45 protein-coding genes and 2 tRNA genes (1 of these 47 running past the window's edge) are annotated in these 57,671 nt (G+C 43.7%); 25 read left to right on the top strand and 22 right to left on the bottom strand.

Features of this window, described 5'->3' with window-relative positions; all coding sequences use genetic code 11:
• The 5 genes from ACT3S4_RS00235 to ACT3S4_RS00215 all read left to right on the top strand — a co-directional run.
• Positions 1-380 carry the final stretch of a hypothetical protein gene (locus ACT3S4_RS00235; RefSeq protein WP_109590777.1) on the top strand. The gene continues 511 nt to the left of window position 1, outside the view, so the window shows 380 of its 891 coding nt (coding positions 512-891); the start codon falls outside the window, past its left edge; it ends in the stop codon at positions 378-380.
• 24 nt (positions 381-404) lie between these two features.
• Positions 405-989, top strand: coding sequence for an alpha/beta hydrolase (locus tag ACT3S4_RS00230; protein WP_109590775.1), 585 nt, complete (start codon positions 405-407; stop codon positions 987-989).
• Positions 990-1,226: 237 nt separating this feature from the next.
• Entirely contained in the window at positions 1,227-1,868 is a 642-nt protein-coding gene (locus ACT3S4_RS00225) for a hypothetical protein (protein WP_109590773.1), read from the top strand.
• Between the two features lie 74 nt (positions 1,869-1,942).
• Complete coding sequence (locus ACT3S4_RS00220) at positions 1,943-2,656, top strand: hypothetical protein (protein ID WP_087816186.1); 714 nt, start codon at positions 1,943-1,945, stop codon at positions 2,654-2,656.
• 95 nt (positions 2,657-2,751) lie between these two features.
• Positions 2,752-3,486, top strand: coding sequence for a DarT1-associated NADAR antitoxin family protein (locus ACT3S4_RS00215; RefSeq protein WP_407691873.1), 735 nt, complete (start codon positions 2,752-2,754; stop codon positions 3,484-3,486).
• Between the two features lie 431 nt (positions 3,487-3,917).
• Here the strand turns inward: ACT3S4_RS00215 and ACT3S4_RS00210 are convergent.
• A tRNA-Gly gene (locus ACT3S4_RS00210) sits at positions 3,918-3,992 on the bottom strand.
• Positions 3,993-4,253: 261 nt separating this feature from the next.
• On the opposite strand from ACT3S4_RS00210, the gene ACT3S4_RS00205 reads away from it, so the two are divergent.
• The 3 genes from ACT3S4_RS00205 (at position 4,254) to ACT3S4_RS00195 (ending at position 8,432) form a co-directional block, all read left to right on the top strand.
• Complete coding sequence (locus tag ACT3S4_RS00205; protein WP_087814204.1) at positions 4,254-5,924, top strand: alpha-keto acid decarboxylase family protein; 1,671 nt, start codon at positions 4,254-4,256, stop codon at positions 5,922-5,924.
• A 183-nt stretch (positions 5,925-6,107) separates the two neighbouring features.
• Positions 6,108-6,443 (top strand): GlpM family protein, encoded by a 336-nt coding sequence (locus tag ACT3S4_RS00200; protein ID WP_227676080.1) that lies wholly within the window; start codon positions 6,108-6,110, stop codon positions 6,441-6,443.
• 213 nt (positions 6,444-6,656) lie between these two features.
• A complete protein-coding gene (locus ACT3S4_RS00195) occupies positions 6,657-8,432 on the top strand; it encodes a potassium/proton antiporter (RefSeq protein WP_087814202.1) in 1,776 nt (591 codons plus the stop codon).
• Between the two features lie 40 nt (positions 8,433-8,472).
• On the opposite strand, the gene ACT3S4_RS00190 is transcribed toward ACT3S4_RS00195, so the two are convergent.
• Positions 8,473-9,372 (bottom strand): LysR family transcriptional regulator, encoded by a 900-nt coding sequence (locus ACT3S4_RS00190; protein ID WP_087814201.1) that lies wholly within the window; start codon positions 9,370-9,372, stop codon positions 8,473-8,475.
• A gap of 233 nt (positions 9,373-9,605) precedes the next feature.
• On the opposite strand from ACT3S4_RS00190, the gene speB reads away from it, so the two are divergent.
• The 6 genes from speB to ACT3S4_RS00160 all read left to right on the top strand — a co-directional run bounded on the left by speB (position 9,606) and on the right by ACT3S4_RS00160 (position 18,174).
• Positions 9,606-10,574, top strand: coding sequence for an agmatinase (gene speB / locus ACT3S4_RS00185; RefSeq protein ID WP_055125012.1), 969 nt, complete (start codon positions 9,606-9,608; stop codon positions 10,572-10,574).
• A gap of 124 nt (positions 10,575-10,698) precedes the next feature.
• On the top strand, positions 10,699-12,423 hold the full coding sequence (locus ACT3S4_RS00180; RefSeq protein WP_087814200.1) for a 5-guanidino-2-oxopentanoate decarboxylase: 1,725 nt from the start codon (positions 10,699-10,701) through the stop codon (positions 12,421-12,423).
• A gap of 50 nt (positions 12,424-12,473) precedes the next feature.
• Positions 12,474-14,285, top strand: coding sequence for a D-lactate dehydrogenase (gene dld / locus ACT3S4_RS00175; protein ID WP_087814199.1), 1,812 nt, complete (start codon positions 12,474-12,476; stop codon positions 14,283-14,285).
• Positions 14,266-15,672, top strand: a complete 1,407-nt coding sequence (locus tag ACT3S4_RS00170; protein ID WP_060491314.1) for a YjiH family protein — start codon at positions 14,266-14,268, stop codon at positions 15,670-15,672. Before dld ends, ACT3S4_RS00170 begins: the two co-directional genes overlap by 20 nt.
• Before the next feature lie 169 nt (positions 15,673-15,841).
• Positions 15,842-17,377: an aldehyde dehydrogenase family protein gene (locus ACT3S4_RS00165; protein ID WP_227676079.1), complete on the top strand. Its 1,536-nt coding sequence runs from the start codon at positions 15,842-15,844 to the stop codon at positions 17,375-17,377.
• Between the two features lie 185 nt (positions 17,378-17,562).
• Positions 17,563-18,174, top strand: a complete 612-nt coding sequence (locus ACT3S4_RS00160) for a TetR/AcrR family transcriptional regulator (protein ID WP_087814198.1) — start codon at positions 17,563-17,565, stop codon at positions 18,172-18,174.
• A gap of 194 nt (positions 18,175-18,368) precedes the next feature.
• Here the strand turns inward: ACT3S4_RS00160 and ACT3S4_RS00155 are convergent, their stop codons facing one another.
• The 10 genes from ACT3S4_RS00155 to ACT3S4_RS00110 form a co-directional block, all read right to left on the bottom strand.
• A complete protein-coding gene (locus ACT3S4_RS00155; protein WP_444760151.1) occupies positions 18,369-19,022 on the bottom strand; it encodes a DsbA family oxidoreductase in 654 nt (217 codons plus the stop codon).
• Between the two features lie 28 nt (positions 19,023-19,050).
• Complete coding sequence (locus tag ACT3S4_RS00150; RefSeq protein WP_444760150.1) at positions 19,051-19,605, bottom strand: carboxymuconolactone decarboxylase family protein; 555 nt, start codon at positions 19,603-19,605, stop codon at positions 19,051-19,053.
• Between the two features lie 239 nt (positions 19,606-19,844).
• Positions 19,845-20,654, bottom strand: a complete 810-nt coding sequence (locus tag ACT3S4_RS00145; protein ID WP_087814195.1) for a sterol desaturase family protein — start codon at positions 20,652-20,654, stop codon at positions 19,845-19,847.
• A gap of 24 nt (positions 20,655-20,678) precedes the next feature.
• Positions 20,679-21,314, bottom strand: a complete 636-nt coding sequence (locus ACT3S4_RS00140) for a CDP-alcohol phosphatidyltransferase family protein (protein ID WP_087814194.1) — start codon at positions 21,312-21,314, stop codon at positions 20,679-20,681.
• Between the two features lie 71 nt (positions 21,315-21,385).
• Positions 21,386-22,030, bottom strand: coding sequence for an ATP-binding cassette domain-containing protein (locus ACT3S4_RS00135; protein WP_087814193.1), 645 nt, complete (start codon positions 22,028-22,030; stop codon positions 21,386-21,388).
• Positions 22,031-22,129: 99 nt separating this feature from the next.
• On the bottom strand, positions 22,130-23,917 hold the full coding sequence (locus ACT3S4_RS00130; RefSeq protein WP_228244490.1) for an ABC transporter permease: 1,788 nt from the start codon (positions 23,915-23,917) through the stop codon (positions 22,130-22,132).
• On the bottom strand, positions 23,914-25,221 hold the full coding sequence (locus ACT3S4_RS00125) for an ABC transporter substrate-binding protein (RefSeq protein ID WP_087814192.1): 1,308 nt from the start codon (positions 25,219-25,221) through the stop codon (positions 23,914-23,916). The genes ACT3S4_RS00130 and ACT3S4_RS00125 overlap by 4 nt, the downstream gene beginning before the upstream one ends.
• 51 nt (positions 25,222-25,272) lie before the next feature.
• Positions 25,273-27,459: an FAD-dependent oxidoreductase gene (locus ACT3S4_RS00120; protein ID WP_444760149.1), complete on the bottom strand. Its 2,187-nt coding sequence runs from the start codon at positions 27,457-27,459 to the stop codon at positions 25,273-25,275.
• Positions 27,460-27,719: 260 nt separating this feature from the next.
• Positions 27,720-28,124, bottom strand: a complete 405-nt coding sequence (locus ACT3S4_RS00115) for a hypothetical protein (RefSeq protein ID WP_444760148.1) — start codon at positions 28,122-28,124, stop codon at positions 27,720-27,722.
• Between the two features lie 377 nt (positions 28,125-28,501).
• Positions 28,502-29,035, bottom strand: coding sequence for a DUF2058 domain-containing protein (locus ACT3S4_RS00110; RefSeq protein WP_201540341.1), 534 nt, complete (start codon positions 29,033-29,035; stop codon positions 28,502-28,504).
• 297 nt (positions 29,036-29,332) lie between these two features.
• Here ACT3S4_RS00110 and ACT3S4_RS00105 point away from each other — a divergent pair, with 297 nt between their 5' ends.
• Together ACT3S4_RS00105 and ACT3S4_RS00100 are read left to right on the top strand one after the other, a co-directional pair.
• Entirely contained in the window at positions 29,333-30,196 is an 864-nt protein-coding gene (locus ACT3S4_RS00105) for a universal stress protein (RefSeq protein WP_444760147.1), read from the top strand.
• A gap of 124 nt (positions 30,197-30,320) precedes the next feature.
• Positions 30,321-30,989 (top strand): cupin domain-containing protein, encoded by a 669-nt coding sequence (locus ACT3S4_RS00100; protein WP_087814187.1) that lies wholly within the window; start codon positions 30,321-30,323, stop codon positions 30,987-30,989.
• A gap of 193 nt (positions 30,990-31,182) precedes the next feature.
• Here ACT3S4_RS00100 and ACT3S4_RS00095 read toward each other — a convergent pair whose 3' ends face one another.
• Together ACT3S4_RS00095 and ACT3S4_RS00090 are read right to left on the bottom strand one after the other, a co-directional pair.
• Entirely contained in the window at positions 31,183-31,926 is a 744-nt protein-coding gene (locus tag ACT3S4_RS00095; RefSeq protein ID WP_087814186.1) for a siderophore-interacting protein, read from the bottom strand.
• 105 nt (positions 31,927-32,031) lie between these two features.
• Positions 32,032-34,245, bottom strand: a complete 2,214-nt coding sequence (locus tag ACT3S4_RS00090; protein WP_087814185.1) for a TonB-dependent siderophore receptor — start codon at positions 34,243-34,245, stop codon at positions 32,032-32,034.
• Positions 34,246-34,600: 355 nt separating this feature from the next.
• Here ACT3S4_RS00090 and ACT3S4_RS00085 point away from each other — a divergent pair, with 355 nt between their 5' ends.
• Positions 34,601-36,103, top strand: coding sequence for a PepSY-associated TM helix domain-containing protein (locus ACT3S4_RS00085; protein ID WP_087814184.1), 1,503 nt, complete (start codon positions 34,601-34,603; stop codon positions 36,101-36,103).
• Positions 36,104-36,224: 121 nt separating this feature from the next.
• On the opposite strand, the gene ACT3S4_RS00080 is transcribed toward ACT3S4_RS00085, so the two are convergent.
• From ACT3S4_RS00080 to ACT3S4_RS00060, 5 genes are all read right to left on the bottom strand, one after another.
• Positions 36,225-37,937, bottom strand: a complete 1,713-nt coding sequence (locus tag ACT3S4_RS00080; protein ID WP_087814183.1) for a multidrug ABC transporter permease/ATP-binding protein — start codon at positions 37,935-37,937, stop codon at positions 36,225-36,227.
• A gap of 112 nt (positions 37,938-38,049) precedes the next feature.
• The gene (locus ACT3S4_RS00075) at positions 38,050-40,338 is read right to left on the bottom strand and encodes a TonB-dependent receptor (protein ID WP_087814182.1); all 2,289 of its coding nucleotides are present in this window, start codon (positions 40,336-40,338) and stop codon (positions 38,050-38,052) included.
• Positions 40,339-40,641: 303 nt separating this feature from the next.
• Entirely contained in the window at positions 40,642-41,769 is a 1,128-nt protein-coding gene (locus ACT3S4_RS00070) for a siderophore-interacting protein (RefSeq protein WP_087814181.1), read from the bottom strand.
• Between the two features lie 355 nt (positions 41,770-42,124).
• On the bottom strand, positions 42,125-43,384 hold the full coding sequence (locus ACT3S4_RS00065; RefSeq protein ID WP_193013477.1) for an HmuY family protein: 1,260 nt from the start codon (positions 43,382-43,384) through the stop codon (positions 42,125-42,127).
• Between the two features lie 102 nt (positions 43,385-43,486).
• Complete coding sequence (locus ACT3S4_RS00060) at positions 43,487-45,667, bottom strand: TonB-dependent receptor plug domain-containing protein (RefSeq protein ID WP_087814179.1); 2,181 nt, start codon at positions 45,665-45,667, stop codon at positions 43,487-43,489.
• A gap of 480 nt (positions 45,668-46,147) precedes the next feature.
• On the opposite strand from ACT3S4_RS00060, the gene ACT3S4_RS00055 reads away from it, so the two are divergent.
• The 8 genes from ACT3S4_RS00055 to ACT3S4_RS00020 all read left to right on the top strand — a co-directional run bounded on the left by ACT3S4_RS00055 (position 46,148) and on the right by ACT3S4_RS00020 (position 55,868).
• The gene (locus tag ACT3S4_RS00055) at positions 46,148-47,281 is read left to right on the top strand and encodes a ChuX/HutX family heme-like substrate-binding protein (protein WP_444760146.1); all 1,134 of its coding nucleotides are present in this window, start codon (positions 46,148-46,150) and stop codon (positions 47,279-47,281) included.
• Positions 47,282-47,431: 150 nt separating this feature from the next.
• Positions 47,432-48,289: a heme/hemin ABC transporter substrate-binding protein gene (locus ACT3S4_RS00050; RefSeq protein WP_444760145.1), complete on the top strand. Its 858-nt coding sequence runs from the start codon at positions 47,432-47,434 to the stop codon at positions 48,287-48,289.
• 47 nt (positions 48,290-48,336) lie between these two features.
• Entirely contained in the window at positions 48,337-49,323 is a 987-nt protein-coding gene (locus ACT3S4_RS00045; RefSeq protein ID WP_444760144.1) for a FecCD family ABC transporter permease, read from the top strand.
• 15 nt (positions 49,324-49,338) lie between these two features.
• A complete protein-coding gene (locus ACT3S4_RS00040; protein WP_444760143.1) occupies positions 49,339-50,196 on the top strand; it encodes an ABC transporter ATP-binding protein in 858 nt (285 codons plus the stop codon).
• A gap of 332 nt (positions 50,197-50,528) precedes the next feature.
• Entirely contained in the window at positions 50,529-51,770 is a 1,242-nt protein-coding gene (locus tag ACT3S4_RS00035) for an efflux RND transporter periplasmic adaptor subunit (RefSeq protein WP_444760142.1), read from the top strand.
• A complete protein-coding gene (locus ACT3S4_RS00030) occupies positions 51,767-53,041 on the top strand; it encodes an ABC transporter permease (protein WP_227676068.1) in 1,275 nt (424 codons plus the stop codon). The genes ACT3S4_RS00035 and ACT3S4_RS00030 overlap by 4 nt, the downstream gene beginning before the upstream one ends.
• Before the next feature lie 76 nt (positions 53,042-53,117).
• Positions 53,118-53,825, top strand: coding sequence for an ABC transporter ATP-binding protein (locus ACT3S4_RS00025; RefSeq protein WP_109592754.1), 708 nt, complete (start codon positions 53,118-53,120; stop codon positions 53,823-53,825).
• 360 nt (positions 53,826-54,185) lie between these two features.
• Positions 54,186-55,868, top strand: a complete 1,683-nt coding sequence (locus tag ACT3S4_RS00020) for an NAD-dependent malic enzyme (RefSeq protein WP_087814174.1) — start codon at positions 54,186-54,188, stop codon at positions 55,866-55,868.
• 242 nt (positions 55,869-56,110) lie between these two features.
• Here ACT3S4_RS00020 and ACT3S4_RS00015 read toward each other — a convergent pair.
• From ACT3S4_RS00015 to ACT3S4_RS00005, 3 genes are all read right to left on the bottom strand, one after another.
• A tRNA-Ile gene (locus tag ACT3S4_RS00015) sits at positions 56,111-56,187 on the bottom strand.
• 95 nt (positions 56,188-56,282) lie between these two features.
• Positions 56,283-56,468, bottom strand: a complete 186-nt coding sequence (locus ACT3S4_RS00010; protein WP_109592746.1) for an SDR family oxidoreductase — start codon at positions 56,466-56,468, stop codon at positions 56,283-56,285.
• Entirely contained in the window at positions 56,462-57,649 is a 1,188-nt protein-coding gene (locus tag ACT3S4_RS00005; protein WP_109592748.1) for a tRNA nucleotidyltransferase, read from the bottom strand. The genes ACT3S4_RS00010 and ACT3S4_RS00005 overlap by 7 nt, the downstream gene beginning before the upstream one ends.
• Between the last annotated feature and the right edge of the window lie 22 nt (positions 57,650-57,671).

Genomic DNA, 57,671 nt, shown 5'->3' with positions numbered 1-57,671 from the left:
ATAAACTGAATGATCCCAAAGATCGTCCTATTTTGCCTTGTGTATTGCCCATACGTCAGCAGTTATACCAAGAGTGGGTCAATCATTATGATAAGGCGAGTGCAAGCTTAATGAGGTCTATCACCGATATGATCTATCGTTATGACTTTGGTATTGTGGGATGTTATTACAATGATACTTGGGATGAGTACAGCAGTGAGGCAGAGCAAATCGCTAATCGTCTGATTCAAGGTGATGCCGATAGCGTAGATGAGGTTCTCGCGATGATGATTGCGGTCTATGACGTGTCATTTGGTGCTGGATATACGAGGATTCCTATGGATGTCGCTGAGCGCATTTATGGTCTATGGTTGAATTATAAAAGTAATGCTAATAAATAAAAAAATCCTTAAAAGGAGAGCACTATGATGTTTCCCATTGAAAATAATGACACATTTTTACTATTCTTTCACGGTCTTGATTCAAGCAATGAAACCACTAAATATACTTGTATTAGCCGTGAGCCCAAAACCTGCCAAACCGTCAATTATCGAGATAATTTCAACGAGATTTTCGATATTTATGAGGCGTTAATTTTAGAAAAAATGAAGCAGTATCCGCGAGTCGTCTTGGCAGGGCATTCACTTGGTGGCTGGTTTGCCAATCATTTCGCCCACAAATACAATTTGCGTGCGCTATTAATAGCGCCTTGCATTTATCCCAGTGAGGTTTTAGCCGATCGCATACCAGACGTGGCTGATATGAAACTGTCATTTCCGACCTCGAATACTGAGATGATAAGAGTCATGGTTGAGGTTGATGATGAATGCTTAGATGTGGCCATCGCTAGACGAACGCTGGTGAACTTGCCTGAGAGCTGGGAAGTAGAGTATTTTGAACGTGGTCATCACCGTATCGCCCGTAGCGAAGATATTTGGTATCACTTGGTACATCTGTGCGAAGACCCCATTGTCTGGATGGATGACGCGACATATCATGGTGAAGATTAAATACCATCAGCCTTGCAGTAAGGCCTTATTAATTACTATTATAAAGAACTAAAAACTATCGTGGGTTTAACGGTTTGCCAAGTTCTTCAATAATCACTTAGCAAACATTGCAACTTCCAGCACGATATAAAACCACTCTGGTAAAGCGCATGAGCCTGTACTCCGGCAAGGTTACCCATGCCTGATTCGATGAGCCTATATAAGCTTATTCTTATTGTCGGAGTTCAGGAGTCACCGATGTCTCATATCAATAGCCAAAATCTCACGCCTTCCAAATATACTCATCGTTATACGCCGCGGCATCCTTTGGCAAAAGAGGCGGTTAGCCAAATAGAGAAATGTGAACGACGTTCGCAAGATATTGTCCAAGCCATGGGTTATCCGCCAAAACACATCATATCTGCCTGTGATCGTCTGCGTCATGTATTGTCTAGCGACATACTAGGACTTAATGCGACAGATATTGATAGCTACTTTACTGCTCATGAATTCTTAAAAGCACTATTATCCGTGCTCGATATAAAATACGACACCTTTGCAGAGGATATTGCGCAAATCCAATATGACTTGGCGCATTATCCTTATCCGCTACCGCAATATCAATTGCGAGCGGTCATCGACTTTACATGGAGTGAGGGCGCTAACTGGATGTCGCGCGGCGTGGCTAGCAGTAAGGCTGTTGCGTATTTACCGCAAAATATTGCCAAAATGAATGCGGCAAAACGTGAGTTGGTGATTCAACAATGTCTGGCTGCGCATTATGCAGAATATAACGGTCACTTGCCGTATAATGGTGTGATTAACGGTTATCAACTTATCATTGAACAGCGTCATGAGATGGTTGATAGCATCGAGTATGATCTGCCGCAGTGTGAGTAGGATGTGATACATCACTCATCAATTGGTAGCATTAACATTTAACACAGCATACCCAAATAAAAAGGCCGTCCCCAATGACCGATACTAATCCTTATAACCCGTATAATTTTTTACCTTTACAGTCGACTGGTAGAAACGAGACCGATACTGCCAACACTTATGCGCCTGAAGACATGATTAAAATATATGAGCAGCAGTTTCTTATTCCAGTACCTGAAGAAAAGCTGACCGAGTTTTTACCCGCGCTAAAGAGTTTTTATGATATTGACAATCATACGTTAGACGTCAGCGCCATTATTTTTGACGCAATCGCAGACGCCTCTATCATTTACAATCATAAGGTCAAAACAGGACGCTATGAAATTCTAGGGGAGTTGGTAAAAGAAGCGATTGAATATGATGAAGACAATAAAAACGACAAAGATGCAGAAGACAAAGACATTCAAGCCTATACACTAGAATGTAAGCGTACTTTTTTCATTAATGAGGTAGAGATACCTTATCATTTCAACTTGTTTATTTATGGTGACGGCTATTCTACTTTGACCAAAAAAGAAACCGTGCTAGAAAAAATGTACTGGTTCGTTAGAGGAAGATTTGAAGAAAATCTATTAGACGACACTGAAGATAATGACAGTTTAGACTCGATCAATGAGCAGCTAGCCAGTTTGGGTATTCGGGAAATGGATTTGACAACCATAGACGAAGTAATAAGCTATGTGGAAGACAGTATCATAGATGATGCCATGGTAGAGGCGCTTAACAAGTTATTAGATGCTGCTGAGTAGGTAGCTATCCGTAAAATTGATGTCAGGACAACACGTTTTAACGTCAATTTTTATAAGAGCCGTTGTAAAAGACTATTGATATAAGGCACATTGCTATGCAACAAACACAGAATTCTGTGGATCAAAGACAAGATATTGTAGAACACAGACCCGTATTTATGCCGAGAACCAACAGTGACAATCTGGTAAAAACAGACATGGTTAGGTTTGAGCGGCATGTGGGGTTTGCCAGTCGCCAAAAGAAAAAATCCATCAATGATATGCATCAAGTCATTCGCAAAAAGTATGGCTTTAGTCATGTCCTTGAGCTATCGAGCAAGTCTGGCAATAAATTGAGTTTTCCGCTGAGTCCATTGAGCTTGAAGCTAACAAATGAACAAGATGGGCAGCAGTACAGTGTCGAAAATGCCTTTCAAAGCAGTATGGTTTTTGAGGATGGTGGTCCCTATACTGACTTGTTAAGTGCGCCGCCAAGACAAGCCAGAAAGGACGAGCGCTTAATGACCTCGGGTGAACTGATTGGCTATAATTATTTTGGTATGGAGTGGAGCGTAGAGCCATTGACCACATTTTATGATTGGCTCTATGTGAATGCCCTAAAGCAAAACCCGCATTTGCATGAAGAAGTTATGCAATATCAAGCCTTTACGGATCGTGAGTTTAATCCTAAAAAGTCTATCCATTGTGCGGCTTATGCACTGGCGATGTTTGTGGCGCTCAATAAACGCGAGTTGCTCGATAATATTGAAGACCCCGCAGTATTTTTTAATTTATATCATGAATTCAAAATAAGTAATACTGAGCAGCTTTTGGAAGCGGGTTGGGTTTGATCGTTAGAGCGGTAATTTATGTAGTAAAAATTATCAAGATAAACTTATGCTAACCAAGTGACTTTATGATATATGAGAATAGCCAAGCTTGTCTTGGCTTTTTCATGCCTAAAAAATCAAGCACCTTAGTCTGGTTGATTTTAGCATTATATATTTCAATAGGACACTTATTACTCTTAATTATGTAGATGTGATATAAACTTACGAATACTAGGGCATGTCCGCATTTTAAAAGTGGCGATAATATTGAGATATTAGTCAGCTATTTGACGCCGTTTGGCAAGATTTAGCCATTTTTAACCCATTTATATAACTATCGATTGAATTGAGGACACGCCCTAAGTATGACTGTAATTCTGGAAAACTAGACAAAAAAAATCCCCACTTCTTATTTAAGGAGTGAGAATTTTAGTGCTTTTTTAAGCCATATTTGGAGCGGGAAAAGAGATTCGAACTCTCGACCCCAACCTTGGCAAGGTTATGCTCTACCACTGAGCTATTCCCGCTAATTATCAATTAACTATCGTCAGTTGATGAAGGCGTATTATACGCAGTTTTTTGAACGTGTCAACAGTTAGTATGAAAAAAAGTAAAAGATAGTAAATTGGCATATTATCCTAGCCTTCATCTGTGATATAACAGATTGTTGTAATCTATATTCCAAAAGCTTTGCTTTCTATAAATAGGCTGGAATACAGTTTTATAATGACTTTAACCATATTAATCATTTTCATGATTTATAAAGATAACACTTAAGGATAAGTACTATGAGTCAACAATATACCATCGCTGATTATTTGTTTGATCGTGTCGCAGAAGCAGGCGCGTCAGAGATATTTGGCGTACCTGGTGATTTCAACTTAACTTTTTTAGATAATATTATTGCCTCTGATAAGCTGCGCTGGGTGGGTAACACCAATGAGTTAAATGCAGGTTACGCAGCTGACGGCTATGCACGTGAGCGCGGCTTTGCGGCGATGGTGACGACCTTTGGGGTGGGAGAATTGTCAGCGATTAACGCGACCGCAGGCTCTTTTGCTGAGTATGCACCAGTGCTACATATCGTAGGCGCGCCAAGTACGGCTTTACAAGATTCAAAGCGCCGCATCCATCACTCACTTGGTGACGGCGTGTTCAATCATTTTATTAAGATGGTAGAGCCGGTCACGGTAGCACGAGCGCAGCTTACCCCTGAAAATGCTGCCTCAGAAATCGACCGTGTGATTCGCTTAATTCTTAAAAAACATCGTCCAGGCTATCTGTTACTATCGCCTGACGTTGCTCGTCAACCTATTTATCCACCGACTACAAAGCTTGTTGATAGCCAAGAAGACATCACCAGTCAAGCAGCATTGGCAGATTTTAAACAAGCGCTCATAGAGTTTCTGCCAAACAAAACCACGACGCTGATGGCAGATTTGATGGTGCATCGTTTGGGACTACAGCCGCAGCTTAAGGCATTGATTGCCGATACGGATATTCCCTATACGACGTTATCATGGGGCAAAACTTTGCTTGACGAAAATAGTGAACGTTGGGCAGGGACTTATGCTGGCGTGGCATCACGTCCCGTGGTCAAGGATGCAGTCGAAAACTGTGAGTGCTTAATAAAAATAGGTGTGCAATATACCGATACTACGACGGCAGGTTTTAGCCAAGATATTGATGAAAGTACAGTGGTTGATTTGCATTATGAGCGCGCGAGCATTGCTGGCAAAAACTTTGCGCCCATTGCCCTAAAAGACGCCCTAAAAACGCTACATGAAGTCTTGACCTCAGATATTAATATTGTGCCAAAGCCGTTCTGTAAAGAAGTCAAGCCGCATGAGCAGCAGGGTAAGGACAGCGAGGCTATTTTTCAAGATGATCTATGGCATATCATTGCCGATCATCTAGACCATAATAATTTGGTGTTTGCAGAACAGGGAACGGCGTATTTTGGCATCAGTGATGTGCGTTTACCAGAAGGCGTGACTTGTTATGGACAACCAATGTGGGGCTCGATTGGTTATACGTTGCCGGCAAGTTTGGGTGCGGCTATTGCATCGCCAAACAAGCGCAGTGTCTTATTGATTGGTGATGGCTCAGCATTATTGACCATTCAAGAAATCGCGGTGATGATTCAAGAGCATATCAATCCAGTGATTGTACTGATTAATAATGATGGCTATACCGTGGAGCGGGCGATTCATGGTGAAAACCAGCGCTATAATGACATTCCTAAGTGTAACTGGCAGATGATGCCAAAAGCTTTTGGTGCCACCGATGATAATAGTCTGCTGCTAAAAGCAGAAACAGCAGGCGAGTTAAAAGCGGCTCTTACGCAAGCAGCAGCTGTAAAAGACAAATTGGTTATGTTGGAGGTCATCGCTGATAAGCATGATATCCCGCCACTACTCGCCGATATCAGTGCCGCACTGAAGCCAAAAAATGATTGAGTGAGTAATAGAAAACTCGCTTCATAAAAATGAATAGCCCCATTGCTAGATGGGGCTTTTTGCACGTTTTTATCATATAGATTAATTAATCAGCTATTGCTCTTATGTCGGTTTGCAGACTTTAGTATCATGGTGGATTGGGCTATTTCCAGCCCTTATCATTCCATAGGAGATGACCCCGTCGTGATTTGGTTAAAAATGCTTATTGGTGCTCTAATGGTATTGGCGATTCAATTATTCGCGCGAACCAGATTTTTTTATTTGGCAGCACTCGCGCCACTGTTCCCCACATTTACGTTAATCAGTCACTTTATTGTGGGTACTGAGCGTAGCCCCGCTGATTTAAAAGTCGCATTAATATTTAGTATGCTCGGTGTCATACCGCATCTTATTTATACCTTTGTGGTATTTTTTAGCATCGGTTACGTCAGCTTATATAAGGCATTACTGTTCGGCGTTGTCGCTTGGACAATAGCCGCAGCGATTTTGGTCCTTACATGGCAGTACATTCAGGCTTAGTTGTGGTTAGAAAAAAACGTAAACTCTGTCAAAGGGCAATATATCAAAGGTATATATGAAATTCAGTACATATTTCTACAGATAATTTTTATAGATTCGGTCGTAGATGTTATTCTTAAGAGCGATTTTATGGTGCTACCTGTAGCAAACTAAAATTAGAATTATCGCGATAACTCCATTCATTACAATTTATAAAAATAGGGCTTAAAAAAGATGGATACCTTAAATATCATCTATCTCGTAGGGGCATTGTTAATTTTCGCCAGTATTATGGCAAGTACGTTATCGGCGCGCTTGGGCGTTCCGCTATTGCTGTTGTTTTTGATCGTAGGGATGTTGGCTGGCGAAGATGGTATTTTAGGTATCGAGTTCGCCCAATACGGGCTTGCTAATTTCGTTGGGCAGGCAGCTCTTGCTTGTATCTTGTTAGATGGTGGGCTACGCACATCTTTTAAGTCATTTCGAGTGGGTCTCAAGCCTGCTATTACCTTAGCCACTTGGGGCGTACTTGCGACGGTAATGATACTGGGTATATTCGTCACTTGGCTACTCGATGTTGATTGGCGACTTGGTTTGTTGATGGCGGCCATTGTTGGTTCAACCGATGCAGCAGCGGTGTTTTCGCTATTGCGTAATGGCGGCGTCAAACTTAACGATCGTGTACAGGCTACATTGGAGCTAGAATCGGGCGCGAACGATCCTTTGGCTATTTTGCTGGTGACAGGATTAATCGCTTTAAATGTTGATCCCGCTGGACAGACAATACTGGGCTTTTTAGGGTTGTTATTACAGCAGCTTGGCTTTGGTTTGGGCATGGGCTTACTGTTTGGTTATTTATTGGCAAGGCTATTACCAAAAATACACTTGGCAGAAGGTATGTATGCCATTTTGATCATGTCTGCTGGCTTGGCAGTCTTTGCCGCGACTAATCTGATTGGCGGCAGTGGATTTCTGGCAATTTATCTCACTGGTGTGCTAATTGGCAACCATAAAGTGCGCTCAACTGAGCATGTGATGCGGGTGATGGATAGCTTTGCGTGGTTGTCACAAGCGGTATTATTTGTGGTACTAGGGTTATTGGTGACGCCATCGCATGTGATTGATGTTTGGTATTACTCCGTCGCGATTGCAGCTTTTATGATTTTTATTGCTCGCCCTATTGCGGTCTATACCAGTGTGAAACCCTTTAAATTTAAAGACAGAGAAATCGGCTTTATTTCTTGGGTAGGTCTGCGCGGCGCGGTTCCTATTACGCTTGCCATATTACCGGTGATGGCGGGAATAGACGGCGCTTTTATGTTGTTTGATATTGCTTTTGGCGTGGTGGTTTTGTCTTTGATTTTACAAGGCACGACCATTCCTTTTATGGCAAATTTATTCAAAGTGCGTATTCCTAGTAATAAAGATCCAGAAGAAGAGCATGAGGTTTGGGTATCTGACAAAGCAAGCATTACTTTATATGAGTTTGAAGTAAAGTCAGGGGCATTTGCGATTGATCGTCATCCAATGGCCATCTCTAAGCGCATAAACCCTGATGAAATCAGTGTCTTTGCCTTGGTACGCAGGCAGCATATTATCGTTGTTGATGAAAATACCAAGCTCAAATGCGGTGATAGGGTGTGGTATGCGATGACAGGAAACCACGCCACCCAAATTGCTAAGATTTTCAACGATACGACCCTTGACCATAAAGCCATGGATGATTTTTATGGCGATTGGCTGCTATCTCCAAGCGTGAAGCTTGGAGATTTGCCGTTTTTTACTGGTATTATGGCGTCTGAGTCGCTTGTCGATAAACTCAAATCCAAATCTGAGGACAGCGCCAAAAGCATGTGGGATCAAACGGTCGCTGAATATATCAATGATAGCTTAGAGATAAAGCCAGTATCGGGTGATACGGTCGACATCAATGACGAATGGTCGTTGGTCATAAAAGAAGTGGATGATAAAGGGAAGCTTAGAACCATTGGTTTAAAGCATCTAGAGTGATTAACAGCAGGGTAGCTATGTAGCTATTTGCCGTCATTATTCACAAAAGACGTGTCATTTGACTTAAGAAATCGGCGACTTGTTTGTGTAAGTTTTCTCGATAAGCCCAATGATGCTTGACCTCGTAACTGGCCTCATTGGGCAGTAGTATTTTCATCAGTCCCATTTCTTCATAACGCTTGGCTAAATCATTAGGCAAGTAACCAACATGATGACCCGCCAGAATGAGCTGCGCAGTTGCCTCCATATGATAAGTGGTGGCACTCAAGGTTTTTGGGCGGACATGATTGATACTCAAATCGGTAATATAGCCTCGTTTTATCCATGGATAGTTTTGTTCCAAATCCTCAAAAGTTAATCCTTCTGATTCATAAAACAATCGATGCTCGCGTCCACAGCAGACCACCTGCTTCTCAATAAAGGCTGGCTGAAAAGTGAGTAGTGGCGGAAAACTGCCAAAATATCCCACACCAATATCACTCTCGTTGCTTAGCAGCTTCTTTAGCATGCTTTCAGGGCTTTGCACATCGATAGAAAAGTGGATAAGGGGATTGTCAAGATAGCTAGCAGCCAAGCATTGGCGCAAAGCATCATAAAAAAACGTCGGCATCTGGTCAATGAGACACAGTCGGATATGACCGCCACGCACCGAATCCAATTGGCGAATATAGTGTAGTTGATGCTGAAAACTGGCAACCGCTTCAGTAAAGCTCAAACAGGCTTCATAAACCGCTGCGCCATCTTCTGTCAGCTTAAAACCCGCGCGTCCGCGATGACAAAGCGTCATGCCTAAGCGATCTTCTAAATGGGTCAAATGACCACTAATGACAGAGGTCGTCACATTTAAGCGAGACTGTGCGGCTGTCACGCCCTGACACTCTACAATCGCTATAAAGCTACGCAAGGTTTTGATGTCTATTTTTATCAATTCATCTAGCATCGGTCATTATTCCTCAGTACCTATGATGTCTATCAAAATGAATCTTCTATTTATCACTTCTCTAACATCAAATTTATATCAAACTTCTGATAATAACGGTTAAATCTAAATTACTACGAAAAATAAGAAGTTTACTTCTAAATTTTACCATGGTCTGACTTTAAATATTTAGGTATTGTCAAAGCATATAAAAAATTGCCTATTTTAAACAAACTGAAACAAGGATGTGATTTATGAAATTCAATCAACCATTAAGCGGCAACGATATGCCAAGATTTGGCGGCTTTGCTTCTATGATGCGCTTGCCGACTCAAGCTGATGCAGAAGGGTTAGATGTGGCGTTTGTGGGTGTGCCTTTAGATATTGGTGCGTCAAACCGTAGCGGTGCGCGATTGGGTCCACGACAAATTCGTGATGAATCACGCATGATTCGTCCCTATAATGTCGCCACTCGTGCAGCGCCTTTTGAGTCTTTACAAGTTGCTGATATCGGCGACGTGCCTATCAATACTTTCAACTTGCTAAAAAGCATTGATATCATCGAAAAATTCTATACTGATAAAATCGTGAATCATGGTGCTATTCCATTGACGTTGGGCGGCGATCATACCATTGCCTTGCCTATCTTACGTGCGCTTGCCAAAAAACACGGCCCTGTCGGCATGGTGCATATCGATGCGCATGCAGATATCAACGATGAGATGTTTGGCGAAAAAATCGCTCATGGTACACCGTTCCGCCGTGCTGTCGAAGAGAACTTAATCGATGGTAACCGCGTGGTACAGATTGGCTTACGTGGTACAGGCTATAGCGCCGAAGAGTTTGATTGGTCAACCCAGCAAGGCTTTCGTGTGGTGCCTGCCGAGGAATGCTGGTACAAGTCGCTGACGCCATTGATGGCAGAAGTACGCGAAAAGCTCGGTGATGGCCCCGTCTATTTAAGTTTCGATATCGATGGTATTGATCCTGCGTTTGCACCGGGTACGGGCACTGCTGAAATCGGTGGCTTGACCTCAACGCAAGCGATAGAAATCATTCGCGGTATGCGCGGACTTGATGTGGTGGGTGGCGATTTAGTAGAAGTGTCACCGCCGTATGATCCATTTGGTAACACCTCAGTATTGGCGGCAAACTTGCTGTTTGAGATGCTATGTATCTTACCGGGTGTGCGCTATGACGATAAGGTAAAGGCGGTGTATTAAGAATAATTTATAATCGCAAACTGCTTTTTATCAAGCTGCTTTTTATAAGGGATTAAAGGGCAGCTTGGGTTTAACACTGAACAACTTATTTAAACGCGATTGAACTTTTTAGGATGATTAACTCATGACGCAAACGCTTCAAACATCTTCTTCAGCGCCCGCCAAGCCGTCTCTGACATGTGGTGAGCTGCTCGTACAGTGGCTAGAGTATTATGGGGTAGAGACCGTATTTGGTATTCCGGGTGTGCATACGGTCGAGCTATATCGTGGTCTACCAAACACCAACATCCGCCACGTGACGCCGCGTCATGAACAAGGCGCGGGGTTTATGGCTGATGGCTATTACCGAGCGTCTGGCAAAGTCGGGGTATGCTTTATTATCACAGGCCCCGGTATGACCAATATCATGACAGCCATGGCGCAGGCGTTGGCAGACTCTATACCGATGCTAGTGATTTCTAGTGTTAATAAAGTGGCAGATACGGGCAGCGGTGAAGGGCACTTGCATGAATTGCACGATCAGCAAGGCATGGTCAGTAAGGTTACACTCATGAGCAAAACTATTTGGCAGCCTGAATCGTTACCCAAGGTCATCGCTGAAGCGTTTGCATTATTTAATGGCGCACGTCCGGGGCCAGTGCATATCCAGTTGCCCATTGATGTGATTACCGCCGATGCCAGTCATGTTGCTAAGCCCTCTGATTATTTAAATAACTTTGTAAAAAAATCGACTGATGCACATGGTTTAACGTTACCTCAAGTAATGAGACCGCTGCCCAATCTTGCGCAATTAGATTTGATCGTTGAATCTCTAAAAGCGGCAAAAAATCCAGTGATACTTTATGGTGGTGGCTGCGTCGATGTCGATCATGACGCGCAAACCCTAGCAGAGCTTATCGATGCACCGACGTTTTTAACCATCAATGCCAAAGGTTTGCTGCCACCTAGCCACCCATTAAGTTTGGGTAGCAATCAGTCATTAGAGGCAGGTCGCGCCGTTATTGCTGAGGCTGATTGGGTATTGGCGATTGGTACTGAGCTGGGTGAGACTGATTATGATGTGTTCTTTAATGGTGAATTCAAAATCAATGGCACGCTGATTCGTATCGACTGCGATGCCCAGCAATTACAGCGTCCTTTTAGAGCCGATATCGCGGTATTGTCCGATGCGCAAATGGCTATAAGTGGGCTGTGTAGCCGTTTAGAAAACCACGCGTTAAATCATCAAGCGGCGGTACGAGTAAACGAGGCAAAACAGTTACTTATAGAAGACATGACACCAGACTTTGCTGGTCAAAATGCGCTACTTCAATTGATTCGAGATGAAGTGAAAGACGTCATCTTCGTTGGTGATTCAACGCAGCCTGTCTATAGCGGCAATCTTGGTTTTGAGGCGTTAGCCACGCGTCGATGGTTTAACTCATCGACTGGATTTGGCACGTTAGGTTATGGTTTGCCTGCTGCCATTGGTGCCATGATTGGCTCAAACAGTCCAGTGGTCAGCTTGATTGGCGACGGCGGTATTCAGTTTACGATTGCAGAACTCATCTGTGCCGCCGAGCTTGAGCTGCCATTGATTGTGCTGCTGTGGAACAACCAAGGCTATGGCGAGATTCGTCGTTATATGGAAGAGGGTGGATTGCCACTAATCGGGGTTAATATTAAGACGCCGAACTTTGAGCCATTAGCCGCAGGATTTGGCGCAGGTTATCGCAGAATCACAGCCAAACAGCAATTGCTCGATGCTTTAAAAGAAGATATCAAGGGCAAGCAACCCATCATCTATGAAGTTGATGAAGCCGATGAATTTTTGATTGAAATGGGTAAAACATTCACCTGCTTTAGCTAATGTTAATACGTCAAATATAATAAAGGCTGGTCGCTCAAGGAAGAACGTCTATGATGCCACATGCTAACCGCTCGTCTGGTCGCTTGAGCACCTCGCTGGCAAGCTTATTAACGGATTTATCCGCGATTGTTGGCGCGACCAATGTATTGACCAAACCCAGCCAGCAGCAGTCGTATACACAAGGGGCGATTGCGGCTATCACGAATGCTGTCGTGGCAGTTGTGATACCAGACTCTCTTGTGGCACTATGGCGCGTCATTAATCTCTGTGCAGCGGCTGATGTGATTATTATTGCTCAGGCTGCTAACACAGGGTTGACCGGAGGCTCGACACCGTACGGAGAGTACGATCGAGCAGTCGTCGTGATTTCTATGCAACGATTGGGCGGTGTTCATCTGCTCAATGATGCAGCAGAGCTGGTTGCCTTGCCAGCGGCTAGCCTCCAGCAGTTGGAGTCTGAGCTTGCGCCGTTAGGGCGTGAGCCGCATTCAGTACTGGGCTCAAGTTGTGTTGGTGCTTCGGTGATTGGCGGTATTTGCAACAGCTCTGGCGGTATGTTGGTGCAGCGTGGTCCGGCGTATACCGAGATGTCGCTATTTGCCAAACGTAATGCCATGGGTGAGTTTGAATTAATCAATCACTTAGGCATTGATTTAGGTGCAGGTCCAGAAGAGATGCTTAGAAACTTACAAACTGGCACGTTCAATAAAAACCCAGAGAGTGCCAACAGTAAGTCCTGTACAAACCACCATTATCAACACAAGGTGCGTGATTGCGAGGCAGACACACCTGCCAGATTTAATAATGACCCTAACGGATTATATGAAGCCTCTGGTTCAGCAGGCAAAGTCATCGTCTTTGCGGTTCGAGTCGCGACATTTGCCAAACCGACGCAAGAACAAACGTTTTATATCTCGACCAATGACGCCGATACTTTGACCACACTCAGGCAACAGTGGTTAAAAAGCGAGCTAAACCTGCCTATTTTGGCAGAATATATGCACAAAAATTACAACGATATTACCATGCGCTATGGTCGCGATACTTGTTTGAGTATGCGAAAACTACCAGCCAGTAAAATAGGAGCGTTGTATCGGTTACAAACCAAGATTGGCTACTATTTGGATAAATGGCGACTGCCTCAGACTTTACCAGATCGGATGCTACAAATGACTGGTGTTTTCATGCCGCCGTCATTACCCAATTCTTTGGCAGAGCAGGCGAGCTCCTATCGTTATCATTTAATCATTAAAGTCGCGGATGGCAATAATACGGACGATGATAATAGCAATGATAACCGCAGTCATGGTCATATTGTCGCTGCCCAAGCATTTTTACAGTCCCATATGCAGCAGCATCAAGGCGTCGTACATCTTTGTACAGCAGCAGAATCCCAAGCATTATTGGTGTTTCGTAGTGCGGCAACCGCTGCCATGTTTCGTTATCACAACCTTAACCACACAAAGTTTGGAGAGCTGTTGTCTACCGATATTGCCTTACCAAGGAATGCCGTAGATTGGGATGAAGTGCTACCTATTGACTTACAAAAGCAGGTCAGTAAAACCTTTTATTTGGGGCATTTTTTCTGTCATGTCATGCACCAAGACTATCTGCTACACCCTGAGGTAGATGCAAAAAAATTCAAGGATGAGCTGTTGGCGTTTTATGATCGACGTCGTATAGAGTACCCTGCTGAACACAACGTGGGTCATGTCTATACCGCAAAACCTGCACTACATACTTTTTATAAAAAACTAGATCCGACCAATTCGCTAAATCCAGGCATTGGTCAGACAGCAAAATGGAAAAATTGGCGATCGTCGCCCATCAAGGAGGAATTAAATGACGAATTATCTCGATAAGTCGCAGCAACCGATATTAGGAAACGATGTTGTCGATTCAGAAACGCCGCAAGGAGAGCAGTGGCGTGCGTCAATGTGGAAGTTTTTATTGTTTTCAGCACTGGGCATTGCACTATTTATTATTCCGTTTCAATGGGACGGAAAGGTTACGATTTTATTGGGTGTGTTAACGGACGCTTTGCAAGCTTTGCTGGGCGGTTCTGTCGTTTATGTGGCAATGGCAATCGTGACGACTTCCTTTCTTGGGGCGTTGGCTGTGAAGGTGTTAAAACCCAACCTGCATGAAGACTCTATGGTCAAAAAACTCTTCGATGTTGATTGGTTTTGGCTCACCGCCCGATTGCTAGGGATGGTGTTTGTCTGGATGATTTATCTGCAAGTCGGCCCTGAGTTTATTATTAATCGTAATACCGGCGGCGTCATTTTCGAAGATTTGATTCCAATTTTGATTCCTTTATTTTTCTTCGCCATTTTATCGTTACCGTTTTTGACGGATTTTGGTTTGATGGAGTTTTTGGGCACACTGGCGAGCAAAATATTTGTCAAACTGTTTAAGTTGCCAGGACGCTCAGCGGTAGATGCGATGTCCTCTTGGTTTGGCGCGGCTTCTATCGGCTTGCTAGTCACCATGCAGGAGTATGATAAAAGCTACTATAGCCAGCGTGAAGCGGCGATTATCGCGACGACTTTTTCGGTGACTTCGATCGCTTTTACTTATGTCGTCGCCAAAACCATCGGCGTGGACGATAACTTCGTTTATTTTTATCTGACCATTGCTTTAACAGGCTTTATCGCTGCGATTATTATGCCGCGTATACCGCCACTTTCCTTAAAGCCTGACACCTATCATTCTGGCAAAAGTATGCTCGATGAAGGGATTCCTGCTCAGTACACGACCTACCAATGGGCGGTCAATCGTGCTGTGACGCGCGCGCACTCAATGCCAAGTCTGGGTCAAGTGTTCAAACGTAGTGTAAAGAATCTATTCGATATCTATTTTGGGCTAATCCCCGTGATTTTCGCAATTGGTACGATTGGTCTGGGCTTAGCCGAATATACGCCTGTGTTTAAATGGTTGTCTACACCGTTGGTACCGCTGCTTGATTTGTTACAAATTCCAGAGGCAGCAGAGGCGGCTCCAGCGATGATTATGGGCTTTGCGGATATGTATTTGCCAGCCTTGGTCGGTAAAAGTATTGAGAGTGAGATGACAAGATTTATCGTTGGTGCATGTTCTATTACTCAGATTATTTATATGTCTGAAGTGGGCGCGCTGATTTTGAAATCAAACATCAAGCTTAATGTGTTAGAGCTGTTCATGATTTTTATTCTTCGTACGCTGATCAGTTTGGTTGTGATTACGTCAGTGGCGCATTTACTTTATTAGCTATGTAGCCAATATCAACCCATCCTCTAGCATAACGATAATGTGCCAAATAACCGGTTTATTCTTTAGTTAGATAAACCGATTACTTAGCCAATGATTGACAGAGACACTTATAAATACAATAGGCATAAAAACAATTATATCAAACCATATAAGGTGATTGACCATCATGGAAATGACGAATGCTAACAGTTTAACGAGAGAAAGCGCCATCCAAACGGTTCAAGATGAAGTGATGTTAAATGCAGCCTATATAGATGGCAAATGGATGACTATTGAAGCACCTGCTACCGATACTGCTGATGCTGATAGCTATGATTCGAATCATGATTCAAGTTATGATTTATATGATTCAAATTCGGGAACAATCATCGCTACCACTCGATTGTGTACCAAGGCACAGGTAGAAATGGCAGTTAATGCGGCTTCTATGGCGTATCCATCTTGGTCGCAAACCGACGTAAGCGTGCGTGCATCGTATCTCAATGCCATTGCCGAGACGATGGAGCAGCAGTTTGACAAATTGGTTGGATTGTCTGTGTTAAATAATGGTAAGCCCATTGAAGAGGCAAAAATAGACGTGAGCGATGCCATTGCTTGTTATCGCTATTATGCCAATATCATCACAGAACAAGCGACTTGGTTGGAGGTACCCACCAGCGAGTCAGGCATACGCTTGCTAAAAACGTATGCGCCTGTTGGTATTTGCGCCCTTATTGTCCCGTGGAATTTTCCAATGGTCACTACTGCTTGGAAGTTAGCCCCTGCATTGGCTGCAGGCTGTACGGTGCTATTAAAGCCCTCCGAGGTGACATTATTGCCAGAGTTGATGCTGGGCAATATATTGTCTGCTATCAAACTACCGAAAGGAGTCGTTAATATTTTACCGGGTGCAGCTGAAGTGGGCGCTGCCATGACCTGCCATCCATTAATCGACAAAATTTCTTTTACTGGTAGCAACGCCGTTGGTGAAAAGGTAATGAGCCAAGCGGCAAAAGGTATCAAGGATATTAGTTTAGAGCTGGGCGGTAAGTCAGCCATCGTCGTATGTGCAGATGCTGATATCGACCACGCTTGTGATTTAATCATCGGTGGTATATTTACCAATGCTGGTCAGATCTGTTCAGCCACCTCAAGACTGCTCGTTCATGAAAGCATTGCTCAGTCGTTGTTCGACACATTAAAAGTTAAGGCAGAAAGTTTGCAAATTGGTGATGGCTTTGACACTGACACGCAAATGGGTCCACTGGTTAGTGAGCAGCAACTCAATCAAGTAAAAAAATATTTCGACATTGCTACTGCCGAAAACCTGATTTGTCTCACAGGTGGTGAGGTCTTAAATCGACAAGGGTATTTTGCGATGCCGACGATTTATACCAATGTTCCAGTGACCAGTCAGTTATGGACAGAAGAGGTTTTTGGGCCGGTCTTAGTGAGTCAAACGTTTACCGACCATGCAGAGGCGATTGCTTTGGCCAATGATAGCCAGTTTGCTTTGGCCGCGAGCATTGTCAGCGCTGATGAAAAGGCGGCCGTAGAGATGGCGCTACAGATTCAAGCGGGTCATATCTGGATCAATGAACAGCAAATTGTACTGCCAGATTCAGGGTGGGGCGGCTTTAAGCAAAGCGGTATCGGTCGTGAGCTGGGTGTAGATGGCTTGTCTGCGTATCAAAAAAGCAAGCATGTACTATTGAGTCATTAAACGTTGGGCGCTTTCATATTTTATTTAGCCATTGAAATTGCTACCAATGGCTAAATAAGATATTTGCTTTGTAAATTAACTTTACTGGACTAAGAATGCCATTCGATATAAAATTGAGCAATCATTCAAATTTTATCGCTGTGCTTGTTTTTATATGAGATTACAGCTTTTGAGATGGAAAAACTATGTCACGTACCGCACTTTATAACCGTCAGGATGCCTTAGAACGCGCGTTACAGCTTTTTTGGCAAAAAGGCTTTCATGCTACTTCGTTAAAAGACATAGAAGAGGCGCTCGATATGCGTCCAGGAAGCATTTACGCTGCGTTTGGCAGTAAAGATGGATTATTTCAAGAAGCGTTAGACTACTATGCTCGTCTAGGTTTGAGTGAGCTTGAGCGGGTAATGGGCGCTTATCAATCACCGCTGTTGGGGTTAGCCGCTTTCGTGCGTCAGCTGGGCGGTATTCGTGATAAAGGGCTGCCGAGTCAGGCTTGCATGCTGGTCAAAAGCTTGCTGGAGCTTGGTGCTCGTGAGCAGACAGCGCTACAAAAAGTTGAAATGCTGCTGGCAGGTATGGAGCTGCGTTTTATAAATTACTTTACCGAAGCACAGCGGCTGGGTGAGCTTGATACTGAGCTCGACGCAACTAGGCTTGGACGACGACTACAGGCGGAAATCATGGGGCTGCGTGCTTTTGCGCAGCGTGATGTCGAGAGTGCAGCGGTGCAAGCGTTGGCTGAAGATATGGCGCTCTCTATAGAAGCGCTGCGTATTGATAAGCCTGTTGTCGTGTAGTGCATGTTGACTATTTGCAAATAAGCACTGCTAAAGGGTTATTGCCGATTAAGTAAGGCTGATTGCTAAGATGTTTTTGGTATGAAAAAAAGGGTTTTAGCGTTACTGTATAGTCTCGGGCTATACAGTAACGCTAAAACCCTTAGCTTTTCTAAAACTCTTAGTCTTGAAAACTCAACCATCAATCAGATGATTTAGTCTGGCATATCAGCCAACTGCTGCAATATGCTTTTATAATTCTCAACACCTTGAGCACCGCTAATTAAATGACGCTCATTGAAAACCATAGATGGCACACTTTGAAGGCCTTGTTGCTGCCAATGCTGCTTTTCTTTTTCTACCGCTGCAGCAAATCGCTGATCTTTTAAGACCGCCAGTGCTTCGCTACGATCCAGTCCGATTTCTGCTGCCACATCTGCAAGCACACTATAATCTGATATATTTTGATTATCGACGAAGTGTGCGACGAACAATGCTTGCTTTAGCTCGTGCATACGCCCTTGTTGATCGGCCCAATGCAGCAACTGATGCGCATTAAAAGTATTGTAAGTACGAAAGTCATCGGTAAACTGAAAATCAAATCCAGCTTCAGCACCTACTTCTGTCATTCTAGCTCGGTTCTCTTGAATGTCTTCAGCAGTCGTACCGTACTTCTCCATGATATGCTCAAGATAGTTTCGTCCTTCGTGCGGCGTATTAGGATTTAACTCAAATGGATGCCAGTGAATCTCGTGCGGAGTGTTGGTTTGTTTTAATGCCTCGGCTAGTTGACTATAGCCGATAGCGCACCAAGGGCAGACCACGTCTGACACGATATCTATTCGTAATGGCTTTTTTAAATTACTCATAGTGGCTCCTTATGTGGTTCTTATATAATTAGACAGCTTTATGCCATTCAAACTTTTGGAAAGGCTTGTCGATTGGCGTGTTGGCCAAATGGTTGGTGTAGTTGCTCATCACTTTTTGAGCCGCTGCAAGAACCACTTCTAAAATCTGACGTTTAGTAAAGCCTGCATCTAAGAACACTTGCACTGCGTCATCATTTACATTACCACGATCACGAACGACCGATAGCGTAAAGTCGCGTAATGCTTCTAGTTTTTCAGTTGGTAGTGGTGTCTCATTACGTAATGCATCAGTGATTGCGTCATCCACTTTCATGCTTTTTGCGATGCCAGTATGAGCGGGTACACAGTAATGGCACTCGTGTTCGACGTTGATGGTTTGCCATACAACAGTGGTTTCTTCGTCATCAAAACTGCTGTCTAAAAACAACTGATGCAGACGTTGATAACCTTCTAATAGACCAGGTGCTTCAGCCATGACTGCATGTAGGTTAGGTACCATGCCAAACGCTTTGATAGAAACATCAAGCAAGTCTTTGCTTGCTGCTGGGGCTGTGTCTTTGTCGTGTAGAGTAAATTCAGTCATGTGAAAGTCCTTCGGATAATTATTAGTGAATTGTTGTAAAAGTAAGTGTGTAGAAACGACTTGAGAACCTATTATATAGTTGAGTGATTGCTCAATTTAATAAGTGAGATTTTCGTGAGTCGCTCAACAACTGCAGCCACTATAATTCATTTTGAGCAATCGTTCAAATAATATTTGAGTGAATGCTCAAGTTGTTTGTAACTTTGACTTACATTCAAAGCTAGGCGGCATCACGACAGTTATTTGTTTTTCTTAACCAAGTCATTGCTAAATGGCATTGTCAACAATCCCCATAGCGAGGCATTTTGTTTGGCTTCTGGGTATTCTTTTAGCCCAATATCTAGCTCATTATCAGACTGCTTTGCTTCACCCTTATAACTACCAAAAATCCAATCCCACCAAATGACACTAAAGCCATAATTTGAGTTGGTTTCACTGACGCGTTGGCTATGGTGAATACGGTGCAAAATCTGGGTCATTAATATTAATCGCAGCGGTTTTTCAAGCGAAGGTGGCAGGCGAATATTGGCATGGTTAAATATCGCTAAGCCATTTAACGCAATCTCAAATATCAATACGGCGATGGCAGGAACGCCCAACAAGCTGACGGCAACGAGCTTCACTAGAATGCTTAAAACGATTTCAATGGGATGAAATCTAAGCCCTGTACTGGCATCGACATGTGCATCAGCGTGATGGACTTTATGCAGACGCCATAGCATAGGCACGCGGTGAAATAATCGATGCTGCCAGTAAATGATGATGTCGAGCAATATTAAGCTTAGTATGATGACGACAATGCTTGGCAAATTGATGATATTAAATAGACCAATCCCATGCTGCTGATTATAAAGCGCCACAGCCGTTAGACCGACAGGCACCGCTAGACGAGCAATAACGGATGACGCAAACACCAAGCCAAAGTTAGCGAACCAGCGTTTGCTGCTTTTGATCGGTGCTTGACGTGCAGGCATGCGCCATTCTATCAGCATCATAATCACTAAAATGCTTAAAAAGAACCCAAGCCGCCACCATACTTCGTTAGTCATTAGCTGCCTCTTAACTTATTATATTTATATACTGTTTTTATCTATTTCTAGCTGTTTAAGGGTATGGTAGCCACCATGGATACGGGTAAAAATCGTAATTGCGCAAGCAGTGGCAAAAATGCTGGCGAGTAATACAAAGTGCTGTGGCCACAGGCAAAAAGCGACAAACAGTGCGATGGTTTCGGTGCCCTCAGTCAAACCGTTTAAATAATAAAAACTCTTATATTTAAACTGCGGTTTATTCAGTGTAAACTTTTCCGCAGCAATGGCAAACGCTAAGAAGCTAGAGCCTGTGCCAATAAAGGTCGCGAGTAATAAAGCGCCAGCAATGGCATTCTGTTCAGGATTTGCCAATATAAAACCCAGCGGGATGGCGGCATAAAATAAAAAGTCGAGCGTAATATCTAAGTAGCCGCCTGCGCTAGAGCTTTGCTTTGCATAACGGGCTAAAGCGCCATCAAGACCATCAAAAATACGATTTAATGCAATGGCTGCCAGTGCGCCATACCAAAGCTCAAACGCCAGTAATGGCACCGCTAACATACCGATTAAAAAGCCTGCCACCGTGAGTTGATCAGCCGTAATACCGCGTTTGTGCAAGACAACGACGACAGGGCTTAGTATCGGCTTAATCATGGGCGTAAGAAATTTATCTAGCATGCGCTTGCCTTTTGTATTTCGCTTTGATGTTTAGAATTTAGATCTACAAGTTTAAAAGTATAAGCCTAAAACTACAGGTCTAAATGAATAACTTTACCGTTTGCGGCCTCAGCATCGCTATAATCGTGCGTGACCATGATGGCGGGAAGTTTATGAGTGCGGATTTGCTCAAACACCAGTTGCCGCGTATCTACTCGAAGTTGGGTATCAAGCTTGCTAAAAGGCTCATCAAGTAGTATCGCTTTTGGTGCGCTGAGCAAGGTGCGCAGTAGCGCCACTCGTGCTTGTTGTCCGCCCGATAAATTATCAGGATGGCGATCTCCCATGCCTGCTAGCCCCACTTGTGCCAGCGCTTGTTCTATTTTTTCACGGCGCTGTTTTTTATTGCTGTTTTTATTACTTTTAGGCATCGCAAACGCAATATTACCTGCGACCGATAAATGCGAAAACAGTAGGGCATCTTGATACAGTACCCCAATATGCCGCAGATGCGTCGGCAGATGGCTTACATTTTCATCATTTAACCAGACCTCACCAATAGCGGTAAAACCATTTGGCAATATACCTGTGAGCCAATTCAATAAACTCGATTTACCACTGCCAGATGGACCCATGATGGTTAGTATTTCACCACCAGCAATCTGCTCATCTAGGCTGAGTAGTAGCTCGCCTTTTCGATATAACTGTAAGTTTTTTATCTGTAAAGAGGATTGCATCAAAGGCCCTTTTCTTTGCGTTTTTATTATTAGGTATTTTCAAAATTAGTGCTATTTAGAATCAGTGCTCTTCAAAACGAATATATTTTAAAAAACGTTTTAACGGCTGCTATTTTTACCACTTTTAAAGAAGTACTTTGGCAATATCCACGCCAATATAAAGCCAACTAAGGGTAGCGCCATTTGGATGATGGCATACACTGCACTGGTGCGTCTACTGGCACCATTAGCGAGGGTTACGGCTTCTGTGGTGATGGTGGCGATTCGTCCGCCACCTGCCAATAATGTCGGTAAGTATTGACCAAAGCTAATGGCTAAACCAAGGGCAATGGCAATTAACAACGGCGCAAACAGTTGTGGTAATTTCACCTGCAAAAATACTCTAGCAGGAGTTGCACCAAGGCTTGCCGCTACATGAGCAAAACGAGGGTCTAGACGTCGATAACTGCTAGCAAGCGATAAAAACACATAGGGCAGCACAAAGAGCAGATGGGCAAATGCCACATTAAAAAATGCCGTTTGATTATTCACCAGTTGCTGTAGCCAAACCAACCCAAATAGAAAGGCAATACTGGGCACTAATAGCGGTAAATAGATAATAAAACTGGTAAATGTTGAAAGTGGCTTTTGACTTAATTGCTCAGCTTCCAAACATAACAATGTCAGCACAATGGCAAATATCGTACTCACGATACCGATCGTAATGGTATTAAATAATGGCGTACTCATTTGCGTAAAGGCGCTTTGAAAATGCAATAACACCAACTGCTCTGGCAATACGGCTGGAAAGCGCCAAAAACCAGCCACTGACCACATTACCAGCCCAATGAGCGCTAGCAAGATAAAGCCAATCACCACAGCGGTCAACGCTGCGGTGATTTTTTGCCATAGTGCATCGGCATAGCTGCGCTTGCCATTGACCAACGTGCGATTAAAGCAATTTTTTATTGCTCTCTCGCTACCAAGCCACAAGGCGATTAAACTACCCGTCAAAGCGAGCTGTAATAACGCGCCCGCCGAGGCTTTTATACGTAAGTTTAAATCAACATCGTTAAACCATTGCATGATAGTGACCGCCAGCGTTGGCGGCGTGTTTGGACCGAGTATCAATGGCATCTCTACGCTGGCACTAGCATAGGCGAGCACGGCTAAGATAGGCAAACGTAAAAAAGGATAGAGGACAGGAAGTACCGCTTTAAAAAAGGCAGTAATGGGGTAATAGCCGAGATTTAACGCGACTTTATACTGCTGACGTAGCTTTTTACCAAGCTCTGGTTGTGCCAAAGCGCCTAGTGCCATGAGTAATAAAAATGGCAGCTCTTTCAACGTCAAACCCAAGATAATACTGATGCCGTAGGGGTCATGTGGAAATATACCGTCTGGAGCCAATTCCCAGCCACTTAGCCATGGTGATATAAGGCGTGAAAACATACCAGAAGGCGCAATTAAAAAACCAACCGCAATGGCTGCTGCTGCATGAGGAATGACCAAGATTGGACTAAGTAAATGCTCAATACGGGTCAGCCAAACGCTATTAAAAAACGCCGCCAAAATCATTAAGGTCATGACAAAAGCGAGTAACGTACTTATCAATCCAGTAGCGATACTTAAAGCGACCATTTGAGTAAGACCAGGCGTCTGCCAAAGATCATGAAAGCCTTGTAGACTAACAGTCGTTTGCTCAAGTGCAGGCACCCAGCTAAAGGCAGGTAACAGCACGCAAACCAAACCACCGAGTACCGGCAATATCAGTAGCAGCAGTAAAAATGTCGGACTCAAGGAGACGATACGCGTAAATAGATCAGTTTTATAAGGCGCGGTTATGCCAGTAATTGTTGCAGAATGGACTTTTTCTTTTGCCGTTTTATTATTAGTATTTTTACTCATGGGCTGACCCCATAACGCGCTTGCCAGCCTTGCATAATGGCATCAACCCAGCTTGGATGTGGTTCACTCACGGTACGTTTGATGCTATCAAAGGGCAGGGCGCTAGGGTGTGGTTTATTGTCTTTGAATAGCGCTTGTTGTTCAGGATTGAGCGTAGAGGGAACGAGTACGGTTTTATCACCCCATATATCAGAGGTTTGCTTTTTGGCCTGTGCTTCTGGGCTCATTAAAAAGTTTGCCACTAGCTGCGCGGCTTGCGGATGGCTGGCGTTATAAGGAATGGCCACAAAATGGGTGTTACTTAAGCTGCCATCACTCATTGCATAGCTACGAATGCTCTCGGGTAAGTCATAACGCTGCACGGCCGCGGGTACTTCAGGTGCAGAAAAAGTAAAGGCCAAACTCAGCTCGGTATCATCGACCAAACGCCGCATGTGCGCGCCCGTTTGCACAAATTGCTCACCCTTGCGCCATAAGGTGGGATGCAAGTCATCTAAAAACGTCCATAAAGGAGCTAATATAATATCTGTATTTTGCTCAGTGGCTGGCAGGTTGAGCTGTGCCTTGGTATTTTCACCTGTTTTAGCATCATGTTGCTCGTGTAGCATGACTAAGGCATATTTTAAAAAGCTCATGCCTAAAAAGTCAGGCGGCTTTGGATAGCTAAATCGTCCGGGGTTTTGCGCTGTCCAATTGACTAGCTGATTTAAAGTGGTTGGTGATTTGTTAGTTGATAAGCTGTCGTAATAAAAAGTCAGCGAGGCTTGTCCCCATGGCGCTTCCATACCATTGGTTGGTACACCAAAATCAAAGTTAACGGCCGGGTTATTGTCTGGATCGGTCAAGGCAAAGTTAGGCAGCTTATTTGCCCACTGTTTCAGCAATAATGAATTCTCACTCATGGTGGCAAAGTTGGCACCATTTATCCAGATGAGGTCAACGCTGCCTTTATCATTATTGTTGGCGGACTTTTCTGCGAGTACACGGCTGACGGCTTCACTAGTGTCGCTTAATTTAACATGAACCAAGTTAATATTATATTTATCATTGACTTGCTTGGCTGCCCACTGTAGATAAGCGTTGATCTGCGGGTCACCGCCCCATGCATAAAAGTAGACGTCTTGGTTTTCCCCTTGCGCCTCTATTTGCTGCCAAGATGATAAATTTTGATTAAGGTTACCAGTAGTGGGTGAGGCAGTGCTTGCTGATATACCAACACAAACGCTAAGCACCATAGCATAGGCGCTATAGCGGCTTAGATTTTTTAACATTGCCAAAGCTGGTAAAGATTTAATAACGTACATTTAAGTTTCCGTTATGATGATATGTTTTTAGCGCAGTTAATAAAAATTCAACTAGCCTCGACGCCATGTCTGGTATTTCTCAAGTAAGTTTAATATCGTTTCGGGCGCATGATTGCGTTTCCATTCACCAGCAGCGTACTTATTGCCCTCTGCCCACGTTGGATACATATGGATAGTGCCGAGTATTTTGTTCAATCCTAAGCCATGTTTCATCGCTAGTATAAATTCCGGCATGATATCCCCAGCATGTTCAGCGACGATGGTCACGCCGAGTATTTTATCTTTGCCTTTAGGCGTAATGACTTTGATAAAACCAGCATTGGCGCTTTCAGTTACCGCTCGATCTAAGTCTTTAAAGTCGTAGCGGGTAATCTCAAAATCGATGCCTTTTTCAACAGCCTCTTGCTCATTTAAGCCAACGCGTGCGACTTCTGGATCAATAAAAGTTGTCCATGGAATGACGCGGTAATCTACTTTAAATTTCTTTAGATGTCCAAATAAACCATTTACGGCAGCGTACCATGCCTGATGGGAGGCCACATGGGTAAATTGATAAGGACCAGCGACATCACCAGCGGCGTAGATATTAGGGTAAAGGGTTTCTAAATAGTCATCGGTATCAATCGTACGCTTCGTTTCGATGCCCAAATCTTCAAGACCATAACTTTCTAAGCGGGCACTACGTCCAACGGCACAAAGCAATTCGTCATATTCAATCGCGATTTCTTGCTTGTTTTGACGGTCTTGCTTAACGGTACGGCCGCCTTGCGCTTCAACGATAATGAACTTTTTACCATCGCGCGCTTCACAACGAATCGCTTGATGCGAGGTTAAGACATTTACGCCGCTCTCAACGAGGACTTTCTGTGCAAATTCAGAGACTTCCACGTCTTCTTTTTTCATAAGACGCGCGCCTCTTTCGATCTGGGTCACATCGGAGCCTAAGCGGGCAAAGGCTTGCGCCAGCTCAGAGCCAATTGGCCCACCACCAAGTACGACCAGCTTTTTCGGCGCTGCTTCTAATTCGGTAAATTTATTCCATATGGTGTCGCTGGTCACATAGCCGGTTTCTTCCAAACCCGGCAAATCTGGGATAAATGGGCGCGCACCAGTAGCGATAACGATGGAACGTGCGGTGAGTGTTTGCGTGCCGCCATCGTTTAGCGCAATCTCTACTGTCCACGGGTCGATGAATTTGGCATAGCCTTTTAATACTTCGACACCCAAGTCCGTATAACGCTCGACGCTGTCATTTGGCGCGATGTCAGCGATGACTTTATGGATGCGGGTCATGACGTTCTTAAATGAAAATTCTGGTGGGGTATTTTCCAAGCCGTAACGCTCAGCATGGCGCATTTGTTCTGCCACTTTTGCGCTTTTAATGAGGGCTTTACTGGGTACACAGCCATAGTTTAAGCAGTCACCGCCCATCTCACCCGCTTCAATTAAGGTCACTTTTGCTCGGACGGTCGCCGCGATATAGCTGGTCACTAGTCCGCCAGCACCTGCGCCAATTACGATCATATTACGGTCGAATTTTTTAGGTTTGCTATAGTTTTTATAGACGCGGCGTTTTTTTAGCATATTTAATATGCCTTTTGCGATTAATGGGAAAAAACCTAACAACGCAAATGAGACAATCAAATTAAACGATAAAATCCCCGACAAACTGTCGATTTGCGCCAACTGCGTACCAGCATTAACGAATACAAAAGTACCTGCGAGCATACCAACTTGGCTTACCCAGTAGAATGTCCTCGCTTTAATCGCGGTGACACCCATCAATAGGTTAATCAAAAAGAACGGAAATATCGGCACTAAGCGTAGGGTAAATAAGTAAAATCCGCCTTCTTTTTCAACGCCAGCATCAATGGCTGCTAAGCGCTCAGGAAAGCGCTGCTTAATCGTATCACGCAGTAAATAACGTGAGGTTAAAAAGGCGAGTGTCGCACCAATACTGGAGGCAAATGAGGCGACCAATAAGCCTTGCCATAAACCAAATAATGCGCCAGCTGCCAAGGTTAAAATAGCAGCGCCAGGTAAGGATAGGGCGGTGACAACGATATAAAGTAAAAAGAATCCACCGATAATCAATAGTGGTGATTGCGTTTTATAGTCGTTAAATTGTGCCATTGAGCCTTTTAAGCCGTCAAGCGTCAATAATTGATTGAGGTCAAAGTAGAAAAAGCTTGCTGCTAATATTAATATTAACAGTATTAACAATATTCTTTTAATCATAAAATATCCGGCTAAGTAGTAGAGCGAAGGCTAAAGTCATCGTCATTCTTTTATGATTAAGAACCTTGACCATGTTAGTGGTAATGACAAGTTAGTGGTAACGACAATTGCGTTAAGTTTTTTGCATGGTTTGTGCATTTATATACAATAAAACAGCTAACTTAGTAGTCTTCATAGTATAGAGCTTGAGTTTCGTAGGCTAGTATTTATATTCTTGCATGTTCAATCCAGCCCAATCTAACGATAAATATGACTGATGTTTAGGCTAAAGAAACTTTTTTGCCCAAGGTTAAGGTATCCCAATCTCTCATTAAGAAAAGCGCCAAACACGCAGCCAACATCGGCCATGCTGCAAAGAACAACAAGTTATCAAAAGGCTTGAGGTATAAGCCGAAGGTTGAGAACGTCGAAATCGTATGAAGTAGCAAGATAATGCCGTAAGTCCAAGTTTTGAATAATCCTGTGACAAACAACAGAATGAGGATGAATTGAGCCGCGCCAATGACATAAAACACGGTGTCGCCTATACTTTCAAAACCATAAAAACTAGAAAAGACGCCTGCGGCATGATCAGGATTAATAAGCTTATCTAAAGTCCAGACTAAAAAAACAATGAAAATACCCAGTCGAAGCAATAACAGTGAAAGAGGGAGATGTTTTGGCATAAGTTATTTATTCTTAATAAGCGTTAAAAGTGAGTGCAAAAGAGCTTGGCAAGTCTAATCAATGACATATATGGCAATGACTACTATTGTCAGGCAGTAAGCATGAATAAAGTGTTTATTTTGAGTGATTACTCAAAATTAGACAAAATACTAACGCTCAGTAGGTCAATAAACCGCATTGTAGTTGTTATTGAATGGTTGTTCAAGTTCGTAGCCTCAAGCATGCTACCGTTCCAGAGCATCGTTACGTTTTTCAACCAAAGCAGCAATGCTGGGTTAAAGGTGGTCGCTTTTCGTACAATAAAAAGCCCTTCATGGACTATTTCAGTCTATGAAAGGCTTTTGGCTGACATCATAAGTGTGGTGAAATTAAGCGGTTACCACATTAAGTCATCTGGAATCACATAGGCGGCATAAGGATCATCTTCTGCTAGCACTTCTTCTGATGTATCGTTAGACACGACCATGAAGCCCTCCATTTTTGCATCGATGCGATCTGCCAACGGACGAGGAAGGAGGGCATAGCCTTCTTCTAAGCGTGCAATCACCACATGACCAGCGACGATTTGCTCATATAGTTTTTGAGTGACAAAGATTTTTTTAACCTTAGTATTATCGACAAATTGATAATTGACATCGCCATTGGTATCGGCAATCTGATGCTGCTTAATCATCTGTACGATATTGGCCTTGAGCATCTTCTCTTCTAAAATACGTTGTTTTTCTTGATTGAGCTTTTGATCTTTCTCTAGTTTTTTTGCTTGGGCTTCTGCCAACGCTTTTTTCGCTTCCATGCTTTCTGAGTCACCAGTACGCTTGGCATGCTGAGTCTGCTTGCTGATTTTCTTGGCTTTTTTGCTATCCACCAATCCCGCTTTTAATAACTGAGCCTGTAGGGCATTTTTTGCCATAATTCCATCACCTAGATAAGGATACTTAAATCATAAATGCTAAAAAACCATTGTAGCAAAATTCGCTACGGCATGTTGTTAGACGATGACAAGACTTTTTTTAATTATGGTAGAAGTGGGCACACATCGCTGGCTGAAGCTGTTTAAATTGGTTATTATCAAGGGAATGGATACGCTTTTTTTGCCGTTATATTTTTTGGTAACTATGTTCATTGGTAACTATGTTTTTCGGTGACCATATTTATAGTGGGCATAGAAAGCTGTATAGGATTAAATCGTTAAATGTAAGGACGGAATATGACAACATCACAGCACATTTTAGCCTGTATAGACGGCTCGGCAGTGACTGAATCGGTTTGTGACTATGCAGCATGGTATGCCAGTAAGTTAAATTTACCCGTAGCGTTGTTGCATGTGAGTGAGGTTCCAGCCTCGACCAGACGCGATTTGTCAGGCGCAATAGGAGTCAATAGCCGCCAGTTTTTATTGGAGGAATTGACACAGTTAGACGAGCAAAGAGCGAAGGTGGTGAACAGTTATAGCAATGCGTTGGTACAAGATGCAAAAAGCCATATCCAAGGTAACTTTACTCAGGTCGATATTCGTATCTATCAACGTCGCGGCAAGCTGTTACCAGCCATTGAGCATTTTAAAGCAGAAAATCGTGCCATCGTCATGGGACGCCGAGGTGAAGATCACAAAAGCAGCCGTATTAATATCGGTAGCCAAATCGAAACCATTGCCCGCGCATCTGACGTTCCTATATTGATTTGCTCAGAGACGTTCAAAGAGCCTAGCTCATATATGATAGCTTTTGATGGTAGCAAAACCGCTATTAAAGCAGCATGGATGGTTGCGAGAAGTCCTGTGCTAAAAGGATTGCAAGGTCATATCGTCATGATAGGCAATCATAACGACGCGTCAAAACAGAGCTTAAGCGCCGCAGCGGCACAATTGGAGGATGCAGGTTTTAGCGTCGCGGCACATCATTTATCTGCCTCCGATGCCGTTGATGGCTTGTTAAGATTTCAGGTAGAAAACCACATTGATATCATGGTGGTGGGTGCTTACGGGCATTCGAAATTGCAACAATTATTTCTTGGTAGTACCACGACAGAAATTATCGCCAGCACGCTATCTCCTGTGATTTTAGTACGTTGAAAACTCGGTAAGGTTTATAATAGCGAGGTGCAATCATTGCGCCTTTAGCTGTCGATAACGTTCAATAATCATATCTGACGTTTGCTAAAGGATCATCTCATCATACTATTTTTGGACATGGCTTATGCTTATTCATGCAGACTTTACTCGCCGCGCTGCCCTTACACCTGAGCAACACCAGTGGATTAAGTCACCACAAAATAGGGTAGAGCGCGTGATGCTTGACCGTGTGGGTGCAGAAAAAGCACGTGCCACTAGCCTTGTACGCTATGCGCCCAATTCTTATTTTCCGCATCATCTACATCCGGGTGGTGAAGAGATTTTAGTATTGTTAGGTACTTTTTCTGCAGATGACAAACATTACCCAGCAGGTTGGTATTTGCGCAATCCACCGACCTCAGGACACAAGCCCTATAGTGATGAAGGCGCAGTGATTTTCGTCAAGCTACGTCAAATGCCAGCTGATGAACCTCATTATGTGGCTATCGATACTAAAGATAAGGCTCATTGGCAACAGCAGGGCAGCCGTGATGTTTGTCCTCTATTCTCAGGTGATAATGAGCAAGTGAGTTTGCAGCGTATCAAGGCAGGCGAGTTACTGTTTAATGAGGCAGTCTGTGGCGGTGCAGAAATACTGGTATTAGCAGGTGAGTTGATAGATGAGGGTCAAGTTTATCAGCGCGGCGGCTGGATACGTCTGCCAGCAGGTGAGCATGCGCAAATACAGGCAGGATCTGAAGGAGCTACAGTGTATCTCAAGACAGGGCATTTAATGCAAGTGATAGGGTTGTAAGGGTAGTGATCACATTTTATGAGCAGCTCACCAGCTGCTCATATTCTACAATGTCACTATATTTTGTCACTATACTTTTATTTAGCCAACAAAAATATATAAGCAGTGGGGTAATGATTAGTAACGCAAAATTTATCAATCATTATTTAAACCGCTTTCAAAATAGTTCAAAAATACAAAACGTCATTGCTTATCATTCTATACTTTGGGCATCCTCTCGTTTGACAATTTTATGCTGGTCTTCTGTACTATCGACTTTCCAATAGCTAGATATGTACAAATGCGTTTTTGGTATTGGGCGATCTACCTTAAAGTAATGGCGTAGGGCGCGCATACTATGGAACTCGCAAGCTGCCCAAACAGCAGGTTGTCCTGCTAGCCACGTAAGCGTTTTAACGCGATCAAGTAATGGGCTAGTTTCTGCATTTGGATGCGTGTTTATCACCCAATGAATGTCAAGGTTGTCTGGCTTCTTGAGTAGTTGCTTATCTGCTTCATTGGTAATCTCAAGGACTGCATAGCCGCGTGCGTCAGCAGGTAGCTGGGCAAGATTGACGGTAATCGCCGGCAGCGCTGTCATATCACCGATCAATAAAAACCAATCAGCCTCATTGTTAATCAGCTTCTTCGGTCCAGGGCCGCCTACCAATATTTGCTCGCCCACTTGGGCGTTACGTGCCCATGCTGAAGCAGGGCCTTCTGTCTCATGCAACGCAAAATCGACATCTATTTCGTCATCACGTTGAACGCTGACGGTATAGGTGCGCATCAATGGTCGAGCCTCATCGCCTTGAGGGAATATCAGCTTAATGTACGCGCTTTCTTGATCTGCCGGAAAATCAGTCAGTCCAGCACCGCCAAGCGTGACACGGCACATATGTGGCGTGAGGTATTTACTGCCAATTACATCTAGCATTCTTGGGGTAGGTTTTGCCATATTAATACTTTCCTTCATTTAACTATTTGATAGTTTAGGTCATCATTTGAGATGAGACCACTCTATAAGATTGATATTCTCTAGTAATGGTAAGTTCTACATTGCCTAAAAATTGGCTTTTAGGCTGACGGACATTTGGCGCTCAGGTCCCATCCAGCAATTGTTAATATCATAACAAGCGCCGACATAGGTCTTATCAAAGAGATTGTTGATACTCGCGCCGACAGTGAGCATCGGATTGATTTGATAATTACCGCCAATATCTACCAAAGTCACGCTTGGTAATTCGTCTGAGTTCTGTTTGTCAAGTTGCATACCGCCTTCATAGCGTACGCCAGCATTGAGACTGAGCTTGTCTGAAGCATAATAATCTGTCCACAATGTTGCCTTGTGCTTAGCCGTTTGCGCAGGGGTATTGCCAACCACATCAGGGTTGAATTCATCTTCTGTAATTTCAGCATCGGTATAGCTGTAGCTTGCCGCGACATCTACCCAGTCGTTGAGCATGTGGCTGCCTGAGACTTCAAAGCCTTTGGAGGTGATTTCACCCGTTTGTGTTTGACTTCTATAGTTAATTTCGTCAGCCACCACGACGTTTTTTTGAGTGATATCAAATACTGCTAATGTTCCTTGTGTGGCGCGATTGGCAGAGAGATATTTGACACCAGCCTCTAGCTGATCGGCAGTCGTTGGCTTAAATGGCGCATTGGTAATAAAGTTACTACCGACCACTGGCTGAAACGACTGCGAGTAGCTTGCATAAGGAGATAGACCATTATCAAAGTCATAGATAGCTGCGAGACGACCACTGGTTTTTGAGGCATCATTGTCAATGGTTTGATCACTATAGATGGCACCTTCAGAAGCCTTTGTCTGCTTAGTGATACTATCAAAGTTATCATGACGTAAGCCTGCTACTACTATCAAATCTTGCCATTTCATTTCATCTTGTACATAAAAACCAAGTTGGCTTTGTTCAATGTCTTCATTTTGACGATAAGCCTCTAAAGGCAAGGTATCGGCATTGATTTGCGAAAAATCTGGATTGGATAAGTCAAGATTTGGCGTGCCATCTGCGCCAGCATCATAATAAGTGGCGCTACTGTCTGTCTTTTGATACTCAACGCCAAACAGTAGGTTATGTGAAGTATTAGCAGTATTAAGTTTATAAGCAAGCTGGTTGTCCGTGGTCCAGTTGCTCATGCTCTCATCGGTGGTGTAGGCCACGCGATTTAGTATCTTATCACTACCGCTTACAAACCCGCTGTTGTACATATTACGCTGCTGCGCGTCGGCGTCGGTATAGCGCGTGATATGTTTAAAGGTGAGCGTATCATTGATATCCCAGTTTATGGTAACACTTGGCATAAATACTTCTTTGCTGAAGTGATTCCACTCATCGCCGGCATAGGCGTCACTGCCCAATTTGCTATAGCTGGCATTGTAGACAGTGCCAACGGCAGGCAGTGGGGTGGAGGGCACCATTTCTGGATCATCTTGATAAAACAGATTGGCAAGAACGGACACATCTTTTGTCGGTTGCCATTCCAGTGACGGATTGATCAGTGTGCGCTCTTCTTCTGTGGTCTGCATCTGCCCGTCTTTTTGTCGTTTTAACGCCACCAGTCGATAATTGAGCGTGTCTGAGATAGGTTCTGTCGTATCGACCGCCACTTCTTTTAGGTTTTGATTACCCACTCGCAACTGTACCTCAGATGCTTGAGTGCTTTTTGGGGTTTTGGCGACTTGATTGACCATGCCACCTGGAGATGCATAGCCATAGAGTGAGGATGCTGGCCCTTTGACCACTTCGACTGCTTCTGTTGCGTAGATATCGACTTGCGGCATCAGATTCCAAGCCCCATCGTAGGGCAGTCTTAATCCATCGTAAAAATTGGAGTAAGTTTTAAAACCGCGAATATTGTATTCATCAAAGATGGACACCGTACCGCGACTCTCAGTACTCACCCCTGGCTCATAACGTAACGCTGCATTGACGCTGTCTGCTTGACGTTTTTGCAATAGTGCTTGATCGATTCTCGTATAGCTCATGGGTGCATCATTAGGATCTAACGCTGTTTTGGTGCCCGTACTGCGGTAGTTGTCGGCATAGACAGTAATGGTATCCAAGGTGGTCGATGGTGTCACGGTCTCATTATTATTAACATCATTATCAACATCGTTCTCAACACTGTTTTCGATGTTATTCGGCATTGTCTCAGCATAAGCTGCATGGCTCAAACCCATTGCCAATCCCAGTTGCACGGCGAGAGTTAAACGTTTTTGACGAATGGATGTAGACGTTGAGATAAAACGCATCATATTTCCTTGTAAGTTATCAAATACCGAAAGCGAGAGAAAAGGAATTATAACATTAATGATTATCATTATCATTAAAAATTTACAAACAAAGCGTTCTTAGTAAGATGTCGAGTGAAGTAGCCTCATTTTTAGCCATTAAGATGACTATGATGCAAACATGAAAATTGAAGAAACGCCCTAATATGACGATAATTTTTGGCTATAAACGATGGTGTTTAAATCGGTTTCCTCGTATGATGCAGCCGTCTATTTGGAATCAACTTTTAGATCAACCGGCAGACAGGATTCATTACTATTATTGATAGGTCTAGGTCGTTCATTGAGCAACCAAAGATTGTTAAAGGTCATCTTTATGAGCAAACACACAAGTCAATCAACCAATACTCAACGCTATTTTACGGTATGGCGTTGGCATTTTTATGCGGGAATGTTTATAGCACCTTTCCTAATTATCCTAGCTTGCAGCGCACTTGGCATGCTGTTGATGTCTAACATAGCAGGTCGTGATGATGATCGCCTCACCATTACCACCCCAGATTCAGTGGTGACGGCACCTATTTCTACGCAAGCTAAAAACGCGTTGAACACTTTACCTAACAGCACGCTGGTGAAATATATCGCGCCTCGTGATACGGACACCGTTGCCTTGTTTCAAGTTAAGTCAGCCAGTCATGAGAATATGGTGGCGGTGAATCCTTATACGGCTGATATCGTTAAAAGCACGCCGACTAATAGTGGTCTGTACTATACCTTTAATGATATTCATGCTGATTTACTATTGGGCAAAGTCGGTGATTATATCCAAGAAACCACTGCCTCATTGACGATTTTAATGATTCTAACGGGTTGGTATCTGTGGTGGCAAAAACGCAAATCACTCAAAGCCATGCTTATACCCAATGATGCTGTAAATAATAAGAAAAAACGCTCATTCATACGTACCATTCATGCGACATTGGGCAGTTGGATATCTGTGTTGCTACTGTTTTTCTGTATTTCAGGAATGGCATGGGCAGGCATCTGGGGCGAGCGTATGGTACAGGCTTGGAGTCAGTTTCCTGCGGGCAAATGGGGCGTTGCGCCAATGCCGCTTTCTATTGATCACAGTCAACATCATGTTGGTATGGATATGAATAACGCTGAAGCCACGCCGCACGTTCATGGAGCAACACCAGTCACAGCACCCACGCATGGTGATGCACTAAATACGGGTAGTACCAAAGATGTGCCTTGGGTGCTTGAGTTGACACCAATGCCAGCATCTGGCACGGTCGCTGGCAAGGATGGTATCGCGTCCAATATACCGATTATGATCGATACCGTAGATCGATTTGCTCGTGAGATTGGTATTGTCGGACGTTACCAATTAAATCTGCCACAGGGTAATACGGGTGTCTGGACGATTAGCCAAGACTCAATGAGCTATGATATGAAAAATCCAATGGCTGATCGTACGGTACATATCGATCGTTATTCGGGCAATATTTTGGCAGATATCCGCTTTGATGATTACAATGCTTTTGGTAAATTTATGGCGGCAGGCATTGCTATTCATATGGGGACGCTTGGATGGTGGAGCGTATTGGTCAATGTCCTATTTTGCTTATCGGTTATTGCTATTTGTGTGAGCGGTTACATCATGTGGTGGCAACGCCGTCCACGTCATGCCAGTGAAAAGGTTGGACTGAATCCACCAGCGCGTGGTCTCAGTTTTTCTATATGGTGGCCGTTTGCCATTCCTTTGTTAGCAGTGGCAATCATATTCCCGACCGCCATCATCGCGATTATTGCTATCGGATTACTAGATTTCTTAGTCATTTCACGGGTTGGGTTTTTACAGAAACTATTATTTTAAAATTAAATAAAATAAAAGAGCCATTCAAAAAGTCATTCTTATCTAAATAAAATCGGGGCAACTTTCTAAAAGATGCCCCGATTTTTTATTGTTCGCCATTCACTTTTTACTAAGCCAGTATTCACTCCAACATAGCAATGGCATCGGCACTAGCACGTTGCCGCTCTTCAGCATTTAACTCAATAAGTCTGCCTTCTTTCATCAATAATAATCGATCTGCATGCTCAAAGTAACCATCATCATGACTGATGATAAACAGCGTTTTACCCAAGGCTTTGAGTTCAGGTATCAGTGTTTGGTAAAACACTCGGCGAAAGGCAGGATCTTGGTCAGCCGCCCATTCATCGAGTAGCAGTATGTTTTTTTGTTCAGCCACGGCAATGAGCATGGCCAAGCGCTTGCGTTGTCCTTGTGAGAGCTTGTCTGTCGATAATTGGTTATCAGTTACGCTGACTTTATCTTGTAGATTCAATTTATGCAGCCATGTATTTACGAGCGCTTCATCGGGTTGCTGTCCCTCTCTACCAATCAGCTGTTTAAAAAGATGCTGATCGCTAAAAATGGCAGAAAAAAGCTGTCGATAATCGGCGTTGTTTTTTGAGTTAACGAGCTGGCTATCTATTTTTACAGCACCTATGCTAGGGGTAAAAATGCCTGTAATAATCTTGGCAAGCGTAGATTTACCGCTACCATTCGCCCCGATTAAAAACACCACATCGCCACGTTTTAAGGTGAGATTAACTGATTTTAGGATATCGCTAGCATGCTCATTTTCTTTGACCGCTAGCTCATTTGCAGTGGTATCGTTACTTGCATAAAGATAGCCAATATCATTGAAGGATATGGACTGCCAGTTGTTGACCACAATATCTGTCGTAAAGGTTGGTTGGTACTCCGCCAATTCCAACGATTGTATTTTATCCAGCGCCACTTGTGCCGTTTGTAAGGTCGGATACGCACCAACGGCATGGAGGATGGGTGATTGCATGAATAGAATGGTTAAAGAAAAAGTGGTGGCAATACCCATTGGAATAGCAAGATAATTTGACACGGCAAACACCACACCAATGGCTGCGAACATCATAATATTCGACCAATTCACGGCGGATAAATGATAGGTATCCGATTTAATCACTCGATTTTGATAAGACTTGGCATGATGTAAGAAATTATTTTTATAGAGTTTTTCAGCGCGGTGTTGATTAAGCGCCAGCTCTTTGCGACCATCTATAATGGATTGATAGTCCTCATATAAAAGATCATTGATCTCTCTGAGCTCTCTTAAATGAGTATAGACATGCTTCACTAAAATGGTGCTTATCCAAATCGTCATCGCAATCCAAAACATGACAATCAATAATAATGGCAGCGACAACCAGCCTAAATAAAGGGCGACACCAACCGATAAAATAACACCTTGCACCAGCTCTGGCATACGCACAAAGGCGACGGTAATTGATTGAATATCTGAGGATAAGCTGGCGAGCAACCGTGCGCTACCCAAATGGTCTATTTGCGGAACTTTGGTGTCGATGATTTGTTTGACCAGCTTGGTTCTAAGCTCGTAGACGAACTGATGCCCTAAACGAGTCAGTGCATATTGTGATGCGAAGGTCGTGACTAACAGCAGCACCACCAAAGCTGAAAATTGACCCAAACTTGCCCACGATAAGGTATTAAAAACAGGCTGACTGATAAAGGTGTGATTGATATAGGCAATGATGCCCACACTGACCGCCGCATTCACCAAATTAAGGAAAATAACTTTAAGAAAGGGCAGGCGATAGTGTGCCCAAATCATTTGATATAAAGAAACAGTGGCGTGAGAGGACATAATGGCTCAATAATAGAATGGTTTTTTGCGTATTTTTGATGGCATAAAAGGGAGTAGGTTGTGCCTAATCCCTTTTATCTAAGTCTTATAAACGTGGTTTAATCTGCATGTCTTAAAAGTCGAAAGTCGCTGATACTTTTAGGGCAGTAGGCTCACCGGCATTTAAATAACCAGCACCCGCATAACCACCCACTGATTGCCAATAGTCTTCACCAGTAATATTAGTAACTACTCCTTTTAGCGTCACGTCTTGTCCAGCGAACATGGTTTTGTAGCGAGCACCTAGATCTAATGTGGTATAACCATCAACTTTTAAGCTGTTGGCGGCATCGGCATAACGTGCGCCTGTGTGAATGATATCACCGGTCACCGTCATTCCTTCAACTGCCGCAATATCATATTCTAGATTGACGTTGCTTTGTAGCGTGGGCAGTCCGATGACTCGGTTGCCGTCGAACGTCACATCGCCCGTGTCTTTTTGCTCAGCCTTTAAGTAAGTAACACCAGCATTGAAGCGCATGTTTTCGTTCGGGCTACCAAATACAGTCAATTCCACCCCTTGATGTCGATTTTCTCCAGCAGCGGTAAACGTGTTTGAGTCATTGATATAAGCACGCGGCTCATCAGTGCGGAATATCGCCAAACTACTGCCAATCAGACCATTGTCATACTTAACACCAACCTCAGTTTGCTCACTCACATAAGGGTCTAAATTTTGACCGCCATTGGTGACAGCACCACCATTATTAGTCAGAGGTGCCCTTGCGCCTGGCGCTAGGCTTTCGATATAGTTACCATAAACAGACCAGTCCATGCTTGGTTGATAGACAATTCCAACGCTTGGTGTCCACTCGCTTTTATCGTAATCAGCCGTTTTAGCCTGAGTGTTAGGATCATAGCTGGTGGTTTTTAAACTCTGATGACGCACGCCTAAAGTAGTTTTTAGTTTGTCATCGAACAATGATATGGTATCGGCTAGCGCAAAGCTTTGGAATTGCTTCTCGTTGGTCAATTTTGGATCATCTAAGTTACCACCGAAGATTGCTGTGCTTGTAAAAGGTACCTCAGCGTAGTCAATAGGGCGATATAAATTGGTTGCGGGTTGATTACCAAAATCATAGGCGAAAGCCCCCTTTTCTTCTTGGTCATAGAGATCCGCTGCTAGTACCCAATTATGAGCCACTTCACCTGTTTGCCATTTACCACGCAGACCGAGCTCAGCACTTTGTACCAAATCTTTTCTAGAGTTATCAAAGCGATAAAACGTACCTGCACCATCAACATTGTTGACGGTTAGATTGGCCAGTGAGTTTTCTTCCTCACCACTTCGCACACCGTAAGCACCATAAGCGGTAATATTATCAGTAAAATCATATTCTCCTCGAATGGTACCGAATACATCTTCTTCATCTGAATACGTCCAAGGCTGCGCCCAATTTTTTGAGCCGTCTGGTGCTTTTGGTACTCTAGAAACACCAGCAAGTGTGACACTAGGGCGGGTCTCTTTGAGTTTGTTGTCTTGCCAGCCCAAATCAGCTGATAATCGATACTGATCGCCTCTATAATCTAGTCCTAACGCTGCCAGACCCAGTGTTGAAGATTCATCATCAATCGCGCTGTCGCCATCTTGATAAGCAGCATTAAAGCGAATGCCAAACGCATCATCAGTACCAAAGCGATCACTGACGTCTACGGCAACTTTGCCTTGATCACCTTGACCATAACCAAGCGTTAGTTGACGTAGTGGGTCATTACTGGCGCGCTTAGGTAATAGGTTAATCGTACCACCGGCATTGCCACCACTGGGCGCTGCGCCATTGAGCATGGCAGATGCCCCGCGCTGAACCTCGACACGCTCGAACAATTCCGTTGCGATATACTGCCTTGGCAATATGCCGTATAGACCGTTATACATGGTGTCATCAGAGGTTGTGACAAAGCCGCGCATAAAGTACGCTTCTTGAAAGTTGCCAAAGCCTCTAGCGACACGAACAGTCGGGTCTTTTTTGAGCAGGTCGCCCACACTTTGGGCTTGTTGATTGCCGATATACTCATTGGTATATGAGGTAGTGGAGAACGGCGTGTCCATGATGTCTTGATTGCCCAAGATTCCGACACGGCTTCCTGTCGCTACTTGACCACCTTCATAGGCATCTGGCAACCCATCGGCTGATGCATCAGCACTACTGGTCACGACAATCTCATCGAGTACCACGCTTGGGGTATCGGATTGAGCGTCAGCACTTAAATCTGCTTGTGCCCACGCGATTTGGCTTGCACCCAGTAGTATTACCGATGTGGACAGACAAGATGAGCACAGTGATTTTAATGACAAGGGATGGCGAGACATATTCAATAGAGTAGGGCGAAATAAAGCAGAGTATAAGCGAGACAGTTGCATGAATATTTCCAGCACATAGATTAAATGCTTATTATAATGATAATCATTTTCATTACAATATATTACTGGATTAAATCTCAATATATTTTTATCGTGTTAAGTGTACGTTTTTGTTAGGAAAAAAAGTAAGTCGTCTAAAGTTGATTAATTACACTACGTTGATTAGTCGCGCTACACCAGCAGCAACGATTGTTATTAGCTCAATTTAGAAGTCAGCACAAGTGGTTAGTAAGTGGCTAAATGCCTATTATTTATTAAATGCTTGCTGTTTATAGAAAATACCATTTACAAAAAACATAATGATTATTGCGCACGCCAGTAGACTTTAATGACCATATCCTGACGTGATAATCCAAGATTTGCCTTTAGTTGCTGTCGCAATGATTTGATATCCGCTGCTTCCAGCGCGCCCCATACTTTGTCAATATTGACAGGCAGTCGCGCAAATTGTGTATTTAATAATGCCATTATTTGTTCAGTAATATCAGTTGTTGGGGTATTAACCAGCTGGCACACATTATCTTGCAAAAAATGCGCATTATGGCGTAGTTGATTACTGAGTGTGAGGGTGTGTAAGTAACGGATATCGTCTGGATCATTAGTGATGGCAATGACGAGGGGCGGCAATGGATTCTGCCAGTTTTCCAATAGATTGGCCACCGTAGGCAAAGAGGTTTCATCACAGATGAGTAAGCACTGACCAGTGCTGAGATGTTCTATTTTCTCTGGATATTCACGTACTGTTTTGATTTGACTGCCACAGTTAAGTGCGCGCGCCCAACTGCCTCCTGCCGTATCGCCATGAATATAAACGTCTATCCACGCTTGGACAGACGAGCTGCTCGAATCTCGCCATGCTTTTCGCAAGGTATAGTAGCGCTGCAAAGGTTTGTCGCTATCTTTGGGCTGGTGTTTTGTAGCAGATAGAACGTTCGCATCCAGCTCAAACAAATACGCGTAGCCCGGATGAGAGAGTGGCGTACTATCAGGTGCGGTTACCAGCAGTCGATACATATTGGGGCTGGCATAATAGCCATTAATGACCGTAAAACGCTGTTCTTGAAGCTTGATCGTGCGCTTGCCAAGCTTATTGGCAGAGGTTTGCAATAGCGTTATATATTGCTCCTGTAGCGTCATAGAGTCACTAATAGGAACTGTAAAATCAATAAAATATTGACGGCTGAGCTTGCTGCTGTTTGTTAAGGTATCGTCGTCATGATGGGCGGTTGTGACATCCATTAATATCCCATCAGTATACAGCTCTGCTATCGAGGCGATCTCGTGCTCACTCACTGCCGTGTTAGTAAAGGCATTGATAAACATCGCGAGTTCATCTTGATGCTCTTCATTGACATGACTCATAAACTGGGCTTTGTCAGCCATGTCGAGCGGTGTTTTATCGAAATCGTACTGAGTAAGTGGTTGAGCCATAAAATGTCGTCCAAGCCAAAATTCAAATAATTGTTCAGTAAAATTTTTTAATTAATAAATGATTGATTGGCTGCTGATTAAGGGCAAGATGGAAATGTAATAGTTAATAAGCATAAAACATGCAAATGTTAATGATTATTAATATCACCTATATTTTTATTACGATAATATACCATAGGTTAATTTATTTACAATCATAAAAGGACAGGTGTTATCGAATGACTAATATTTTTCTTGTAATAATTGGCAGTGGTGACTCTTAGACTGTGTATAAACGTTATCGCCCAACCTATTTTTGTAAGGTCTGATAGCTTACAAAAATGAGTTGGGCGAGCTAAAGTCGAACAGTAGAGTGTTAAGGAGCAGGCTGAATGTCTATTTTAAATTCCCATGAGGTCGCAGTCGTGGCTGAGCTATCAGGATAGTTGATTTTATCCAAACGCACGCGTGCATAGCTATTGCCTTCAGCAGATCTAATGAGCGCGCCTTGAGCGCTGTCAACCGCTTTGGCATTTAGTTGATGGGTCATGCCATTGTAGGTATACCAGCCAAAGTCTAAGTTCGGGAAACTGCCGGTATAAGCAGGATTGAGATCTGAGCCTTTACTGTCAATAACCCAGCTTCTAGCACTCAGCGGTTTATCATATACAGCGGTGTTGGTAAGGTCGGCTAAAGTAGCCGCGCTACCATCGCTGGTAAATTGACTGGTAATCGGTTTACCTTGCGCATCATAATATCCGGCTGGTGTGGCGGCAAGATAACCGCCAGTTTTACCACTGCCCGAATCCCCACCATTTAAAATCACATCATTACGCTTAAAGCCAATCTGCCAACTGCTGTTTTTATCGCTGCTACTTTTTCCTGTAGCTAAATCAAAATAGACCCAATTATCATTGTTTGAGGCATCGATGGTTTTCGTCTGTACCTTATTCGGTAGCGCAGTATCAATCCAGCGCAGAGTAGGGTGGCCAGAGGCACCAGTATCATTATAATAATTGGTAATCTGCATGGCATAAATAGGCTGCTGGACGCTGCTGTCTGTCATGGCGCTGCTATTATCTGTGGTGACAAGATAGACGCGATTGTTCGGATATAGCTGATGGTTGCCTTTTAAATTGTATTCAAACCACGGCTGTGCATCAAATATACCGCCACTACGGTCTTCATTGTAGTGCATGGTAATATCACGTTTGGTATCAGGGTCTTGAGTTGCATTGCTATAACGGCTCAGATCTGACCAATCGATCAAACCAAAAACGCCGCCCAAACCTGCGCCAGAATCACCGCTATTTGACCAAAGCTTAACCGAACGCGCTTGGTTATCAAACTTGATATCCCATTTATCTTCAGCACACGAGCTTTCAACTTTGGTATCAAAGTCATAACAGGTCGCAGTATTAGGCGCTAGATTGGTGACTTGCCAAGTAGCCGTTTCGCTAAAGCTGGCACTGCTCACAGGCGGGGTAGTGCCGCCATTACCGTTACTGTCACTGTCACTACTGGTGCCATCACCGCCACCACCGCAGCCAGTCATGCTGAGTGCTAAAATACTGCCACTAAACAGTAATGCCAATTTGGTCGGCTTGGTGTGAATTGCTGGGGAAATGGGGGTCATATCAGCTTCCTTGAAGGTTGTGGTTTCAGATAGAGGGTACAAAATAAGGGTAAAAATAGCGGTACAAATACACTTGCTTTAGAATGATTGTGAATCAAAGGCTTACCAATGGTAGCTGGCGCCAAGTAACCACTCGCGATTATCAATGGGACGGTAGTCACTGGTATCGGTGACATCACGCTGCACATCAAAGATATTATTAATCGCTGCATACAAGCTCAAGTTTGCAGTGGCGTCATAATTGAGCTTGCTATCGAGTGTCCACCAAGAGGGTGAATACGCTTGCTCGCTGGTACTAATCAGCTGTTTGGATTCATAATTGAGGCGCGGGATCAGCTGTAATTTGTCATTGATTTGATAATCTAGTGCCAGCATCGCTTTGTGATTGGGCTTATAGGTCAGCTCGGTATCGGTGACATTGTTATGCGTCTTGAGGTAAGCGTAGCTGGCTTGTAGTTTGGCGCGCTCGTCCACTTGCCAGTCAAGGCCAATATCGCCGCCATAGGTTTTGGCACTATCGACGTTCATATATTTATAAATGGCGATATTGCCTTCAAAGCTCGCATTGTCTTCATCGGTCTGAATCAGATCATCTATCTCGTTATAAAAACCATTAACCGTCAAATTGACACTATCGCTCAGCTGACCTTGATAGCCGATTTGGTAACTGGTTGAGGTTTCAGGCTGCAAGTCGGGATTACCCATGACTTTATAACCCAAATTGCTATGGTCAAAGACGTAGTAGCGTTCTTTTAGGTTGGGCACGCGATAACCACCGCCAATACTGCTACGAAAGACATGGTCGCGACCGCTTGCATCCAAATGGTTGTATTTGAGTGATACCTTTGGCGCCATATGGCCACCAAAGTCTTCATCGTTTTGATAGCGAATACCGCTCAACACCTCCCAGTTATCACCAATCAGCCAATCATCTTGTATATATAGCTCGCCGACATCACGGCTAACGTTATCGCTGATAAGCTCGCTGGATTGATTTTTCGTTTGGCTTAACTTGTCTTGCTGAACCTGACCGCCAACTTGAATAAGATGAATGTGCTTATCGGATAGTAATAGCTCAGGTAGGTCGAGCTGCGCTTGCGCCAGCGTGGTACTGATGTCTGTATCACGGGCGCTGGTGATAGTTTGCTGTGTTTTAGTATTGGATTCGCTTTGATATTCTTCATGCAGGGCTTGTGCGGACAACCGATAACTTTTGCTGCGATTATCCACATGCGGCGTGATATCAGCGCGCGCACCAACACTAAAGCGCTGCTTAGTAATGTGCTCATCTCGTTGCTGTGCCAAATAGCGCGGCGCCACATAATAATTAAAACGACTAACATCGTCTTCTTTATAGTGGTTGGCCTCTAACCAATATTGAGCGTTTTTGACCATTCGGCTATCGTTGTTACTATCGTCATTGTCTGATATGCCTTTACCGTCCGGGTGGTAGCTAAATCGGGCACTGACTTGTGATTGCTCGCTGGCATCTTTTAATCTGGGCCATGCTTCATGATCTAAGCTTAAACCATCATTGTCCAGATACGAGCCTGATAGACGCGCGTGAAAGCGCTGGTTTTTATCCAAAGCCCCTTCCACGCTGGCTTCTACATAGCGCTTATTGGCATCTAGCTTTCTACCAGATGGATTTTGCTGCCCATTGCTGGCAATCTCGGTGGTGATATGTCCTGTTGCCGCGCCAATGGGTTTGGTGATGATATTAATGACGCCACCCATCGCCGCGCTACCAAACTGCGCTGACGCCGCTCCTTGCACCACTTCTATTTGTTCGATATCCATATTCATATATTGATTCAAGTTTACTGTCGAGCCAGTGCTGGCTGTGATCGGTAAACCATCAATCAACACCAATACTTGATCACCTGTGAAGCCTTGCATGCTGACTTCGTAACCTGTCTTGCCGTGGACTTCACGTAAGTAAACATTGGGCAACAAGGCTAGCGCTTCTTTTAAAGTATGCGCATGGTTGTCATCGAGCTGCTGGCGACTGAGTACTTGCAGGGCAACTGGCGCATCACTTAAAGCGCGCTCAGAGCGAGTCGCCGTTACCACTATAGGGTCTAAACGTGTGCTCGGCATGGCTGCATCGTCGGGCATATCACCATTCGTCTCTGCAAAAATTGGCGCTGCTTGGGCTGAAACTGACGTGAATGCAAACAATGCTAATGCCACACTTATGGCTAGTGGGCTACGACGCAGCGGTGAAGGATGGGTGTTTAGTCCCGTATGAGTCAACGATAAATTAAACGCTAAAATTGACATAAATAAAACAGCCATCGTAAAAAGAGAGAGTAAGAAAGTCGTGTTACTTAAAGACCTTTTGCTACAAAAAGAGTGATCTAAAGCGACCTTTTCATAGTATTAATTATTAAAGGTTTGGTTACTTGATTCACTAGATTAAGTAACAAAGCCCAGATATAGTATTTCAAACGATAATAATTATCAATATGTAAATGATAATTATTATTATTTACAAAGTGAAAAAATGTTGCCATAATGATTTCGTCCGAAGCCTAGAGACAAAATTATAAATGATGAACTAGCAGCGATAATTGCTAACAGCCTGCTTGATAAATACATCCTTGCTGCATCATTGCAAGCATTGTAGTACAGCAGGCATTGGTTTTATCAAATATCAATCATAGTCATCGTCTCTGCTATTTTCTGAAGATATTCATATCTCAATACTACATAGCCAAGATCATTGGCTTTTTTACTGCTATTCATTTTATGGAGACCATCATGAGTCAACCGCTATCGTTAACCAAAAAAAATACTGAGCTGTGGCAACAATACCAAGCATTAAAAGCAAAAACACCGATGCTATTTCCCACAGAAGGAGCGGCTGCGCTAGGCATCAGCGAGTTTGAGCTCATGCTTGCATCTCCTTATAGCCAGTATATGGGTGATCAGTGCAAAGCTGTATTAAAGCAATTTGAGAACTTTGGTGACATGGAAAGTATTGTCAGAAACGAGCTGGCCGTGCATGAAAAAACCGCGCCATATCATAATCTTAAGCTTGGCGAAAAGATGGGATTAGCACTCAATGTGGGTGGTCTAGATTTGCGATTCTTTATGTGGCAATGGCAGCATATGCTGGCGGTAACGGATACCAGCCGCGCGGATAAACCCTCTTATAGTATTCAGTTCTATAACGCGCAAGGCGGCGCGATTGATAAAGTGTATCTACGAGAGTTAAGCGCTGAGACTATTGCGCGCTGGCAAGCGATGATTCAGGAGCAGCAGCAAACGGTGAATAATGAGACGCTGACGTTAGAGGCACAAGAGTCAGTCAGTGAATGGTCTTATAAGGCGCTGGGCGAGGCGGAGAGTGCGCAGCTACAACAAGGCTGGCAGGCAATGACAGATGTGCATCAGTTTCATTCATTACTAAAAAACCTCGATATCGATCGTGCTAGCAGTTACCGTCAAGCACCAGAACAGATGACGCAGCAGCTTGAGATTAGCGCTGTCGAAGCGGTTTTCGAGCAAGCGCGCGATGCCAAATGCCCAATCATGATATTTGTCGGTAATAGTGGACTGGTACAGATTCAGACAGGAACGGTACAGACACTCAAGCGTATGGGTGATTGGTTCAATATTTTAGATAAAGACCATAATGGCTTTACGCTGCATTTAAAAGACAAAGCATTGGCGCAACTGTGGAGCGTTAAGCGCCCAACCAAAGACGGCATCGTGACTTGTATCGAAGGTTTTGATGGTCACGGCGTCAGTATCTTTAGTGTGTTCGGTCAGCGTATTGAAGGCACGCCTGAGCTTGAAGCATGGCAGCAAATTGTCTCGACGGTCATCGAAGCGCATCCATATGCAAAATCCTTAGCACCAGTGGTTATGGCTGAAGAAGAGAGCGTGTAAATCCGCCATAAAAAATCAGCAAATTTTGCGATATTGACACTCACATAACGGATAAGCCATAGCTGTTGTGTGAGTTATTTGGGATGCTTAATACACGTTAATGGTTCTGTTAATAGTGTCATTTTTTACGTTAGCAAATTAGGAATGCTTATGTCTTCTGCATTATCAAAAACAGTAATCACTCACGCAGTGATAAATAAAAAATTGATGAGTCGTGCTATCAGCACTGCGGCCATTATTGGCGCATTTGCCGTGCCCTCACTTTCTGCCCAAGCTTATGATCGTATTGTCGCGATGAGCCCCGATGTTGCAGACGTCGTGGTGGCACTAGGAGCGACCGATAAATTGGTCGGTAAAGATGCGACCAATCATAATCCAGCGTTAAAGAATGTACCAGCCGTGGGTATGCACCGTAATATCACTGCCGAGTCAGTGTTGGCGGTCAAGCCAGATTTGGTGCTTGGTAGTTATATGGTGCAGCCTGCGAGTATTTATCAGCGCTTAAATGGTCTAAAGGTTAAAGCCGTTAATGTCGCGCCCAAAGAAGAGGTAAGCACCTTTGCCAATAGTATTAAATCAATCGGCAGTTACGTTGATAGAAAAGCTGAAGGGTCGCAGCTTGCGAAGCGTTGGAATACAGGGATGAGTCCAATGGCAAAGACGGGTAAGCGTTATTTATTAAGTTACGATGGTCGTATCGTTGCAGGTAAAGACACGGTAGGGGATGAGTTGATTCGCCGTGCGGGTGGGATAAATGCTGCCAATGTATCTGGGTTAAAACCCATGTCACGTGAAGGCTGGCTGGCAGCCAAGCCCGATGTAATCATTATTGCCGATCATAATCAGGCAGTGGTTGGCGGGATCAGTAAATTTAGTAAACGTCCAGAGATTGCAGCAAGTGTCGCAGGCAAGAAGGGCGGCGTACACTTTTGGCCAGCTGATGATTTTCTGCGTTACGGCTTGCATTCGCCTGACGTCTTAAAAAAGCTGAACGCTGTAGCAAAATAGCCTAAGTAAAAACAATTTATCTCATATTCAACAAAATGACATCTCACATGGCAAATACGATTTCTGCTTCTATCCCTACACAAACTAGAAAACATAAACCTAGCATCTACTATATTGCTGCCGCTGTCACATCTGTATTGCTAATTTGGTTGGCGCTTGGTATTGGCTTTGGCGAATGGTCAAGTCCCAATTATCTTGATAACACCATCTGGCAGCTGCGTTATCCGCGTGTGGTGACGGCATTACTGGTTGGTATGGCGTTGTCAGTTAGTGGTGCAGCATTACAGGCTTTATTTGAAAATCCTTTAGCGGACCCTAGCTTAATCGGTACATCAGGTGGCGCAGCGCTTGGTGTTGTTTTGGTTCTGGCATTGGGGTTTGGTGGCATTGGGATACCGCTTGCTGCGTTTACCGGAAGCGTATTGGTGTGCTTGTTTATTCTCGCTTGTCATCGGTTTTTGGGTGGTGGGCAGATGGGCTTGCTGATATTAGGATTTGTCATCAGTGCTTTTTGTGCTGCGGTGGTCAGCCTGATTTTATTTATGTCTGATGACATGGTGCTTCGATCTGCGACCAATTGGCTGTCAGGCAGTATGGCGGAAGCGGGTTTTGTGCCGCTGCGATATTCAATTATTTCTATGGTTTTAGGCTTAGCGATTTTATTACCGTTAGGTCGCCAATTGGACGGGTTGATGCTTGGTGAAGCCGCTGCTAAGTCCTTGGGTATCAAAGTGGGTGTGGTTCGTTGTTTGGTCGTGATTGCCTCGGCATTATTAACAGGGGCAGCGGTGTCTCTGGCAGGCGTCATTGGTTTTATTGGCATGATGGTGCCAAACCTGCTGGCTATTCTGTTTGGTGGCGGACGTATGCGTCTCATGATTTGGTCTGGTTGGCTTGGGGCGATACTATTACTCGTCATTGATGGCGCGGCGCGACATGTCGCTTATCCAGTGGATGTTCCCGTTGGCATCGTTTTAGCGTTGCTTGGCGGTCCATTCTTTATTTGGCTGTTTGTGCGTAGTAGCCGCCGTTAATTGGAGAAAGTGTTTATGTTTCATTCATTTTTTACGGCTACATCAAAGACATCGCTAGCAAATCGAGAAAGCAATATAGAGAGTAGTAATATAAAGAGTAGTGATGAAGGCGAGCTGTTGTCGATGCAAGATATTCATATCTCGCACGGTCATAAAACATTGTTAAAGATAGACAAACTAACCGTGCCAAGCCAAAAGCTGGTCGCCTTTATCGGACCAAATGGCGCGGGTAAAAGCACGTTGCTGCACACGGTTTTAGGTCAACACACAGGAACCGCGCTTAAAACGGATGGTCACATTACGATTTACGGTCAGCCGATCAACGAGGTCATGAATGATGGTCATATCGCTTGGGTTGGACAACATGAGCGCTTTGAGCTGCCGTTAACGGTATTGGATTATGCGCTGTTAGGAGTCTCGCCAAATCTTGCATGGTATCAGCGCCCAAATAGCCATCATGTTGAGCGCGCGCAACGTTTGTTACAAGATTTTGAATTATTAAGTTTGGCCAGTGCCCGTGTGCAAACCTTATCAGGCGGTGAAAAGCAGCGCTTGGCTATCGTAAGGGCGCTAATGCAAGACACTAAAATCATGATGTTTGATGAGCCGACCAATCATCTTGATATTCGCCATCAGCGTTTTTTACTTCATTATTTGCATAATTTGGTGCGACATCAACGCAAAAGTATCTTGGTTGTGTTGCATGATTTGACCCATGCGCATCGCTATACTGATGAAGTGGTGCTATTAAGCGGTGGACAAGTTGTTGCACAAGGAACGCCTAGTGAAGTGATGACACGCTCGCAATTAAGCGATGTTTATGATGTTGATATTAAGGTGCATCAAACTGAAGATGGTTTGGTGTTTATATGATTCTGAGCACTTGAGCCATTATTCTGACTTTGCGATAGGCATTTGATGACCAACTTGGCTTTTTAATCTGTATATATCGCACTGATTTATTCGGCAGTAAAAACCCCTTCATGCTATATAAATAATAGTATGAAGGGGTTTTTTACATCTTAACTATTGTAGTGAATCAAATATTTTTAATATAACCATGCAAAATATAACCATACTAACAGGATGATTTTCAGTTAATAAATAATTTTAAACCTAAAAAATGTTGCAGTAAACTCGCATAACGATCGGATTTAGTAGAAACTGTAAACCACTAGGTACTTGTTCTGAACGGGAGAAACTCATTGCGCGCTATTCCTTATAAACTGATTGTTAGCGCACTACTGCTCATCATTGTTGCGGGCTTTTTTGCCTTTCGCTGGTGGCAAGGACCACTATTACCAAGCTATAGAATATCTTCGATGCCTTTGGTGCAGACGGTCGTAGCGACTGGACGGGTCGTTGCCGTATCGAATACTGACATTGGTAGCGAGATATCAGGTGTCGTATTAGAGCGACGGGTAGCAGAAGGCGAACAAGTCGCTGCAGGAGATTTATTATTGGTACTAAGCTCCGATGACGTTGCAGCCCAAGTGCGTCAAGCAGAAGCCGAGCTGGCGGAATTGATTATTAGCACTCGTCCACAAGCAGTGGTGGACTTGACCAATGCCGAAGTAGCGTTGGCGCAAGCTGACCGTAATGTCGAGCGTAGGCGCGAATTGGCTGCTATCTCGGCCATCTCTGATGAGGAAATGGAGCAGGCGATTCAAGCCCAAGCCCAAGCACGCAATAACCTTGAAAATGCACGCCTGAGAGCGAATGCACTCTCCTCTGGTGGTGTTGAAGAAGATTTATTACGTGCTCGTATCGCAGCATTGCAGGCTCAGCTCAACAAAGCGCAAGTACGTAGCAAAGTATCAGGTACTATTCTGACCCGTAATATCGAGGTAGGCGATTTGGTACAGCCAGGTCAAAGCTTGTTTACTATTGCCCTCGATGGTAAAACTGAAATAAGAGTACCGCTTGATGAACGTAATTTATCTCGATTGGCTTTGCAGCAACCAGCTGTCGCTATTGCTGATGCCTATCCGGATAAACCGTTCCCCGTACGTATTAGTTTCATTGCACCAAGTATAGATCCGCAACGCGGTACGGTAGAGGTGAGATTGTCCGTCGATCCTGTACCTGATTTTTTGCGTCAAGATATGACGGTATCAGTGAATATCGAAACGGATCAACGCGCAAAAGCTTTAGTCATTCCGAATGATGCACTAGCCAATGTTAAAGAAGACAGCACCGAAGTATTATTATTGCGTGATGGTAAAACACAACGTCAAGCAGTGAAATTAGGGTTACGCGGACTGTCAGCATCAGAGGTGCTCTCAGGACTGAGCGCAGGTGATGAGATATTGGTTGATGCGACAGTCTCACTGGCTGATGGAAAAAGAGTGAGAACCGCGCTTCAAGCAGCACCTTTTACCGCTCCTAATGCTGATAAGATGAGGGCGGTAAAGGATAAGAGCCAAGCAGCGGAGACAGTCAATTGACGGCTTTTTTCGGTAGACTATGGATTGATGCCACTATTGCCATCAGTTTTTTACGCGAGGGACGCATACAGTCGTTGATGATTACTCTGGGAGTGGCAATAGGTGTTGCCGTTATTATATTTATTACGGCACTCATCCAAGGATTACAGACCAACCTTATTGAAAGCACCCTTGGCAGTCAGGCACATATTCGCTTAGTAGCGCCAGATGAAGTCAACCTAATAGCGCCGTATGCTGATGATACGCTGCAACTGATACAAGAAGACAAGCGTCCACAGCGGCTACGTTCTATTAATAATTGGCAGCAAATCACTGATACGCTAGATCAACTGCCCTTGTTAACTGCCGTATCGCCAAACGTGTCTGGGCCTGGGTTCGTCCGGCGTGGTGAGGCATTAGAGTCGGTAATACTAGTAGGTACTGACTTGGCGCGCTATCAGAATATTATTCCACTTGATGAATACTTAATCAGTGGTGAGCTGCGAGTGGGCGCAGATAATGTATTGATTGGTAGTGAACTGGCTAAAGATTTGGGTGTAGAGGTCGGCAGCAAATTACGTTTGGATACGGGTCAAGATAGTAGTCCCAGTAATAATTTGAGTAACAACCTTAGTAGCAACATTAGTAGCAACAGCGCTGTAGTCAATATCGCTGGTATATTTGAGCTCGGCGTACGAGAGCTTGATGCGCGCTACGTTTATCTAGACCTAAAACAAGCGCAGTCATTACTCAACCTACCGGGCGGTATCACAGTCATTGATTTGACGGTTGAAGATATCTTTGAGGCGGAGGAAATCGCTGCACAAGTGGGTCGTTTGACCTCATTGCAAGCAGAAAGCTGGATTGAAACCAATGCCCAACTGCTGAGTGGTCTCACCGCTCAAAGTTTATCTAGCAATATGATTGTTGTTTTTGTGGCGATCTCGGTGGCTTTTGGTATTGCCAGTGTGCTATCGGTCAGTGTGGTTCAGCGTACGCGCGAGATTGGTATCTTACGAGCCATGGGTGCAACTCGTCAGCAAATCCTACGAATATTCTTAATTCAAGGGGCTATATTTGGCTTGTTAGGCTCTATTGTCGGTAGTGGTGTCAGCTATATATTGGTCTGGTCTTTTAATACTTTTGGGCCCGACATATTTACAATTCCCATATCGATAAACCTGATCTTAGTGACTATGTCGTTAGCAACGCTAACTGGTGTTATAGCAGCCGCTATTCCAGCGCGGCGCGCAGCAGCACTTGATCCAGTGGTGGCTATTCGTTATGTCTAATCATGATTCTAGCGACACTTTTAATAATGACTTTAACAATGTTTCTGCCAATCCTTTTAATAAGACGTCAACTCCTATGTCCAGTCAATCTCACGAAGTTCTGCGTTTAGAGGCACTAAAAAAGTCTTATAATATCGGTCAACCTAATGAGATTGAGGTGCTGCACGGTATTGACTTAACCATCAGCAATAACGACTTTGCTGCCCTGATTGGTCCTTCTGGTTCAGGTAAAAGTACTTTGCTAAATGTACTAGGGTTACTAGATCAGCCAACCAGCGGTGAGCTATATCTATTGGGTCAAGCAACCAGCGCTATGAATGATGCTGGTCGCACCGCTTTGCGTGGCAGTAGTATTGGCTTTGTCTTTCAATTTCATCATCTGATTCAAGCGTTTAGTGCATTAGACAATATCTTAATGCCGCTAACATTGACAAGGGGTCGTCCAAATAAGCTTACTATCCAAAAAGCGCGCGAGCTACTGGCAGCGGTTGGGTTAGAGCGCTTTGCTGACAGTAAACCTAACGAGCTATCAGGTGGTCAGCAACAGCGTGTTGCCATTGCACGTGCCTTGATAACCGAACCGGCATTGCTATTGGCTGATGAACCTACAGGTAATCTGGATACCGTGACGGCTGGAGAAGTGTTTGAGCTGTTCCGCAAAGTCAATCAGGAACGTGATTGCGCGGTATTGCTGGTCACCCATGATCCACGCTTGTCAGCATCTTGCGATCGAACGATTAATTTGGTTGATGGTCGTATTGATAGTGATACGTTGAATAATTGAAAAATATCGTAGTGATAATAAAAGTCATATTGGCAGATTACTTATCTGCTTAACAAAGATTTCTATCAATACCGCCGTCAATAGTGACATCAATAAAGGTAGCGGCTTCGATTGTATGAAATCTCATAGAAAACACCCAATAATAAAAAACCCTTTTTTATAAAAATTTAAGGTAAAAGCTAAGTATATCTATATTTCTAGGTCAATGTATCCATGCCATCACCTTTAGAGCCATGTTCATTCAAAATGATTTTGTTATCTATTGTTAAATACTAGTAGATGCTATGTATAATGCAGCACTAGCATAGCTTTCACTCAGTATGGCTTTCACTCATATGCCTTTAATAAGAAGATTACATTATGTCAAACAAGCGTCCTTTATATATTCCCGTTGCAGGCCCCGCTCTTTTAGAGACTCCTTTACTAAATAAAGGCAGTGCTTTTTCATCAGAAGAGCGTGATAGCTTTAATTTAACTGGGCTATTACCTCATAACATTGAGACAATTGAAGAGCAATCACTACGCGCTTATCATCAACTGCGCTCATTCACTAATGATATGGATAAGCATATTTACTTGCGTAACATCCAAGATACCAATGAAACCTTATTTCACCATCTGATTGAGCAGCATATTGAGGAAGTCATGCCGCTCATTTATACGCCAACTGTAGGTCAAGCATGTGAAAAATTCTCGCAAATTTATCGCCGTAAACGGGGTTTGTTTATCTCATATCCTGAGCGCCATAAAATCGATGACATGCTGCAAAATGCCACCAAGCAAAACGTGAAGGTAATCGTTGTCACTGACGGCGAACGTATATTAGGTCTAGGGGATCAAGGTATTGGTGGTATGGGTATTCCCATTGGTAAATTGGCTTTGTACACCGCTTGTGGTGGTATTAGCCCAGCTTATTGCCTACCAATTTTGTTGGATGTTGGTACCAATAATCAACAGCTACTTGACGATCCTATGTACATGGGCTGGAGAAACCCACGCATTTCTGGTGACGAGTATAATGAGTTTGTCGACTTATTTATTCAAGCCGTTAAACGTCGTTGGCCTGAGGCATTATTACAATTTGAAGATTTTGCCCAAGAGAATGCGACACCATTATTGAATAAATATCGTGACCAATTATGCTGCTTCAATGATGACATTCAGGGTACTGCTGCGGTTTCAGTCGGTACCTTGATTGCAGCGTGCTTAAATAAGGGTCAGAAGCTTAGCCAACAAAAAATAGCATTTTTAGGCGCAGGGTCTGCTGGTTGCGGTATTGCTGAGCATATTATTCGCCAAATGCAGCGTGAAGGGTTAACGGAGGCGCAGGCTCGCAGCCAAGTATTTATGGTTGACCGCTATGGCCTGCTTACTGATAACATGACGGAGCTACAAAAATTCCAAGAACCGTTAGTACAAAAAGAATCCGCTATTGCAAGCTGGGATAAAAGTAAGAAACTCGGTTTAGCGCAAGTGGTTAAACAAGCAAAAATAACCGTATTGTTTGGTGTCAGTGGGCAAAAAGGTCTGTTCACCCAAGAGGTGATCGAATCCTTGTGTGTTAATACTGAGCATCCTATTGTATTACCACTTTCAAACCCAACGTCTCGTGTGGAAGCGACACCGCAAGAAGTGACTAATTGGAGCAAGGGTAAGGCAATTGTTGCAACAGGTAGCCCTTTTCCTCATACCACTTTTGAAGGTCAGCCTTTCGAGGTTTCTCAGTGTAATAACAGCTATATTTTCCCCGGGATTGGTCTGGGTGTTTTAGCAGCACGGGCGACGGGTATCAGCGATAATATGCTCATGGCGGCAAGCCAAGCCCTTGCAGATGTATCAATGGAATACGAAAAAGCACCTGGTGCCATCCTACCGCCGATTAAAGTTATCAGAGAGATCAGTGAAAAAATAGCGTATGCAGTGGCATTGCAAGCGGCTCAAGATAAGCTAGCGCTACCTATCACAGCGGAGAATTTACAACGTCGATTAAAAGCGAATTTTTGGTTACCTGAATATCGTAATTATCGCCGTACTTCTTTCTAATGTTAGAAATTAGATATAACAAATTCTAATATTAGGCACGTTATCTAAGTAAAATACTAAATGAAAAAAGGTTGCTAACGCTATATTACATATAGTGTTGGCAACCTTTTTTACTGCTACCCAATCTATTAGTTTAGCAAGTTTACTTTTACCTGTTTTTCAGCACAGCTCAATGATTGTTTTCTATTAAATTCTAGGCAATAAAAAACCCTTACAAGCCAATGCTTATAAGGGTTTGAATTTGGTGGGCCCAGTAGGACTTGAACCTACGACCAAAGGATTATGAGTCCTCTGCTCTAACCAACTGAGCTATGGGCCCTAACGCTAGACGGACAATGATACCTGAATTTTTTAATTTTTCAAGTAAAAGATAGGTAGTAATCAAGATATTTTTTATGATGCTCTACTTTTCTATCAAATATGACCATCAGCCAATGTCAGGCTGCGACCACCATCAACAGTAATAATCTCAGCAGTAACATAATTGGCCTGTACGAGGTACAACACATGATGGGCAATCTCGTCAGGTCGACCTATACGCTGCATAGGAATTGAGTCAATAATAGCGCGCTGCTGCATCTTTTTAAATTTTCTTAACATTGGTTTCGTGCTTGTAAGTGCTCAATTCTGGCTTGTCGTAATGCCGTACCAATCGCAGGGCCTGTTAGTGCTGAGTCAATATCCTGCATGTTAATGGCATGAAAGCTATTCAATGCTATCATCATCTGACGGTGCTGTGTTGCCAATTGCAACACGTGGCTGGTCACTAATAGCTGCGATAACTTATCAGGCTCTTTATGAGCGCCGCAAATTTGTATGAGGTCAATTTTTTCAGCCGCGCTTAAATGGCTTATTGTGCTTAGCTTTGTGGCTTGCTGAGCGAAGAGAGTCGAAAATTGAGTGTGTGCCTTTGGTACCTTAGCGGCGTTGCCTATATCATTGATACCTTTTATATTGGCTGCTTTATTCACGTTTTCATTTGTATGTTCTGAGGTAAATAAAAATGAATTAAGGCTACTCATTAATAGTGCCCAGCGCTGTGATAGATTCAATTGCATTTGCCCTGCGAAATATAGCGCAGTCTGTACCGTTTCACGTATCTGAGTATTAGCCCAAGCTTGATGTAGTGGGGCAAAATATTCTGTGAGCGCACCAATCTCAAACAGTTGTTGCCAGTATACCTGCGGCGATAGCTGCATGGTTGCACGGCTAGATTCTTGCCAAATGCGCTCTGCACTTAAATGTGCAAGCTCTCCAGAGTCGACCAATTGGCGCATCAACGTCAAAGTTTCATCAGCAATGACAAAACCTAGGTCGTAATAACGGCTATAGAAGCGAGCGGTTCGAAGCACTCGTAGAGGGTCTTCGCTAAATGCACCTGATACATGACGCAAGGTTTTGCTTTCTATATCAGCCATGCCACCATAATAGTCAATGACGTCACCGTTGATTGGCGTATCATCAGTTAAGCTGGTGACTTCTATGGCCATGGCATTAATCGTCAAGTCTCGACGTTGTAGATCCTCTTTTAAGCTGACGTCAGGACTGGCATGTACGCTAAAGCCTTTATACCCCAAGCCTTCTTTGCGTTCAGTGCGTGCCAGTGCGTATTCTTCATGGCTATTAGGATGCAAAAATACAGGGAAATCTGCACCCACTTGCTGGAACCCTGCATCAAGCATTTCTGCAACAGTTGCACCAACGACGACAAAATCTTTGTCTTTAATAGGACGTGCTAACAGTTGATCGCGTACCGCGCCGCCGACAAGGTAAATTTGCATGAATGCCTCTATCTTTTATTTT

It is taken from the genome of Psychrobacter sp. AOP30-A2-5 (genome assembly GCF_052378115.1).
Classification (GTDB): Bacteria; Pseudomonadota; Gammaproteobacteria; order Pseudomonadales; family Moraxellaceae; genus Psychrobacter.
The sequence above is the reverse complement of the archived record's forward strand: the minus strand, read 5'-3'. Positions and strand labels throughout refer to the sequence as shown.

Bases quoted from the DNA above. Each gene is read 5' to 3' on its own strand.
- ACT3S4_RS00065 (WP_193013477.1), bottom strand. From the start codon at position 43,384: ATGACCCCCATTTCCCCAGCAATTCACACCAAGCCGACCAAATTGGCA.
- speB (WP_055125012.1), top strand. From the start codon at position 9,606: ATGAAATTCAATCAACCATTAAGCGGCAACGATATGCCAAGATTTGGC.
- ACT3S4_RS00020 (WP_087814174.1), top strand. From the start codon at position 54,186: ATGTCAAACAAGCGTCCTTTATATATTCCCGTTGCAGGCCCCGCTCTT.
- ACT3S4_RS00090 (WP_087814185.1), bottom strand. From the start codon at position 34,245: ATGCGTTTTATCTCAACGTCTACATCCATTCGTCAAAAACGTTTAACT.
- ACT3S4_RS00205 (WP_087814204.1), top strand. From the start codon at position 4,254: ATGAGTCAACAATATACCATCGCTGATTATTTGTTTGATCGTGTCGCA.
- ACT3S4_RS00140 (WP_087814194.1), bottom strand. From the start codon at position 21,314: ATGCTAGATAAATTTCTTACGCCCATGATTAAGCCGATACTAAGCCCT.
- ACT3S4_RS00085 (WP_087814184.1), top strand. From the start codon at position 34,601: ATGAGCAAACACACAAGTCAATCAACCAATACTCAACGCTATTTTACG.
- ACT3S4_RS00155 (WP_444760151.1), bottom strand. From the start codon at position 19,022: ATGAGTAATTTAAAAAAGCCATTACGAATAGATATCGTGTCAGACGTG.
- ACT3S4_RS00130 (WP_228244490.1), bottom strand. From the start codon at position 23,917: ATGAGTAAAAATACTAATAATAAAACGGCAAAAGAAAAAGTCCATTCT.
- ACT3S4_RS00095 (WP_087814186.1), bottom strand. From the start codon at position 31,926: ATGGCAAAACCTACCCCAAGAATGCTAGATGTAATTGGCAGTAAATAC.
- ACT3S4_RS00230 (WP_109590775.1), top strand. From the start codon at position 405: ATGATGTTTCCCATTGAAAATAATGACACATTTTTACTATTCTTTCAC.
- dld (WP_087814199.1), top strand. From the start codon at position 12,474: ATGATGCCACATGCTAACCGCTCGTCTGGTCGCTTGAGCACCTCGCTG.
- ACT3S4_RS00025 (WP_109592754.1), top strand. From the start codon at position 53,118: ATGTCCAGTCAATCTCACGAAGTTCTGCGTTTAGAGGCACTAAAAAAG.
- ACT3S4_RS00050 (WP_444760145.1), top strand. From the start codon at position 47,432: ATGTCTTCTGCATTATCAAAAACAGTAATCACTCACGCAGTGATAAAT.
- ACT3S4_RS00180 (WP_087814200.1), top strand. From the start codon at position 10,699: ATGACGCAAACGCTTCAAACATCTTCTTCAGCGCCCGCCAAGCCGTCT.
- ACT3S4_RS00120 (WP_444760149.1), bottom strand. From the start codon at position 27,459: ATGATTAAAAGAATATTGTTAATACTGTTAATATTAATATTAGCAGCA.
- ACT3S4_RS00160 (WP_087814198.1), top strand. From the start codon at position 17,563: ATGTCACGTACCGCACTTTATAACCGTCAGGATGCCTTAGAACGCGCG.
- ACT3S4_RS00100 (WP_087814187.1), top strand. From the start codon at position 30,321: ATGCTTATTCATGCAGACTTTACTCGCCGCGCTGCCCTTACACCTGAG.
- ACT3S4_RS00110 (WP_201540341.1), bottom strand. From the start codon at position 29,035: ATGGCAAAAAATGCCCTACAGGCTCAGTTATTAAAAGCGGGATTGGTG.
- ACT3S4_RS00220 (WP_087816186.1), top strand. From the start codon at position 1,943: ATGACCGATACTAATCCTTATAACCCGTATAATTTTTTACCTTTACAG.
- ACT3S4_RS00060 (WP_087814179.1), bottom strand. From the start codon at position 45,667: ATGTCAATTTTAGCGTTTAATTTATCGTTGACTCATACGGGACTAAAC.
- ACT3S4_RS00135 (WP_087814193.1), bottom strand. From the start codon at position 22,030: ATGCAATCCTCTTTACAGATAAAAAACTTACAGTTATATCGAAAAGGC.
- ACT3S4_RS00080 (WP_087814183.1), bottom strand. From the start codon at position 37,937: ATGTCCTCTCACGCCACTGTTTCTTTATATCAAATGATTTGGGCACAC.
- ACT3S4_RS00215 (WP_407691873.1), top strand. From the start codon at position 2,752: ATGCAACAAACACAGAATTCTGTGGATCAAAGACAAGATATTGTAGAA.
- ACT3S4_RS00190 (WP_087814201.1), bottom strand. From the start codon at position 9,372: ATGCTAGATGAATTGATAAAAATAGACATCAAAACCTTGCGTAGCTTT.
- ACT3S4_RS00150 (WP_444760150.1), bottom strand. From the start codon at position 19,605: ATGACTGAATTTACTCTACACGACAAAGACACAGCCCCAGCAGCAAGC.
- ACT3S4_RS00165 (WP_227676079.1), top strand. From the start codon at position 15,842: ATGGAAATGACGAATGCTAACAGTTTAACGAGAGAAAGCGCCATCCAA.
- ACT3S4_RS00115 (WP_444760148.1), bottom strand. From the start codon at position 28,124: ATGCCAAAACATCTCCCTCTTTCACTGTTATTGCTTCGACTGGGTATT.
- ACT3S4_RS00195 (WP_087814202.1), top strand. From the start codon at position 6,657: ATGGATACCTTAAATATCATCTATCTCGTAGGGGCATTGTTAATTTTC.
- ACT3S4_RS00170 (WP_060491314.1), top strand. From the start codon at position 14,266: ATGACGAATTATCTCGATAAGTCGCAGCAACCGATATTAGGAAACGAT.
- ACT3S4_RS00070 (WP_087814181.1), bottom strand. From the start codon at position 41,769: ATGGCTCAACCACTTACTCAGTACGATTTCGATAAAACACCGCTCGAC.
- ACT3S4_RS00045 (WP_444760144.1), top strand. From the start codon at position 48,337: ATGGCAAATACGATTTCTGCTTCTATCCCTACACAAACTAGAAAACAT.
- ACT3S4_RS00040 (WP_444760143.1), top strand. From the start codon at position 49,339: ATGTTTCATTCATTTTTTACGGCTACATCAAAGACATCGCTAGCAAAT.
- ACT3S4_RS00075 (WP_087814182.1), bottom strand. From the start codon at position 40,338: ATGCAACTGTCTCGCTTATACTCTGCTTTATTTCGCCCTACTCTATTG.
- ACT3S4_RS00010 (WP_109592746.1), bottom strand. From the start codon at position 56,468: ATGTTAAGAAAATTTAAAAAGATGCAGCAGCGCGCTATTATTGACTCA.
- ACT3S4_RS00225 (WP_109590773.1), top strand. From the start codon at position 1,227: ATGTCTCATATCAATAGCCAAAATCTCACGCCTTCCAAATATACTCAT.
- ACT3S4_RS00105 (WP_444760147.1), top strand. From the start codon at position 29,333: ATGACAACATCACAGCACATTTTAGCCTGTATAGACGGCTCGGCAGTG.
- ACT3S4_RS00125 (WP_087814192.1), bottom strand. From the start codon at position 25,221: ATGTACGTTATTAAATCTTTACCAGCTTTGGCAATGTTAAAAAATCTA.
- ACT3S4_RS00055 (WP_444760146.1), top strand. From the start codon at position 46,148: ATGAGTCAACCGCTATCGTTAACCAAAAAAAATACTGAGCTGTGGCAA.
- ACT3S4_RS00005 (WP_109592748.1), bottom strand. From the start codon at position 57,649: ATGCAAATTTACCTTGTCGGCGGCGCGGTACGCGATCAACTGTTAGCA.
- ACT3S4_RS00145 (WP_087814195.1), bottom strand. From the start codon at position 20,654: ATGACTAACGAAGTATGGTGGCGGCTTGGGTTCTTTTTAAGCATTTTA.